This window comes from Undibacterium sp. Ji42W (assembly GCF_049340405.1).
GTDB lineage: Bacteria > Pseudomonadota > Gammaproteobacteria > Burkholderiales > Burkholderiaceae_D > Undibacterium.
Window position 1 is genome coordinate 230687 of record NZ_JBMPOV010000003.1, and the last position, 56765, is coordinate 287451.

The following is a 56765-nucleotide window of genomic DNA, read 5'->3' on the forward strand; positions in this document are numbered from 1 at the left end:
AAAGTAGTCATGGATGTGCCGCTGGACATGCCTGTCACTTATCCCGTTGCCAAAATCAAGACCAGTACCAATGCAGAAGAAGCCAAACGCTTTATCGCCTTTTTGTTCTTGCCGCAAAGCCAGGCTATCCTGACTAAGTACGGTTTCCAGAAACCGTAAAATCCTTAAGGTTATAGATGAATCCAGCATGGACAGCCCTGCTATTGTCATTGAAAGTCGCGGGCTGGGCCACGCTGCTGAATTTGATTTTGGGTATAGGCGTAGGCTATTTGCTGGCCCGCAAGCGCTTCCCTGGCCGTGACTTGCTCGACACCCTATTGACCTTGCCCATGGTCATGCCGCCTACTGTGCTGGGTTATTATTTGCTGGTCTTGCTGGGGCGACGTAGCGCACCCGGTGCGTGGCTGCAAGATCATTTTGGCTTCAGCTTCATTTTTACATGGCAGGGCGCGGTCATTGCGGCGGCCATCGTTGCCTTCCCGCTGGTATTCAAACCGGCGCGGGCTGCATTTGAAGCGGTTGACGGGCAACTGGAACAAGCTGCCAGGGTCTTGGGTATTGGCGAAATGGCGACCTTTTTCCGTGTGACTTTGCCGCTGGCATGGCGCGGCATATTGGCAGGTGTCTTGCTCGCCTTTGCCCGCGCCCTCGGTGAGTTTGGTGCCACCTTGATGGTGGCTGGCAGCATACCCGGCAAGACCCAGACTTTGTCGATTGCCGTCTATGAAGCAGTGCAGGCAGGTCAGGACGATGTTGCCAATACCCTGGTCTTGCTGACTTCGGCAGTCTGTATTGTGGTCTTGCTGCTGGCGGGCAAGCTGGCACCTGGCCGCATTGCGAATCGCATGTGACGCCTTTGAATATGAGCAAATAAAATGCAATTTGACCTGCACATACACAAGACTCTGCGATCCGGTCAGCGCAGTTTCAAACTTGATGTTGTCGTCCGCAGCGATAGCCAGCGCCTCGTCATACTCGGCCCATCCGGTGCGGGCAAGAGTCTGGTTCTCAAGGCCATCGCCGGTTTGATGACGCCGGATACGGGCTATATCCATGTCGCTGGCAATACCCTGTTCGACCATACGGTCCGTATCAATTTGCCGCCACAGCGCCGCCAACTGGCTTATCTGTTCCAGGACTACGCCTTGTTCCCGCATCTGAACGTGGCGCAGAACATTGCCTTTGGCCTCAGTCATGGCTGGCGCAACCCTTCTGCCAAAGTGCAGGATGAAAAGGTCGATTACTGGCTCGACGCCCTGCATATAAAAGCCCTGGCCAGGCAGATGCCACATGAATTATCGGGCGGGCAAAAACAGAGAACCGCCCTGGCACGCGCCCTGATTGCTGAGCCGCGTGCGCTCTTGCTCGATGAACCTTTTGCTGCTCTCGACCAGCCGCTGCGCATCAGCATGCGCAAAGAGCTCGACAGCCTGCAAAGGCAATTGAATATCCCCATGATACTCATCACCCATGATGCAGAAGATGCGCGGTTGTTTGGAGAGCATGTACTGAATTTGCAGGAAGGCAGACTCGTCGAAAGCACAAAATATGCAGCATGAAAGTCAATGAGGACTGCAGCAGATGAATACAAAGAATAAAGAAATTACCCTGCAAGGTTCAGTCTGGATGACCGTCGATGGAGAAAACCTTGGCGGCCAAAGCCGCATCGCCTTGCTGGCCCAGCTTGCCGAAAGCGGTTCCATCACCCAGGCGGCAAAAGCTGTCAAAATGAGCTATAAAGCTGCCTGGGATGCCATCGACACCATGAACAATCTCGCAGGTGAACCCCTGGTAGAGCGCCTGACAGGTGGCAAGGGAGGCGGTGGCACAAGACTGACCAAGCGCGGTGAACAACTGGTCAATAATTTCAGGATCATAGAAAAAGAACACCGCGACTTCATCGCCCAGCTAGACCGGCAGGCAGTAGGTATTGCCGACGATTTTTTATTGATCAGGAAAATGAATATGAAAACCAGCGCGCGCAACCAGTTCCTCGGCAAAGTCAGCCAGGTGAAACCGGGTGCCATCAATGACGAAATAGAACTCGAAATAGCTGGTGGCCAAAAGATCGTCGCCATCATCACCCATGAGAGTACGCTGGAACTGGGTTTGCAAATTGGCGCAGAAGCCTTTGCACTCATCAAAGCTTCTTCCATCATCCTCATGGAAGAAGACCCCAAAGTCAGGCTCTCAGCACGCAACCAGCTCACAGGCAACATCAGCCGCATCCTGCCAGGCGCAGTCAATACCGAAGTGGTGCTTGAATTGCCAGGTGGTGCGACCCTGGCTGCCATCATCACCAATGAAAGCGCAAGCAGCATGGGCCTGGTCGTAGGTGGTACGGTGACAGGATTGTTCAAGGCCTCGAGTGTGGTATTGGGTGTGGCGGGTTGAGGAGGAAGTCTGGTGTCTCATGTCAACGAATAGAATGAGACTTTATGGTCCGTATAATTTCCGCTGAATACGCATTGACCAAAATAGATTTCAAGTTTTTGGTGTAGCCATCGTCCGATAATATCTTGGTATATTCCCAGGCCAGGGTATCAAATTTTTCATAGTACCTGAGCTTGGCAGTCATGTTTTTTTCGAGCAAGCCTTTCTTGATGATGGCACCGTCTTTATCTTGTTCGTGTATGAAAGCCATGTTTTTTCAAGAACACCTTTTCTGGCTATGACGCTCGTTAACTCTCTGAAAGAATGAAATACTTGTTTTTCTGTTGAATTGGCATAAGCGGGGAGATTCATTTCTTCTATTATGCTTGCGTCAGATCTGAGTGAAATTTCTACAGGAAAAATGACTTTGGGTGTTCCCGATAGTTCAAAATCGAATTGCAATATATAGGCTGGAATTTCCCATTGATAATCCCTGGCATTTGGTTCTTTTTTACGTAACTCTTTTGCGTCTATCACCTGGCCACCTACCAATTTCAAATGTGCATATTGCGCTTCACCCAGGCGTTTTTTCAGGGTCTTGCGGCGACAGGCTGTGGGATATCAGCCAGCGATTTGGGTTCTCTTGGCTGGTATTTGCCGAACGAAACCATCCCATGCCAAGATGACTCGGGAACAATTTCTGCCAATGCAGGGCAAGGTAGCTGAGTCAATGCAGCGAGAAAAAGTAAACGTACTATGGGAATATGCATCATAGTGAAGAACTTGTAATCTCTTTAATGTGGTACGTCATTGTTAAGCACTTAGCTACTGTGTGCTTGCAAAAGCATTATTCCAGGGTGAATCTCAAGTCGCGATTATCCTTCGCCACATTCCCCGCAAAGTCCGTCGCATGAATGCGCAGGACATAATCACCAGGCGCTAACTTGCTGACATCCCAGCTGCCTTTTTTAGCAATCCCATCCTTGACCGAATTGCTGGCCATGTACAAAAAGCGGGTTTTCTTTGCACCATGCACGGTGATGCCGCTTTCTTCTGCATACAATAACTTGACCATTTCACGGTCGGGTGGCAGGGCATTGAATTCCATCGTCACGCGTGGGGTTTCATAGCCAGGCAAAGGGCTGCCATCGGTATATAAGAGCTGGTAGCCCAACTTGTACAGACCCAGACGACGGCGTTTGGCATTGCCATCGACCTGGTCATAGGCATCGACGACGATGCCATAGTCTTTGACCTGGCTGGACAGGAGCAGGCGGCCCTGTTGTTTGTCCTTGATTCCTTTTCCGCTGCCATCAACGATAGTGATGTCTTCTATTTGCGGTGCGATGGTATCGACCAGGCCGGGGAAGTTCAATTGCAGTGGGTTGATTTTGAGGCCAGCGTGATTATGTTCCAGATGCACATGGAACATGCGGTTGATGCTGCCCAGCGCTTCGCCAGTCTTGAAGCGGGTGCCGCGCCTGACACGCACTGCATAGGGTTTGCCATCTGCCAGCGTCTGTAGCTGGAATTTATCGTCATTGATCACCGCATCTTTTGCGTTGCGTCCCACTTTCATGTGGATATACGCCATGCTGTCGAGCTTGATGCCTTCGCTGAGGCCAGCGTAACCCCAGGCGCTGCTGGTGCCGCGTACTTTTTCACTGGCGATGGCATACACGGTTGTGCCCATGTTTGCCTGCACATCAAGGCCACCGTGGAAGTGGTCGCGACTTTCACCATCATAATTGCCGCGTACTTCACCCATGGTCCCGACGACTTCATGGGGAGTCTTTTGCGGTTTGATGGGCCAGGGATAGGATTTGATTTCATCATCAAGACGGGTATTTTTTATTTCCTGCATAGTGGCTGGCGCTGCCGGTTTTTGTCCGGCCATGCTGTCAGGCATGCCTTTGCTATGCAGGCTCACCAATTGCAGGCGGGCGGAATCGCTGACCAGCAGACCACCTTTGTCATTCAATGCTAAGCCTGTCGGCTGCAAGAAACGTAGGGCCTTTTCATCCCCGGCTTCAAAATTGATACCTACTCCAGTCACGCCACGCATCTCCCCTGCGGGAGAAATCTGTATGATGCGCCCCTTGCCGCTTTCGCCTATGTAGAAGTGATCGTCATAGGTGGCGACGATACTCAAAGGGCGGCGCATCAGGGGTTTCTCTTCATCATCAAGGGCTCGGGCCAAGGTGGTGACTTGTCCATCCTTGCTCAGCCTGCGTATGGCGTCGTTCTTGCTGTCGGCGATGAGGATGTCGCCCTTGCTATTGATTGCCAGCCCTGTTGGCGTATCAAACAGGGCAGTGGCCGCTGCTCCATCCAGATAACCAGAACCATTGCCACCAGCGATGGTACTGACCTGGCCATCAGGGCTGATCTTGCGTATGCGGTCATTGTAGGTGTCTGCCACGTAGATATTGCCAGAAGCATCCACTGCTATGCCTACTGGGCCATTGAATTGTGCCTCCGTACCCATGCCATCGTGGTAGCCGGGTTTGCCATTGCCTGCCAGGGTAGTCACCATGCCTTCAGGGCTGATGCTGCGGATGGCATGATTACCTGTATCAGCTACTAACAGATTACCTGTAGTGTCAAGAGCAATGCCAGACGGTGTATTGAAAGCCGCCAACTCCGCTTTACCATCAATGAAACCCTCGACTGAGCCTGCATAGGGTGTGACTGCACCCTTTACGCTGATTTTCATGATCTGGTTATGCTCACCAGCATCGCTGACAAAAATATTACCCTGCTTGTCTATAGCAACTGCATAAGGATCGGAAAAATAACTGCTATCAACATCAGGCACGCCCGCATGCACATCCAGCTCGGCTTGCCAGTCAAATGAGGTCGCTACCGGCTTTTTGATCACGCCCACTTTCGCCAGCAAATTGTCTTCCGAGATATCGTCGCTGTCATTGCCAAGATAGCGTACCGTACCCAGGGTGATGGCTAGCAGGGCAATCACAAACAACAGGCGTATGAAGATGGTTCTGAGCATGAGGCAAATAATGTTATGTACGGCACAAGTCGTGCAGCTTAGCGCAAATGCCGCGCACTTGCCATCATAGATGTGATGGTCTTGCGCAGAGAATTCATAAATGGATTAGCATCTGATTTCTACGCCGAAAGGCCGCTATCAGATCAACCAGGAAGGAAACACTATGTCCAGCTCTGTCATCAACAATTTTCCCATCAATAAAAAATGGCCTGCACAACATCCTGAACGCCTGCAACTGTATTCACTGCCGACACCGAATGGCGTGAAAGTCTCCATCATGTTGGAAGAAATCGCCTTACCGTATGAGCCGCACCTGGTCAACTTTGAGACCAATGACCAGACCTCGCCAGAATTTTTATCGCTGAACCCGAATAATAAAATCCCCGCCATTATTGATCCTCAGGGGCCGGGCGGCAAACCGCTGGCGCTGTTTGAGTCCGGTGCCATCCTGATCTACCTGGCAGACAAGACCGGGCAGTGCATCCCCGCTGATGCGGCAGAACGCTATGAATGCCTGCAATGGCTGATGTTCCAGATGGGTGGCATCGGCCCCATGTTCGGTCAGCTTGGTTTCTTCAATAAATTTGCCGGCAAAGCCTATGAAGACAAACGCCCGCGCGACCGTTACGTAGCAGAATCTACGCGCCTGCTGGCCGTTGTCAACCAGCGCCTGGCCGACCGCAAGTGGATCATGGGTGACACCTATACCATCGCCGATATCGCGATCTTCCCATGGATACGTAATCTCATCGGCTTTTATGAAGCGGGTGACCTGGTAGGCATCAATGATTTTCCACATGTACAACGCGCCCTGGCCGAATTTGTCGGGCGTCCGGCAGTGCAGAGAGGTTTGTTGATACCAGGGCGCTAATTGCATGTTCGCCAAAAATATCAGTCTGCTTGGCAGTGCCTTGTTATTTTCCGTCACTTGTCTGGGCGCTACTTTCAGCGATAAGCCTGTCAAATATGTCAGCAAGAATTCCTCGGGGGAGAAAGTAGAGCTCACCATACCTTTCATCTCAACTGAAGATCAGCAAGTGGCAGGGCGTATCAATAGCTTTCTGCACATACAGTTATTGAATACTTTGCCACCTGGAAAAGAGGACACTGCTTCAAAAATGGTGCCGATCGAGCTTGAATTTCCTATGGAGTCCATGCAGCCAGCATCCGCTGGTCTGGTGAACGGCAAGCGACAATATGCTATCGTTGTCAGTACTGAGGGCTACGGCGCATATTGCAGCTTGAATGAAATACGTTTTGACTTTGATGCAAGGACAGGGCGTGTCATCACGCCTGTGGAATTATTAAGCGAGTCTGGTAAAAAGGCCCTGGCGATACTGGCGCAAAAAACCAATGCCCGGCGTTTGCGTACAGAAATAGCACGTCTGGAGAAATTCTCCAACAAGGCGACGAAAGAGCGCGGCAAAGAAACGGTAGCTGACCAGATCGAGCTATACGAGCGCTGCCTGGAAGAACGCTATACCAAATCTGGCAGCCTCTACGATTTGTATCTGAAGTACCCCGGTCAGATAAGCATACTCGATGGAGCACTCAGTTTTGACAGCGGCACATGTTCAGCACACGCCAACCGTGCCATTGATGATCTGGGCAATCTGGTCATGACACTCAAGGCACCGCAGTTGACTGCTTACCTCAGCAGCTATGGAAAATATATTTTGCTCGGTGAGGGGGATGGAGCAATTGCCGACATCAATCCCTATGCCCAGGTTTTTCGCGGCAAGATCAATGGCAACACGCCGATTACCCTGATGCTCACTGATAGTGTTGACGGTGTGTATTACTCAAGTTCGCGCTACTTTTATGATAAGCGTCGTCAGGCCATAAAGCTCGAGCTAGAACGCAAGAAGGATGTAACCGAACTGACTGAATTTGACAGCAAGGGCAAACCAAGTGCCACCATCAGTTATCGCCGGGAAGGTAATAAATTACTGGGTCAGTGGCGCGGGGCAGGTAAGACTTTGGCTTTCGAAGCCGCACCTTGAGTTTTGTCCGTATCCCTGATATGAGCAAACAAAAATTACGATGAATATCTTAAAAAACGGACTATTATTGCTTGTTCTCACCTTCCACGCGGTTGCCGATGCTGAAAGCATGAGCAGGTCTGCCGAAATCGACAAGATTTATCAGCAAGATCAAAAAACCAGTACGCTATTTAAACGCGGTAATGTTTATGACAGGCCAGCTGAATTAAAGTCGGACGCTGCCAACCGCATGCGGCTGTTTGAAATGATGGTCGATGACCTGCCCTGGACAGCCAGGGATTTTGCTTTGGTCTCGCATGTTTTTCAGCACACCAATACCGGCGGCGAATCCGAAGAAAATGAGAACTGGCGTTCACAGGAAAATCATTTGCTGGGTTTCTTTATGTCGCGCAAGGCGGCCAGGTTGGGTATATTGGAGGAGGCAGGAAGCATGGTTGGTCGTATTGACCGCTATCTGAAGGCCAGCGGCATACCTAGAGATTATGGGCTGGAACTGGCGTCAAAAACACCGTTCAAGGTGTGTACTATCAATCCCAAAATAACAGATGAGCAAAGACTGGATGCAAGACTTCCATTGAGATTGAATGAAATGATGCAGGAATTTTGTCACTGATTGATCAAATATGCTTCCTGCAAAAATAATGCCAGCCCAGATCAATAATTTTTGCGCAGCAAGGTTTTCACTCTGTTACCCAGGTAGGCATGTTTCTTATGCAGGTAGTAATAAAACGGTATCTTGCTGATGGCGAGGCGGGACTGTCCCGTACCTTCCAGCACCATCTCTTTTATCATTCTTATCATTCGCAAACCAGCTGGTTCATCAATGAAGATGGACCAGCTCGCCACTGCCCTGCCATACTTGCCTGAGATGATGCATGAACTCCAAATTCACTGCCGGACCTTTATTTTTGCCCAGTATTGTTGATACAAGCCAACATCATAATATGAATATTTTGCTCATGTCAGATAGACCATGCCTGGATATATTATGGGCTAATCATGCAACCAGATCACATTGCAGGTAGAATCTCGCCTGTCTAAAATAAATGGGCGAGAGCATGAACGCAACAAGCAACACAGGATTGACTCCACAGCAATTATTTGAAAACAACCGCAACTGGGCTGCTGCCATTACGGCAAAAGATGCTGATTTCTTCAAGAAACTGGCAGCACAGCAAAGCCCTGAATACTTATGGATAGGTTGCTCAGACAGCCGTGTTCCAGCAAATGAATTACTGGGCCTCTTGCCTGGTGAATTATTTGTCCACCGCAATATCGCCAACGTTGTTGTACACTCTGACCTGAATTGCCTGTCTGTATTGCAATTTGCGATAGAAGTGCTACAAGTCAAACACATCATCATCTGCGGCCATTATGGTTGCTCAGGTGTGCATGCCGCATTGACCAAACGTCGTGTTGGCCTGGCAGACAACTGGCTGCGCCATGTGCAGGACGTGCATCAAAAGCATGAAAAATACCTGGGTGAGGCACTGTCCTTGCAGCAACAAAGCGAACGCCTGTGCGAATTGAATGTCATCGAACAAGTCGTCAACCTGTGTCAGACCACCATCGTGCAAGATGCCTGGGACCGTGGCCAGCCAGTGACCGTGCATGGTTGGGTATATGGCTTGCGTGATGGTTTGCTGAGCGAGCTGGGAATGACCGTCAGCTCTGCTGATGAACTGGCGCCACATCTGGAGGCCAGTCTCTCACGTTATGACGAATCGGCTAAATAAGTGATGTAGACTGAACAGATGGCTGTCTTCAACAGCCATCGCTTCATTTGCATTTAGCGGGCATCTTCGCGATGGAGTTATCCAGATGAAAATGCGAAAAAAATCAGACTTGCCCAGTAAACTTTGCCAGACTTGTGGCTTGCCCTTCAACTGGCGCAAGAAGTGGGAAAAAGTCTGGGACGAGGTCAAGTATTGCTCTCAGCGTTGCCGCAATAATAGTCAAGACAAGAGCGCGCAGTAATAAAGGCTAAAACAGCACTGGAACACGCCATGTCATCTGCCAGACCCGCAACGACGCTGCGCCTTATTCTGGGCGATCAACTCAATCCTGAGCACAGCTGGTTTAATCAGCGTGCTGATGATGTCGTCTACGTCATGATGGAAATCCGGCAAGAGACGGATTACGTTCTCCATCATGCCCAAAAAATTATCGCCATCTTTGCCGCCATGCGCGAGTTGGCTGGGCAACTCCAGACCGCCGGACACAGGCTGCATTATCTGGCGATCAATGACGCAGACAATACACAATCCCTGACAGCTAATCTCGACTGGCTGCTGGCACATTATCAGTGCAGCCAGTTTGAATACCAGGAACCTGACGAATTCAGGCTCGATGCGCAACTCGCAGCCTACAGCGATGCCAGCAAAATCAATTGCCGCATGTGCAGTAGCGAACATTTTTTTACCCGCCGTGATGAAGCGGCCATCCTGTTTGAAGGTCGCAAGAAATGGTTGATGGAAAATTTCTATCGCCACATGCGCGTCAAGCACCAGGTCTTGCTGGAAGAAGCCAACAAACCAGTCGGCGGCCAGTGGAATTATGACCACGACAATCGCAAAGCCTGGCCAGGCATACCCTGGGAACCTGCGGACTTTCGGCCACGGCATGATCATTCAGCTCTGTGGGAAACCATACAGCAGGCAGGCATCCATAGCTTTGGCGACGCAAACGCAAACAACGTCGCCTGGCCACTGAACCGCGCAGAAGCACTGGCGCAACTCAATGCATTTATCCAGCATGCCTTGCCGCATTTTGGTGAATTCCAGGATGCCATGAGCAGCAAGTCATGGCGCTTGTTTCACTCACTGATTTCTTTTGCCCTGAATGTCAAAATGCTGCAACCGCAAGAAGTAGTCAGCAAGGTTGAGGCTGCGCTTTGGGCTGGCCATGCCGCCTTGCCTGCGGTAGAGGGTTATATACGGCAGATACTGGGCTGGCGAGAATATGTACGCGGCATCTATTGGGCGCAAATGCCCGGTTATGAAAACCATAATTTCTTTGCCCATGATGCAGAATTGCCTGCATGGTTCTGGACTGGCAAAACAAAAATGCGCTGCCTCTCCAGTGCTATCACGCAGTCACTGGAGCATGCCCACGCCCATCACATACAACGCCTGATGGTCATCGGCAATTTTGCCTTGCTGGCCGGCTTGCAGCCACAGCAAGTTCATCGCTGGTACCTGGGTATCTATATTGATGCGTTTGAATGGGTAGAGCTGCCCAATACCCTGGGCATGAGCCAGTTTGCTGACGGTGGTATGCTGGCGACCAAACCCTATGTGTCCGCCGCAGCCTATATCGACAAGATGAGTGATTATTGCAAGGGCTGCCATTACGATAAAAAGCAACGTACGGGTGAGCAAGCCTGCCCCTACAATGCTTTGTACTGGGATTTTTTTGCGCGCAACGAAGACAAGTTATCCAGCAACCCACGCATAGGCATGGTGTACCCGCAACTCAGAAAAATGGATAAAGATGTCTTGCAGGGGCTGCGCGACAGGGCAACGCAAATACGGGCAAGCTTGGATGATTTGTAAGAGCATTAAACGTAGTACGTGCTATGTAGTCCTCAGTATTTGAAAGAAAGAAATGAATCCCATACAGCCAAACAAGCTCATGCTCTCCAAGTGGACTGCGGTAGAAGTCGTTGCCAAACAAAAGCATTTTCTGGTCAGTAAAGTGTATATGCCTGAGCAACAAGAAGGGCAGGTCGTCATTAATGCCCGGGTAGAATTTGTTGAGCTTGAAGCCGTCTACACCAAGGCCAAGCGCAAGATTGCCTGGCGGGAGTTGGCTGACACAGCATTATGGAAGCAAGGATGGCTGTGATGCCAGATATGTTACTAAGTTCTTTCCCGCAGGATTTCAGGGCGCTTGTCATCGGCGCATCAGGCGGCATGGGCGCAGCATTTGTAGAACTATTGCGTATGCAAGATCAGTGCGGCGTTGTTGAATGCCTGCATCGCCAAAGCCAGCCAGTACTGGACTTTGCTAGCGAAGACAGCATTGCTGAAGCAGCTAGCGTGATGAAACAGCGTGGCCCTTTTCATCTCATCATCAATGCCACGGGCCTGCTGCACACTGGCGATTTCATGCCTGAGAAAAAACTGGCCGATTTGCACTATGCGCAAATGCAGGCGACCTTCCTCGTCAATACCTTTGGTCCAGCCATGCTCCTGCGTCATTTCGCACCTCTGCTCCATAAACAACGTGGCGTCATGGCCATGTTATCTGCCAAGGTTGGCAGCATAGAAGATAACCATCTTGGCGGCTGGTATAGCTATCGCGCATCCAAGGCGGCGCTGAACATGATGATCAAGACCGCCGCCATAGAACTCAAACGCACCCATCCTGATGCAGTGTTATTTGCCTTGCACCCCGGCACGGTCAACACCGCCTTGTCGCAACCTTTTCGCGGTGCCAGCATAGGCCGCCCGGTAGCGCAGGCTGCCAGTGAAATGCTGGCGGTGATCAACAGCATGCAGTCGGCACAATCGGGCGAGTTTTATACCTATGCCGGTGAGACGCTGCCCTGGTAAATTCTCAACAGGTTCTCAAACCAGTTGCATCACTTCATGCACCGGCTTACGTGGTTTTTGCGGCCAGTTGCCTGCGGCAGCATAACCTACCGTGATCAGCATGACCGGGATTTCCGTGGCATGCAGGTCAAACTCTCGCGACACCGCGTCTGTATCAAAACCACTCAGCGCGCAAGACGCCAGCCCCATGCCTTGCGCTGCCAGCATCAAGGTCATTGCCGCCAGCGATGCTGAGCGCAGGGCTTCATCCCTTTGCAGCACCGCATTATTGGTGTGGCTTTGCTCAGCCATACCTACCCATGTTGTCAGCATCTTGTCGTCAATGATCCCGGCAGCAACAGCAGGGCGCAAAGCGGGTTCGAGCTGGGCGTGGGCATTCAAGGTGCCGCAGATGATGAAAGTCACTGCGGCATCGCGGACCTTTTGTTGATTAAAAGCGGTCGCCTGCAAACGTTGCTTGGCCTCATCGCTGACCACCGCCAGGAATTTCCAGTTCTGGAAGTTATAAGCAGAGGGTGCCAGCGTCGCCAACCGCACCAATTCGCTGATCTCGACAGGGTCGAGTTTGCGGCTGCTGTCATAGTTATTCGCAGAGACGCGGGATTCAATAATTTCTTGTATAGATGCGTGCATTTTATTTTCCTTGATAGCGATGAGAGTGATAAAAATTCAGGTCTGGCTACGCATGCTTTTCTGCACCACGATGACACTGACCAGGACAATCAATAAACCCGCCAGTGATATCCCCCGCATGCTTTGGTCCAGCACTATCCAGCCAAGGATGACTGCGGTGATAGGACTTAATAAACCGAGCGAAGACACGGCAACCGGGGACAAGCGCTCTATGCCGCGGAACCACAGGCTATACGCCAGCAAGGCACCGACGATGGACAAGTAGGCATAAGCCAGTATCTGCGTCAGGTTCAGTGCAGGCAGCGGCGCATCCACCAGCAGGCTTAAAGGCAGCAGGATCAAACCTCCGAGCAAGAGTTGCCAGCCAGTGAAAGCCAATACCGGCAAACTGCTTTGCCAGCGCCGCGACAGATACGTGCCGCCCGCCATGCAGATCGCCCCAGCAGCAGCGGCAGCTAGACCCACTGTATCCATGACAGCGGTAGCCGACAACAGCAAAGCCGCCATGCCCACTACCGCAAAGATGCTGGCTGTGATTGCCACTACCGCTGGTCTGCGCTTGTCCAGCAACCACGCCATCGCCATGATCAGCAAGGGTTGTATGGAACCAATCACGGCGGCCATGCCACCAGGCAGGCGATAAGCCGCAATGAACAGCAGCGCTTGGAAGAAACCGATATTCAGTGCAGCCAGCACCAGCAAACGTCCCCATTCACGCGACAAGGGCAGGCGCTTGCAAAACAGCACCAGTAAAATCCCGCTGGGCAGGCAACGCAGCAGGGCGGCAGTAAATGGCCGGTCTGGCGGCAGGAATTGCGTAGTGACGATATAAGTCGAACCCCAGATGGCAGGTGCGAGTGCAGTCAGCAAGGTATCGAGCCAGAAGTGAAGTCGGGAAGGCATCTGTGCAGTTTTCATGATAATGTCTTGAGTTCAAGATAAATAATGGTATCACAAACTATCTTGATATCAAGATAAATACCCTATGTCTTGTGTGGTCTTTCAAGGAGTGAACAAGAAGCCTTAGTGACCAAATGCCTGAAGCGTCAGGGGCAGCGCCTATAATAGAAGCTTGGAAAAAATAAATAATCAGGGAGTGAGCAAGATGGGGGAAAAGACGATGGATGCAGTCGATAAAATCATGGAACAGTGGCGCAACGCCAGGCCAGACCTTGATTGCAGCCCCATGGAAAACATAGGCCGCCTGCGCCGTTGCAGCGACCTGCTGGGGCGTGAATTGGAAGCCACCTTTAGCAACTTCGGGATGAGCTCATGGGAATTCGATATGCTGGCCACGCTCAGGCGCTCCAGCGCCACTTTCTGCATGAGCCCAACCGACCTGTTCTCCAAACTCATGGTCACCTCCGGCACCATGACCCACAGACTGCAAAAACTCGAAGCCAGCGGCTGGATACTGCGCCTGCAAAATCCCGACGACGCCCGCAGCATGCTGGTGCAATTGACAGATACCGGCAAAGACCTGGTAGATCGTACGTTGGTTGCTCACGTAGAAAATGAGCGGCGCATCATGGCTGGATTGAGTGCTGCGGAGTTGAAGCGTTTGAATGAGGGGTTGCGGGCGATGTTGGCAGTGTTGGAGAATGCAGAATGAAAAAAATGACGTGTTCCTGATCTCAAAATCATTTCTGGAATTCAGTAGGACAGGTTGTTAGAGTCCCTTTAAAATAGTAGTCAAATTATCCGCATGATTACCTGAACTCTTGAGCTAACAACATACATAATGAGAAAATTAGAACAGACTTTTGCAGCGGTTAAACTGGCGCTTGTACTACTTCACCCTGACCTGCCAGGGCGATTGAACAGTGCAGCAAGCGCAGAAAAGATTGAGAAGTTTGAACAAGAAACACAAATACAATTGCCTGATTCCATACGCGAACTTTATGGATTGGCAGATGGATGTAGCCAAGAGGACGGGATTTTTGGTGGTTGGGTATGGCTTGAGCTGGATTTGATTGAAAACTATGCGGAAGAACTGCAAATATCTCTTGAATCTGCTTGCCTAGGAGAAGAGGGTAAATCACTTGTGCCAATATTTCAATACAATGGTACGGACTTTCTTTGTTTTCGCCAAAATGAAGATGGCTGCAAGCTCTATTATATTCCTGGTGATGAACCTGCCATAACACCTGTTGCCGACAGTGTTGCTGATTTTCTGGAGCAATTCCTTGCTCGCCTGATTGCCCATGCATTCATTCTAAATCAATATGAGACCCGCTTAGGTACTCGCTTTTCAGTACGCCCACCAACAAGAGAATATTGGCCGCCGGACTTTGATTCAATGGAATAAATGTGTTGACGAGTAACCGCATACGCACTTGTACTATTGCTGACTAAAGCAGTTCGAAGCCCGTGTAAATAAAAATAATGGCAAGCGCGTTGCGCTTTTGATTGGATATTCAAGTTCAGCCAGCAGGTGCGATTAGCGACGCGTAATTGTACGCATGTTGTGCATCAAAATAAGAATGTAAAGTCAGATAAGTACTTCAGATCGCTACACGCTAGCCCCAAAAAAAATGAATTTGTCTTAGCTTGATGTGATGTATTTATGTTTTATTAAATTGTCAGTAGCGATTTACATGCGCCCGATCACGCACAGCTAATCGGGCCTACGTTTCTGAACAGGCGGTTGTTCCTTGCATCAAGCCAAGCCGTAATACCCCAAAAACATCCCCGCCGTCAGTTCTATCAATACATTCTGCTGCGGCTCTTCCAGCATGGGCTGTCCCATCGCCACCTGCGGCCAGAAGGCCAGGGACTTCAGTTGACCTTGCAGCATGTCGCCCATGAAATAGGGATCGCCAGCTTTCAGCTTGCCATCGGCCTGCGCCGCCCTGATCCAGGCGACGATGCCTTCTTCACGTTTGCTCATGCGTTCGACCATGTCGCGGGCGCGGTCTGGGGTGTGGATGGTGGCGGCGACGGCGACGCGGACGAGGTCGATGAAATTGGTGTCGCTCATCAGGCGCATCTTGTTGCCAAGGAAAGTTTCCAGTTGTTCGCGCAGGTTTTTATCGGCCTGGTAACGAAAATCATCCTGAGAAACAGCGCTTTGCCACAATTTTAACAATATTGCGGCGAACAAATCGTCTTTACTGGGGAAGTGGTTGTACACCGTGCGTTTGGAGACGATGGCCGTGGCGGCGATCTTGTCCATGCTGGTTGCATCGAAACCATTGAGGCGAAATTCATGGATGGCTGCCTGCAATATGGCTTCGCGCTTGCGGTCGGTCTGGCGTACGGGTTCTGACATTTTGTAATTTTATTATCTGGTGTGCTGGTTGAGCCTGTCTGGCTGCGATAAAGAATTTTACACTAAGTAGTTTACTTTTTCAGATTTAGAAACTACACTGTGTAGTGTAATAATTCGATGCAGTAGTTAAGCTTCGTCAGCATTTTATAAATTATGCCCCGACTTTCGCGGTTTGTATTCAGTCTCTTCATGACAGGAGTGTTGATCACCATGGCCTATGTTTCTTACCCCAGTAATGCCCAGAATGTGCCTGTAGTTATATCTACTGTGGTGCCGGTAGTTGTACCTGCCGCGCAGGCAGATGCACAAGCACCAGTTTCATCGGGTGGTTTTGTCAATGACAAGGAGATGCGCGAACCCGGTCTCTTGGGGAATTTGAAAATCATGTGGAAGTTCTTCTTCGACAAACCCAAGGATACGGTACCAGGTGGCAGTATCCCCGTGTTTGAATTGACCAGGGAACAGTTGATGGCCGCGCCAGACAATAGCCTCTACCGCCTCGGACATTCAACCATGCTGATGAAGTTGCAAGGCGAATTCTGGCTGACCGACCCGGTGTTTTCTGAACGTGCTTCGCCCTTCCAGTGGATGGGGCCTAAACGTTTTCACCAGCCACCGATCAGCATTGCTGACCTGCCACCCATCAAGGGCATCATCCTGTCGCATGATCATTATGATCACCTTGATTACGCCGCTATCCTGCAACTGGCAAAAAAAACTGAGCATATCCTGACACCGACAGGTGTGGGTGACCGACTCATCAAATGGGGTATAGCTGCCGACAAAATCCAGCAATTGGGCTGGTGGCAAAGCACCTGGATCAATGGCACGCAGTTTGTTGCGACACCTGCCCAGCATTTTTCTGGCCGTGGTTTGCATGACCGTGACCAGACCTTGTGGGCATCATGGAGCATACTCACGCCTGAACTGAAAATATTTTTTAGTGGTGACACTGGTTACTTCAAAGGCTTTAAAGAGATCGGCGACAAATACGGGCCGTTTGACCTGACCATGATAGAAACCGGTGCCTATAACAAGATGTGGCCTGATGTTCACATGCAGCCAGAGCAATCGCTGCAGGCCCATATTGATTTGCGCGGCAAAACCATGTTGCCTATCCATAACGGCACCTTTGATTTATCACTGCATAGCTGGTTTGAGCCGTTTGAGCGGATTGTCGCGCTGGCCAAGCAGCATAATGTGCGTATCAGCACACCGCAGATGGGTGAAGAAGTCGATATCGCTGAGCCACAAACCGGCATGCGCTGGTGGTTGTTCCCCATGGCGCAGGCCAGCAAACCGGTGTCTTTGCAGTCTGTGCTGGCTGATTGAGTTGGCTACATGAGCGCGGCATGACCAGGTTTTTGAGTAGTGCTTCTGCAGTTGAGAACCTGGCCTTACTTTATGATCGGTAAAGCCGCACCTACCAGCACAAACAGCGTCCCACACGCGCGGTTAAAGCGTTTCTCGCCACGTTCCAGCCAGGGGCGTATCTGGTGAGCGAGTCTGGCCAGCACGCATTCGACCACAAATTCCATGCCTGCAAATGTTACCGTCATGATCAAAAATTGCGTTAGCAGTGGCCGCTGCATGTCAATAAACTGCGGCAAGAAAGCGCCATAGAACAAGAGTACTTTGGGGTTGGCAATGGCAGTTAGTAAGCCGGTGCGGAACAGACTGAACCCAGATGCTGTACCAGCGCTACCCGCGAGTGCAAGGCTCAGCGCAGGTGCGCGCCATAACTGTACGCCCAACCAAACCAGGTAAAGTCCGCCGCCTATCTTCAATACAAGCAATGCATGTGAGGAAGCCTGCAACAAGGCACCCAGGCCAAACATCGACAAGGCTATCAAACAGGTAAAACCCGCCACGCCACCTGTGATGGTCCAGACCGCTTGTCTTGCCCCATACATCGCGCCATGTGTCATCGCGAGCAAGCCATTTGGTCCCGGTGTAATCGATAAGCCCAATACTGCAATCGCGTAAATAATCCAGGTGTTCAATGCCATGTTTTCTCCCGTTTTCTATGCAATCAGTGTAAACAGGATCATGCTTTATGAATGGTATTATCTAGACTTAGTAAGGTAAATTATAGACATTTAAGATATGCTCACTGAAACGACCGTGGCAGACATACGCATACTGATCATGCCTTTGCCAGAATTTGCGATGCTGCCGTTTGGGGGATTTTTGGACAAGCTGCGCTTTACTGCAGATGAGGCAGACTACAGCCGCCAGCGGTACTGCACCTGGCAAATCCTCGGCCTGGAAGCTGGCAGTATCAAATCCAGCAGCGGCATCGACATACAAGTCCAGGCCACACCGGCAGAAATTCATTGTGCAGACTTTGATTACTTGGTAGTTTTTGGTGGCAGGAACGCACAGGCAACGCAATCGCTGGCACCCCGCTACAAAAACATCCTGCGTAAAGCAGCAGGGCATGGAGTGCAGCTGGTCTGTATAGATAATGCTTGCTTCCTGCTGGCCGCCTGTGGCTTGCTGAATGGCCATAAAGTTGCCTTGCACTGGCGGCATGAAGCTGAATTCCGTTTCTCATTCCCGCGTATAGAAGTCGTGAGCGGGCAGATGTATTGCTTTGATGGTGGCCGCATTTCTTGCGCCGGTGGCATGGCAGCGATAGACCTGGCGATAGAAATGCTGGCGCGTGCCTGTGGCCGCAGCCGTGCGCTGAAGGGCCTGGCCGACATGCTGGTCGATGAGGCACGCAGCAGCAGCCATCAACTACGCTCACTCGATACGGAAGCAGCGACAAGTCGTCATACCGGGCGCGCCATTGCCCTGATGCATAACTTGCTCAGTGCCAGCAAGACCACCGATGAACTTGCGGGTATGGTCGGCATCAGCAGGCGACAGCTAGACCGTCAGTTTCTGTCTGAGCATGGCATGACGGCAAAGAATTATTGGAATGAACTGCGCTTGCAACATGTGCAATGGCGCTTACTCAATTCTGGGCATAGTCTTGCCGTTATTGCAGATGAGGCAGGCATAGCCGATGTCAGTTATCTGGGGAAAATATTCCGCAAGCGTTTTGGTATGTCGCCTGCGCTATTTCGAAAAGCATTGCCGGGCATGCCGTCAGACTTATAGCTGCACATCTGTACTTTGATCAACAAACATGAGTGCAGAAATACCGTGACGTAGGGCGCATCGTAATGCGCCGCATGAGATCATTGCATACTGAGAAAATAATTTGTGCCGTGCGCGCCGCTTACATACGGCGCGTTACAACGCGCCCTACATTTTCGCTTTTAATTATTGCCAGACATGTTCCGCTCTCAAGGTTGCCGTATAAAATCCACGAGATCCAGCGTCTTCTGATCTGGCCTGGGCGTGAAAAAACTCACTGCCATCATGGTGATGAAACCAGCCGGGACACCGAATACACCTGCCGATATAGGTGCGATGCTGAACCACTGATTCGCCGGGCTGCCACCAAATATAGGGTGGGTATACAGCATATAAAACACGCACACGACAAAGCCGGCGATCATGCCGCAGATGGCACCCTGGCGGTTGGCACGTTTCCAGAAGATGCCTAGTACAAGACAGGGGAATAGTGCCGATGCAGCCACTGAAAATGCCGCACCTACCAGTGACAGAATATCGGCAGGCTTGAGTGAAGCCACATAGGCTGCCACCAGTGCCACCACCAGTAACAGCAGCTTGGATATTGTCACCCTTTTTTGTGTTGAGGCTTGCGGGTCTATGATCTTGTAGTAAATGTCGTGCGACAAAGAATTCGATATCGTCAACAGCAAGCCATCTGCGGTAGAGAGCGCTGCCGCGAGCCCACCGGCTGCCACCAGCGCAGAGACCACGTAGGGCAGGCCGGCAATCTCTGGCGTGGCAAGCACCACGATGTCGCCATCGAGCACAATCTCGGCGAGCTGGACTATGCCGTCATGGTTGATGTCGGTGATATTCACCAGCGGGTTGTTACGGTCTATGTTGGCCCAGTAAGTGACCCAGGCGGGCAGCTTGGAGAATTCTGTGCCGACCAGGGAAGTGTAGATATCGTATTTGACCAGTATCGCCAGCGCCGGTATCGTGATGTACAGCAGCATGATAAAGAACAGCGACCAGAACACCGAGTCACGGCTCTCCTTGACCGTGGGTGTGGTGTAGTAGCGTACCAGCACATGCGGCAGGGCGGCAGTACCCATCATCAGACATAACACCAGTGCCATGAAATTATTGCGCTTGCTGTCAGACTCTTTCTTGTCCTTTGCCGCATAAGGCGTGTATTTGGAAAAACCAGGCTGCGCCTTGGCGAGGTAATTATTGCGTACCTCAGTCCAGCGGCTTTGTGCCTCTTGCGGTGACTTGGGGTAATTTGTCAACACCCTGCCTGCTGCCTTGATATCCAGTAGCGAGGCATTGCCTGATTTTAATTCTTCGAGTTTTTGCTGCAATTCAAAACGGCCGTCTTCCCACGATTGCGGCAATTGCTGTATTTTCTTTTGCAGCTCGTCGGCACGCTGGCGGTAGATGGCCCTGACTTCTTTTTCCCGGGGATCTGACTCAAAGATTTTTTCCTTGTTGGCCAGCTCAGGCAACACGGCCCCATAAGACAGCGGGGCGACCGGGTTGTGGGTATGTTTGACTGACAGCCAGGCTACCGGGATCAGGAAAGCGATGATGATAATGATGTATTGCGCTACCTGGGTCCACGTAACAGCACGCATGCCTCCGAGGAAAGAACAGACCAGTATGCTGGCCAGGCCAAGGAAGATACCGACAGAAAAATCCACGCCTGTGAAACGTGAAGTGATCAGGCCCACGCCATAAATCTGTGCGACCACATAGATGAAGGAAATAAATACAGTAGCAATGACGGCCAGTATCCTGACCATATTATTCTCCGGGCTACCGGCAAAGCGGGTGCCGAGAAAATCGGGAATCGTGTATTGACCAAACTTGCGCAGGTAAGGTGCGATCAGCATGGCCACCAGGCAAAAGCCACCCGTCCAGCCTATGATGTAGGCAAGGCCATCAAAGCCCTGCAAATACAGGCCTCCCGCCAGACTTAAAAAACTGGCAGCAGACATCCAGTCTGCCGCTGTGGCCATGCCATTGAAGACAGCAGGCACGCGCCGTCCTGCGACATAATATTCGCTGATGTCAGACGTGCGGCTGACCACGCCTATGCCTGCATACAGTACGATGGTGGCAAACATGAATAGATAGCCTATCCATGCACGCGGCACTCCCTCTTTCTCCAGGATCGCCAGGCTGATCAGGAAGATAAAAAACAACAGGGTGTACCACAGGTAATACACCGTCAGTCTTTGTGTAAAGGTCTTTTGTGCCATGTGTTCAGCTTTCTGTTTTCCTGCGGCCTATCCAGCCCATGCTGAGTGAATAGATAGCCAGTATCAGCACAAAGCTCAGCGTCAGGCCTTGTGCTGCCATGTAGAAAGAAAATGGCCAGCCAAAGAACACCAGGTTTGATAATTCACGCGCAAAGTACAGCACACAAAAACATAGCACTGCCCAGCAAGCCAGCAGGGCAACTGTCAGGCGCCGGGTATACCGCCAGTATTGTTTGCTGACACTGCCAGCCAGCTCAGGTGCTGCGCTCATGACAAGCCCTCCATGGCAAGTTCATCATACGGGTTCAACTGGAAAGAGATGCGGAATACGCAGCCGGGGTAGAGCGGGTCTTGTGGTTGCGGATTATCGAGTATTTCTATCCTGGCCTCATGTTGACTGGCGATCTCGCGCACGATAGCCAGGCCCAGGCCGCTGCCTTGCACATTGCTGCCGAGGATGCGGTAAAAACGCTCGAACACATGCCCGCGTTCTTCAACTGGTATGCCACGGCCATTGTCTTCGACCTCCAGTACCGCCAGTGCCTGTTCATGGTCGGTGCGCACACGTACTGTCACACTATGACCTTGCGGGGTATAGCGCAAGGCATTGTCAATCAGGTTGCTGAGCATTTCACGCAACATCAGCGGGCTGCCAAAGATCAGCACCGCATTCTTATCCTGCTCAAAACCCAGGTCTATTTTTTTTGCAAAAGAAGCCTGTATCCAGTCTTGCACCACATTACGGGCGAGAATGTTCAAGTCTATCTGTTCGCGTGGCTGGTTGGCCGGGGCCAGATTTTCTGCGCGTGCCAGTGTCAGCAACTGGTTGACCAGGCGCGTGGCTGCTTCCGAGCTGGTCGCCAGTTGTGTCAATGACTGATGTATCTCTTGTTGGTCAGTCTGGCGCAAGGCCAGCTCTGACTGCATGCGCAAACCGGCCAACGGTGTCTTCATCTGGTGAGCTGCATCAGCGATAAAGCGTTTCTGGATAGCGATGGTTTGCGCCAGCCGCTCCAGCATTTCATTGAGTGATTTGACGAGTGGCGTGATTTCTTCCGGTACATGGCGTGAATCGATGGGGCTGAGGTCATCTGGCCTGCGCGCGCGTATCCGCTGCTGCAGTTCTGCGAGGGGTGACAGGCCACGGCTCAGGGCAAACCAGACCAGTGCCAGAGCAATCGGCAAGATAATGAATTGCGGCAGGATTACGCCTTTGATGATCTCATTGGCAAGCAGGGCGCGTTTTTCAAGGGTTTCGGCAACTTGCACCAATGCCAGATGTGGGTCTTGGCGCTGATCTTTACCAGAGCCGGGTTTGCCTCTCTTGTTGAGATCGATATAACTGTAGGCAATGCGTATGTCTATGCCGCGCAAGACGGCGTTCCTGAATTGTACCGAGCCTATCACCGGTCTTTCTTCATCCATGGGCATGGGCAGGTCGCGGTCTCCATCGATGAGCTGGTCTTTGCTGACCTTGATCTGGTAGTAGATATTATCGAGATCGTCCGCCCGCAAAATATCCCTGGCCGGATTGCTCATCTGGGTGACGACCTTGCCATCTATCTCTTTGACTTGCTGCGACAATACCAGCACATTGTCTTCGAGCGCGCGGTCAAAGGGCTGGTTGGCGATGGATTTCGCCACCAGGTAGGTGATGGCGATGCTCATCGGCCATAGCAGCAAGAGCGGTGCCAGCATCCAGTCAAGGATTTCGCCAAACAGGGAACGTTGCGTTTTTTCTTCAGCTTGTTTGCCAGCCAGGCTGTCAGGCGCTGCTGCGTCGCTGTCGTCCTTGCCTGGCAGTTGACTCATTTTTGTTCAGTGCTGGCGGTTGCAGTAGCTGTCGCAGTTGTCGTGGCTGCTGTTGTGGCCGTTGTTGTGGCAGGGACAAAGAATTTTTCCAGGCAATAACCAAGACCACGCACCGTAGCGATACGCACACCATCTACTTCTATTTTTTTACGCAGGCGGTGCACATAGACTTCTATGGCATTGTTACTGACTTCTTCACCCCATTCACACAAGTGATCGACCAGTTGCTCCTTTGAGACCAGCCTCCCGGTGCGCTGCAACAGCACTTCCAGCAATCCCAGCTCACGCGCTGATAAATCCAGCATCTGCTCATGGATATAGGCAATACGCCCGACCTGGTCATAGGTGAGCGGCCCATGCTTGATGACCGTTGGCCCGCCACCTGCACCACGCCGCGTCAGTGCCCGCACGCGTGCTTCGAGTTCAGACAGGGCAAAGGGCTTGGCCATGTAATCATCTGCCCCAAGGTCCAGGCCCTTGACCCTCTGCTCCACCGAATCTGCTGCAGTCAAGATCAGCACCGGCAAACGTGAATTACGCGCGCGCAAACGGCGCAATACTTCTAGTCCGCTCAATTTGGGCAAGCCCAGGTCAAGGATCAGCAAATCAAAGTCCTGCGTAGTCAGCGCAGTGTCTGCGGCTTCCCCGTCATTGACACAGTCCGTGGCATAGCCGGATTGCCTGAGCGAACGGGTCAGACCGTCGGCCAGGACACTGTCGTCTTCTGCTAGCAAAATACGCATGATGAATTCGTTTTACGGTGGTTTGTCTCTGTTATCGGATGTCAGCATACATGGCAATGGCCTGTGCACGGCGACATCTCTTTCTATTTTGTCACGCTGCTGAGATTTGCGCCGCGTGCAGGATCAACTTTACCTCAATATCAGGTTTTGCTGGAGTTACGCAGGGATATATTTGCGCGATGACAAGGAATTGTCGTTGAGGGGCATCAGGGGAGCCGTTGTAGACAACATCACATCCGTAATCCGGTGCGTCAAGACGCCCCGCCTGGGTGTTTTAATGATGGTGATTGCTTGCTGATCACCACCCTGAAATAATCCACATCGACATAATCGTTTCTGGTTGCGGATGCAACACCAGCGCGCACGCTGAATAAGCCCATCTGTGCACCAACCCAGCGGCCCATCGTCGCAGTGAACTCATCGCCAATCGCATTAAATTTTTGATTGTCAGCGCTGTAATAGAATTGCGTCTTGCCACCTGCCTGCACCGCCATCCGCAAATATACCGTGCTGCTGTTTAATGGCAGGCTGGCGCGTATCACTTCCGCGCATTTTGCTTCTGTCTTGTCGCAAGTCGTCAAGAGCAACCGTCTTTCCTTGCCTTGCTGGCGCACACCCAGCCAGGAATAGTTAAAGCCATACATGATGAGGCCAGTGCTGCTGCCGCTTTGCAGATGGCTGACATCCAGTCTGGTATCTACCGTGAATTGTTCGGCGGGTAGTTTTTGCAAAAGCAAGGACGGCACGTCCCACAGGTTGTTGCGTTCTGCATAGCTGGTGTCAGTGTGCGTTAGAAGGCGCAAATGATGTGGCCTGGCTGTCAGTGAATACCATGTTGGTTTCCAGTTGGCATTCCATTGCCATTGCAGGCCTAACTTGCTGTTCGTGAATTCATCGGATGTTGCAGGCTGCACTTGTGGAAATTGACCTACCAGCGGCATGGCATGCCTGAGCACGGGTTCGCCTGTGCCGGTATCGTTGATATCGTCACCAATGACAGGCCAGCCATCTTTCCAGTGCATGGGTTGCAGATGCACGATGCGGCCGTAGGCACGTTTGTCCTGGAAATGGTAAAACCAGTCAGTGCCTTCAGGTGTCTGTATCCAGGCACCCTGGTGTGGGCCATTGGTGGGTGACTTACCTTGTGCCATGACGATCTTGTCTTCATACGGGCCCTCGATATGGCGCGAACGGAATACCGATTGCCAGCCTTCTTCCACTCCTCCTGCGGGGGCGAATACATAGTAGTAGCCAAGATGTTTGTAGAACTTGGGGCCTTCCAGTGTCTTGTAGCCAGGCAGCTTGTTGCCATCAATGATGACCTTGCCCTCGGTATCGAGTATCTGTGTTGCTTCCTTGTTCATGCGGCGCAGGCTTAGCATGTTGTTGATGCCCGCGCGGCTTTTGGCCCAGGCATGCAAGAGATAAGCCTGACCATCGTCGTCCCACAAGGGCGTGGGATCGATGATGCCCTTGCCTGCCAGCAGCAGGTGGGGCGTAGTCCATGGGCCGCTGAAATTGTCTGCCGTCATCACATAAATGCCCTGGTCAGGATCGGGATAAAAAATCCAGAAACGATGGCCGTGATAACGCAGGCAGGGTGCCCACACGCCTTTGCCATGCTGCGGCCTGGCAAAATCAGCGAGTGGCAATTGCTGGGGCAGGGCATGGCCAACCAGTTGCCAGTGCACCATGTCTGCCGATTCCAGCAAAGGCAGGCCGGGTGCGCTATTGAAGCTTGATGCAGTCATGTAGTAACGATTGTCTACACGAATGACATCGGGATCAGAATAATCGGCATGGATGATGGGGTTCTGGTATTGCGCCCGGTCGGTATGGGCAACATGTTGGGCAAGTGCTGGTGCATTCAAGACGGGTAGCAGTAGACAGGCAGCCAGCAGTTTGGGCAATGGGGTAGTTATTTTTGTCATCATGTATTGCCTCGTATTTTTTGGTTGACCAGTTTAAAATTGGTAAGACCAATTATGCAGTGCAAAGCTGTGCTGTGCAAGTGTGGTTCGCAGATGAGTGAAAAAATCAGCAGATTGCGCAAACCAGCTGGATGCAATTTTTTATTGACTTCATTGATTACGCGTGTAATCATTCATTATCGATTACATCTGTAAATGAAGGTCTCATGCCAATCTCACTCTGGAGCCCGCAATGAAAAACATCGCCATCAGCGAGGCAGAATCGCTCGTCATGGAAACACTGTGGAAGCAGCATCCGCAGTCAGCCGAGGAGGTCAGCGCCGCTTTGGCGCAGCAACAGGATTGGCAAGAAGCCACCGTCAAAACCCTGCTGAACCGCCTGCTTAAAAAGGGCGCGATAGCCGCCGAGAAGGATGGCAGGCGCTTCTTGTATTCGCCCATCCTGCGGCGTGAACAATGGCTGATGTCGGAGAGCAAGGGCTTTCTTGACCGCATGTTCAATGGCCGCATTGCACCACTGGTGGCGCACTTCACTGAACAAAAGAAATTATCGAAGCAGGATATCGCTGAACTCAAACGTCTCATTAAGGAGCTCGGTGATGATCAGTAATTTCTTGCAGCCGGCGATACTCGCCTGCCTCGTCATCAGTGGCCTGATCGTGCTCATCCTACTGGTCAGAAATCCTTTACGCAAACTGGCAGGTGCTGGTATTGCCTACCAGCTCTGGGCGGTCTTGCCACTTTCCCTGCTCGCCATGTTTTTGCCGCACCGGCAATACCTGGACATGGCGGAAAAGTTGCAGGCGCCTGCTAACCAACGCATCTCCGGCACAACTCTGCTGGAGATACAGCCAGCCAGTGCCTGGCCAATAATTCTTGTCAGTGTATGGCTCATAGGCAGCCTGTGTCTGCTGGGCCTGCTTGGCATGCAGCACCTGCATTTCATGCGCAGGCTGGGCAGGCTTACTGAAAGCGAGGGCGTCTATCTCGCCAGCGATGTTGATACCGGCCCTGCACTGGAAGGCTGCTTCAGGCCAAAAATCATTGTCCCCGCCGATTTTTATCAGCGTTACAGCGAAGCAGAACAGGCACTCATCATCCGGCATGAACTGGTGCACAAAGGTCGCGGTGATGTCATTGCCAATACCCTGTTTGCGCTGCTGCAATGCCTGTTCTGGTTCAACCCGCTCGTGCATATTGCAGCCCGTTGCTTCCGCCTTGACCAGGAGCTTGCCTGTGATGCCAGCGTAATTGCGCAAGAACCACAGGCCAGGCGCACCTATGCCGAAGCCATGCTCAAAACCCAGTTAAGTGTCACCCCCAGCGCCTTGGCCTGTCATTGGCCTTCCCGTCATCCCTTAAAGGAGAGAATCATGCAATTGCAACAGAACAATCCAAGTAAATTCAAGCGTGTTGTCGCCTATGCAGTATTGAGCTGCCTTTGCAGTGTCAGCGCTTACAGCGCCTGGGCTACTACACCTGTCAGTGCTGTTGCCACAAACGCCCAGACTGGCCAGGAAGCAGGCAAGCCAGATGTGGACAGTTATTCGGTGGCGATGGATATCAAGGTCGCAGGAATGAACAGTTCACCCCGCGTGGTCGTCAGGCAAGGCACACCGGCCAGTGTACTTATCCAATCTAAAGATGGTGAGGAAAAATGGGGCTTCAGTTTCACGCTTACTCCAGCACCGGCAGATCAATATAAAAACGCAGTCACGATAGACATGGTAGTCAAGAAAGGGGATGAGATCATTGCCAAGCCAAAACTGATCACTGGCCTGGGCCAGCGAGCGAAGCTGCAAAAAGAAACGCCAGACAAACAGCAGGATTTTGATATTGCGATGACAGCTAGTCTGGTCAAATAGGTGCAGTGATCTGGATAGCTTTAGTCAGGACTCATCTGCCTGCTCTGGTAAAATATTCAATTCTTATTGATAGCAAAAGAGCAGGCACTATATGCAATCCAGATTGTCCAGATTTACTGCTTTATTGTTATTTCCCCTGCTGCTGTCATGCGCATTCTCTGCCATGGCGGCGTCACCTAAAATCTGCACTGGTAATGTCGGCTTAAGCAAATTCGATGGCTACTGGACTACCAGTCATTTCCTGAATCTACTGAAAAAGCATGGTGACTGGACGGGAGCCATGAAGGCTATGGACAGCCAGCAAGTTGGCTTGAGCATCAGGGATGGCCGCATCAAACAAAACCTGGCCTGGCATGAGGGTGACGAGACTGCATATTGCCTGCGCGTAGCAGGCGATAAAATCTGGCTAGTGAGTGATGGCAAGCACAGGGCAGAGCAGGGGCCTTATCAACGCCTGGGCACACTTGATCAGAACGAGGCCGATCTTTATCTGGCACGCATCATACAAGGCTGCTTTGTCAGTGAAGAAAAAGAGCAATGGTGTTTCGTGGATGGCAAGCTCAGCATCAATGGCAAGCCGGATAAAGCCAAATTATCCCTGGATTTGTCTGAACTGGATTTGTCTGAACTGGATTTGTATGGCACGCCATTGCGTGTTGAAGGTCGCAAGCTGCCGTTCTGGTACCTGGTCAAGCGTGGTGATGCATGGGCGGTCTTTGATGACGATTATGCGAGTAATGAAAAACGTGTGCCCGTCGATCCAAAAATCAGCAAACCCTGGCGCGTGTTAAGAAAGCAGTAGGTCAGCGTGAAGCTTTATTTTCCTGGTTTGCGCCGCTACTTTCGTATCAAGTATATCCTGCTGCTGGTATTGATCATCGCGCTGGTTGGCTTTATCCAAATCGTGCTGAGCATTGCTCTTTATCCTGCAATGCTAGCCCAACAATCTGCCATGCCAGAGAAAATCAAAGCTGATGCGGCGATCATTTTAGGTGCATCGGTATGGAAAGACAGGCCATCGCCCGTATTTGCAGAGCGCATCAAGCATGGCATACACCTGTACAAAAACGGTCAGGTGCAATATCTGATTTTTACAGGTGGCTTGAGTGAAGGTGACACTCTTTCTGAATCAACCGCAGCCCGCCAATATGCCATTGCCGGGGGCATTCCTGCTGAAAAGATTTTGACAGAAGAGGCATCGAAAAATACTCATCAAAACCTGGTGCAGGCCTGCAAACTCATGCGCGGCCATCAAATACAGAATGTCATGCTGGTCAGTGATCCTCTGCACATGAAGCGGGCCATGGCAATGGCGAACGCATTGCAACTGCATGCTATTTCTTCTGCTACGCCGACCAGTCGTTATATGGGTTGGCGCTCAAAAGCGAAGTCATTGTTGTATGAGAGCTTCTTTTATGTGAAGCATGAATTATTTCCAGAATTGGAACATGCTTGTTGAGCAATCGCAACCCAGGAGACTGATCAAGTGAATGTATTAATGAAGACTGGATTTACTACATTGAGCCTAATCGCTGTGCCGGCCGGCGTGGCCATGCTCTTTGCGGCTGATAGCGTGACATTGTCTTGCAGGAGGGGTTGTGCATTCGAGCATCTGGTGATGATGCTGTTCGGTGAGCGTATCGGAATTCATTTGCTGGGGCTAGGAATCATTGCCATTGGTGTGGCCATGATGTGGCGGACGTTGCGGGCTGGCAGATAGGCATGCAGTCTGCCTCATAACAGCGATGTTGTAGTGAGATTCGCTCAACATGGTAAGAGCTTGCTCTCCACAATCAAGCCCTGTCAGGCAGCAAATCCAGCTTTTCCAGCATTACAAATAAGCCTCTGTCGTCGTCAGAATAAGGATAATCAAAATACGCTATCTGCATCCATTGCGCCTCAGATATTTCTGGTTGAAATCATTGCAAGCAGGGATGGGCAAACCCGCAAGCTGCTGGCACAGGGGCGCGATATCTATGGCTTTAGGCACCACTGATATGCGAGGCCGTGCAGCGCATCTTGAGGGTGAAGTGAAAAAACGTAGCGGTGCACATGCTCCAGGTGCACTTTTTAATGCACGCGGCTTGTTGCGCGCACTGGTACCTGAACTTGTGTGTATTCTTGAGACCGTGCAATTCATGGCATGGATTGTTGCAGCAACTGCTTGTTGCCGCGTATCCGCAAAGCAAGATAAGGCTTGTGCTTGTCGACTTTTACTCTGTTCAGGAATCAAAAATATCTTGAATTTACGGCAATTTATGCTTTATTATGTTTGAATGCATAATTTATGTATTTAGACATAATGAAGCATAATAGAGTGAGTACTGAGATAAAGAGGGCCGTCATCCATGAGTACTTCCTTTACTTTTCGCCGCCCCGAGTTGGCGCAGGAGCTTTGCAACAGGTTGCAGGGCAAGGGTTTGAGTGATGCACGCTCAGGTTTATTCCTGGCTGCTCCAAGGCGCGTCGGCAAGAGCACTTTCCTGCGAGAGGATCTTGTACCAGAGATCAGTGCACGCGGCTGGCTGGCTGTGTATGTGGATCTGTGGGCCAACAAAGAACGCGACCCTGCCCTCATCATTACCGAAGCCATCAAAAAACACCTGGCTGATACCTTGGGCATCATCAGCAAGGCTGCCAAGGCCGTGGGCCTGTCCAAAGTCAATGTCATGGGGACGCTGACCATTGATATCAATCAGCCGGGTTTGCCAGACAATGTCACGCTGTCAGATGTGATTGCCGAGCTCAGTCATCAGGTTAAAAAACCGATCGTGCTCATCGTGGATGAAGCCCAGCATGCCTTGAGTACAACAGCAGGCCTGAATGCCATGTTCGCACTCAAGTCCGCTCGCGACACCCTGAACTTGAGTGCCGAGTTGCCCGCACTGATGCTGGTGTTCACCGGCTCCAACCGCGACAAACTCGCCCACCTGGTGCTGAACCGCACCCAGCCTTTCTTTGGTTCCAGCATCACGCCTTTCCCCTTGCTCAACAAGTTGTATACCGACGCCTTTACTAAATGGGCGAATGGCAATCTGGCCAGAGGCAACAAACTGCGTGCCGAGAGCGTCTGGGCGGCATTCCAGCTTCTGGGCAACCGGCCAGAAATGCTGCGCGACCTGATCGCCCACATCGCCCTCGATGGCCAGGCGCAAAGCCTGTCAGAAATACTCGAAGACGGTGCCCGCAAAATCAATAACCGTCTGTGGGAAGAATTCGCCAGCGAATTCGATGCTCTGACCGCGATACAGAAAGCCGTACTCAGCGTGCTCATCAGTAAGGGTGAACACTGGATACCATTTTCTGATGAATCCATGGCGGCCTATATGGCCATCACAAAGGCGAGACGATTGTCGAAGGCAACAGTACAAACCGCCATCGATGGTTTGCGCGAAAAAAACCTGGTCTGGAAAGAGTCACGCGGTATCTATGCGCTGGAAGACCAGGGGTTTGCTGAGTGGTTCAGGCATAACAGGCTGGCTGGAATGGGCGAGTAGTTGATTGCTAAGCTTGATTAACCCTGATTGAGATCACCTCCACAATGCGGGCAATCCTTTTTATGGTGATCTGTGCCCGCATCCAGAATTGCCGCCGTCATAATCGCAGTCGGTAAGGCGAAAATCCCTATGCCAACCAAAACAATCGCACCGGAGAGCAACTTGCCCACAGGTGTAATGGGAGTGATGTCACCATAGCCTATGGTGGTGAGCGTTACAATGGCCCACCACAATGTTTCAGGAATACTGCTGAATTTATCCGGTTGTACACTGTGTTCAATCAGGTAGAGCAGGGCGGCAAAACAGTAAGCTGTAATGACCATGAGGAGAATGGCAACGATGAGCAAATGCTTGCGTTTTGCCAGGGCATTGCTGATGGACTTGAAGGAATGATCAAGCCCTTCCAGATTCAGTACGCGTAATAATCTGGTCAGTCGGAATATCCTCAGGAAACGCAAATCCCATGGTGCCCAGAAGGTCAGGATAACCAGCAAATCCAGCAGGGACAAAGGCTGCAAGGCATATTTGATTCTGCCGCTGATGGGAGGGGAAAACCGCCCCTGTTCTACGCATACCCACAGACGTAACAGATATTCGACAATAAAAAAGTTGGTCGAAAAAGCTTCAATGAGGTGAAACAGGACTTTGTTGGGGCCTGCAATCGAGGGCACGGTTTCAAGTGCCACCGCAATGCAATTAACCAAAATGACAGCGGCCAGAAAGTAATTGATATACCGGGTCAGCACGTTCGCGCGCGATGGCTTGTGTAGTAGATGGAACAGACGCGCACGGAGGGCAGAGTGGTTCATCATTTCTCATCAGTCAGTAGTTTTCTCGCTTTTAAAAAGAATACCAGCGTACTGACTGAAAAAGCAAACGCCTGAAAATTTAAACCTTACACCGAGCTGTTTGCCTGGCTTACCCACATCACTGGTTGTTTGCTGCAATATGTCAAAAATTCCATTCCTCAGGCAATTCAGCTTCACACAGCGCACATTCAAGCACATCGTCCTTGATGATGTTGATGGCCTGGCATAGCCTGCAACGGCGAAATTCGTAGCTGCTGCTGAAATGTCCGGGCGTAGCCATGCCTGCGCGTTGCAAGGCGTTTGCCACATCTGGCCATGACGAAACTTGCGGGCAATAGCCAGTGGATTGATTGGTGATGGCACTCACTTCGAGCTTGTCGCCATCGATGATAAAAGTGACTTCACCAGCAGACAATACCGGTTTGCCACCGGCGCAAGCGACATGTTCGCTGTGCCGGTCAGCCAGGTGCAGGGTGCAATGCTGGTCAATGATGAAGGTTGCAATGATGCTGCCATCGCGGTTGATATGTTGCCCAGTTTCTTTTGTCCAGCGCGTGACATCCTGCATCTGGCGAATCGCAAAACCGATAGGGATGGTTGCAACTGCTGCGGCAATTTCATCTGGGCCAACGTAGTGATAGAGGCGTGTCATTGATTGTTTCACTCTATGTCTTGCACTTCATCTGCTTGCGCAGTTTGCCCATGTCAGCTGCTGCTGTTGATTTCAGGATGTCTTCAGAGATAGGTCCATATTCTTCACGCATGAGGGTGAAATTATTTTTTGTACCAGCTGGCTGGAACCATATCAGGTAACCACAGGTGATAGGGGCGATGCTTTGTTTGGTTTCATAATCGACGGCGACATAAGTGCCTGCCTGGTACGCATTTGGTGGGTTGTCATAGACAGTAATGCGCCAGAAATCGCGACTTAATTGTTTGCCGATCTGTGCCTGATAAGCAACTGTCCGGGTTTGCCATTCTTCCATTGGACTGAGGTTTTTCAGGCTTTTGCCCAGCATATTGTAGGCAACTTCATAGTAACCATTGTCGATGGCAGACATATAGGCATTGCTGAGTTTGTTGCCTTCTATCTTGAATCGGGCGATGTCATCTTCATTGAGCTTGCTGATTGCCTGCTTGGGGCGTTCTGGTATGTCAGCTACGCAGTTTAGTATCTGTACCATGTTGAAGCTGGTTTTGTTACTTGCGGGCTGTCCCGCAATGGGGTCATTGCTGCTGAATTTGTATTTGCCAAATTCTGGTATTTTGCCATTGCATAGTTTTACTGCTGGTTCTGCCACCATGGCTTGCGCCTGATCAACAGTCAAACTGGTGTCACTGCTGAGCACGAGTTCAACACTGTTGCCCGAGAGTTTTTTATAGGCGAGGTCAGCAGCCCACGCCGGGCTGGCGCTGACGCTGATGAAAAGACAGGTGCTTATGGCAATGGCAAGGTGGGTTGGTGTCATGGCAATCAGTGATGAGCGAAGATCCAGCAAAGATACGGGATGCGAGCTGATTTAACAATCACGAAACTGTTTCAAAAAATTACCTGAGTCTTGTGTTGTGCGTGGAGAACAACACTTTGGAGCAGGAGATAGATATGAAAAGCAGATGGCATCATGCCCCGGCCATTGCTACTCTTTCAAACCCTCAAGTACTCCAAAGTATGCTGGTTTGGTCTGTCCTTTGTCGTCAAACAGTAGCGGCCAGTCCGGGTAAGGTTTGCCGTCCAGTAACCATGAATCCTTGTCCAGCAAACCCCAGAAGGTGATGCCACCGCGCTGGGCAGGAGACACGCTTTGTACATAAGCGCTGACGATTTCCCGGTACCTGGCTTTTTGCAATTGTGCCAGCGCAGGGTCAAGGCTTGCTGCCCTTTGTTGTTGATTCAGGCTCACATCCAGTTCTGAAATGCGTACCTTCAAACCACGCGCAGCCACTGCCTGCAAGGCAGTTTTGATTTGCGCGATAGCTGGGCTATCGACACTGACATGCATCTGAAAACCTATGCCATGCAGGGGTATGTGACGGCGCTGAAAATCATCCACCATATCGAGCATGAACTGCAATTTGTCGGCCTTGCTCTCCATGTTAAAGTCATTGTAGTACAGCACCGCTGCGGGATCGGCCTCGTGGGCGGCGATGAAGGCTTGTTCTATGTAGGCGGGACCCAGTTTTTCAAGAAAGAGCGTGGCACGGTATTGTTTAGGGTGCTTGTTATCTATTGCTTCATTGACGACATCCCAGCTTTTTACCTTGCCTGCAAAATGCTGGCAAATTTGTTGTACATGATCACGCAGCATTGCTTGCCAGTCGCCCTGATAGTTTTTCATCCAGACAGGTAGCTGGTAATCATGGTGCCAGATCAAGGCATGGCCATGCAGTATCATGCCATGTGTACGTGCATAGTCTGCCAGTGCATCTGCCGCCGCAAAATCATAGGTATCAATGGCAGGGTGCAGGAAGCGCATTTTCATACCGTTTTCTGCGACGATGCTGTTGAACTGTGCATTGATGAGTGCAGCGATTTCCCTGATGTCGGCCATATCACCAGGCGCATTCCCCACATTCAAGGCAACCCCGATAGGGAATTTGGCGCTGTCTTTTAGTGCGCGGGCAGGCACTGTAGATTGCGCCCGGCTTTCAGGCTGACCGAAACTGAATATCAAAGCGAACAGGGTCAGGGCAAAACGGTAAGACATGGTTTGGAGCACTTTGTTTGTAAGCTGATCATCCTACAACATTGCCATGTGGATGCCAGTGAACTGGCTAAATAATCATGTTTTCTGATGAGGCTTGGCAAATTTCATGTGTTTTGTGATCGGTTGTCATACAACAGTCATGTGCATACCTTATGATCGCCGGACTTTTCCACTTCAGATCAGACCTGCATCATGACCTCTGCTTATTGCTTGAAACGCTTGACCCTGGCTTTAATGATTAGCACTGCGCTTACTCTTATGGCTTGTGGTGGCGGCTCGAACACCGTGGCGACAGATACTGTCGTTATCGAAGGCCCGCTGGTGATACCTGCACCACCTGCTGACCCTGGCATGGTTGATAGTGCACCGGTGCCTGCCGGTGTGCCCGCCTTTGTCGATAATGTCGCCAGCAACCAGCGTGGGGACGCCAGATATGCGACGCTGGAAACCAATGCCGGTGTACGCGTATTATCCGGTTTTCTCACCATCTGGCAGCCGCTGACCCTGATCGTGGATGCTGGTGTGACAGCACCTGCGGTAGATAATTTCCCGGCAGTGCTCACCTCCAAATGGACAGGAGTGCCAAATGATGGCACGCCTGATGGCACTATCCTGAATCGTCCGGTACATGATGCCAACATCAGTTACGTTGCGAGCCTGACTGGCAAACGCACGCCTGAGCAGGAGCTGGCTGCCTACCTTGATGACCGCCGTGGCAAAGGCTATAGCGTGACCGATGGCCTGGGCCCATTGACTGCAGCATGGCGCAGCGCAGCCCAGCAGACTACCAGTATCACCGCAATCCCCGCTGATGCGGGCACGGTTTTATACAATGACAGCGGCAATAATACAGGTGTGGGTGGCACGGCCAATACCAGCTTTGGCAATGCCGTCGATCTGTTGTCGCTGATAGGCAATAATGGTTCCACCGAACCGGCCAAGCGCTTTTATAAATATGCCCGCCCTTACCGCTGGAGCAATCAGGTCATCGTCGCTCCATCGCTGCTACCTGCCAAGAGCACGACACCGGCAACCGATGGTGGTTTCACCAGCGGCCACTCGGCAGAAGCGACCCGCGATGTCATTGCCATGGCTTATATGGTGCCCGAGCGTTTCCAGGAATTGTTGAGCCGTGGCCTGGAACTTGGTGAAAACCGCATCATGGCAGGCATGCATTCACCACTGGATGTCATGAGTGGCCGCATACAGGCGCAAGCAGTGGCCGCCGCCAACTTGTATGATGCTGCCAACGCAGCCAAGAAAACGGCAGCTTATGCACAAGCCCACGCCGCCCTGATCACGCAAACCAATACCACGGCAGACAGCTTCAATGCCTATGCCCATTCTGCCACTGCAACCACAGATCGCTTTGCTGACTATGCCAGCAACAAGGCCAACTATCTGCGCCGCATGACCTATGGCTTTGCCCCGATTGCTGCCACCAATGTCGCGGCAGTAGTGCCGAAAGGTGCAGAAGTCTTGCTGGAAACTCGCTTGCCTTATTTGAGCGAGGCGCAAAGGCGCGTGGTTCTGAAAACTACTGCCATGGCATCCGGCTATCCTGTCATGGATGATGCCGAAGGCTGGGGCAGGCTCAACCTGTTTGCCGCCGCAGATGGTTATGGGAGTTTTGTTGGCAATGTCATTGTCAACATGGATGCTACCAAAGGTGGTTTCAATATCATGGATATCTGGCGCAATGACATCAATGGCAACGGCAAACTCAGCAAACTCGGTAGTGGCACATTGAAGCTGGCTGGCAATAATGGCTGGACAGGTGGCACGCAAATTGACGCAGGCACAGTCGAAGCCAATTCTGCCACGGCCTTTGGTCATGGCGATGTGTATAGCGGCGCCAGCGTGATTGTCAATACAACGGGCAATCTCAGCATTACCGGCAAATACACACAGCTGGCCAGCGGTGCACTGGAGATCAACCTGCGCAATGCTCAAAGCCAGTTGCTGGCCAGCAGCACAGTCACCATCGCTGGCGGCAGCTTGCGCATACGCTTCCAGAATGGCTACAAACCCAGCGTTGGCGATACCCTTACTGTTATCAATGCAGGCAGCCTGAAAGGCAAGTTCACCAGCATCACGGTGGATGGATATACCGCGACGCCGACTTACACTGCGACCAGTCTGCAACTGAAGCTGACTGCCTGATGCGCTAATGGGCAGTTTGGTTTTTGGCTTTTTTTGGTTTTTGTAGCAATGTATGGTAAGGATGTAATTTTGCTGCGCACGCGTGTAAGATGTGGACATTCTCTTTCAGTACAGATTTGTACCACATCGCACCATGAGCGAAATACCACAACGCTTTAAAGTGGGCGATTTTTACCTGGAGCTGCCCAAGGGCAGCGCCATCTCTGCTGACCCTGCTGCTGCAACAGTCAAAGCAGACAAGCCGGAAACACCCGTACCCCTGGAAGAAGCGCAATACGTCTATCGCCCTAATGATCCCTTCCAGGCATCGATAGACGAAGCTCGTGCAATTGCCAGTATCAGCAGCAGCCAAAAAAGTTGGGTCAAGAAAACCTGGTTTGCCCTGTTCGTAGTCGGGCCGCTAGTCTATGCAGAATTAATCGCAATAGGCTTGAGCATCAATGGTGATGTGAGCAGTCCAGGCCTTGCCTTCCTGATTTCAAATGCGCTCATCATGCCGGTCTGGCTGATCTATTACACGATCTGGCGCAGGAAGGTGAAGTCTTAACCCCCTTAATCCCTTAACCTCTTAACTCACACCACGCCTGCGCATCAGCAAGTACACCGCAGGTACTACAAACATCGATAGCAAAGGAGCAGTGATCATGCCACCCACCATGGGTGCGGCGATGCGCTGCATGATTTCTGAACCTGTTCCACTGCCCAGCATGATGGGTACCAGCCCGGCGACGATGATGGCCACCGTCATGGCCTTGGGGCGTACCCGTAACACTGCGCCTTCGCGTATGGCATCGAGTAAATCCTGCTCGCTGTTTTGACCCTGCATCAGACGTTGCCCCCAGGCCTGTTTCAGGTAGAGCAGCATAATGACCCCAAATTCTGCCGAGACGCCTGCCAGTGCGATGAAACCAACGCCGCTGGCGACCGACAACTGATGTCCCAGCAGCCATAATAACCACACACCGCCTCCCAGCGCAAAGGGCAGGGTAGCCATGATCAGGGCGGCTTCATCCAGCCGCTTGAATGTCATGTGCAGCAAGACAAAAATAATCAACAAGGTGACTGGTACCACGATTCTGAGTTTTGCACTGGCGCGTTCCAGGTACTCAAACTGTCCCGACCAGGACAGTGAGTAAGTTGCAGGCAAGCGCACTTCTTTGCTGACACGTTGCTGCATCTCGCGCACAGCAGAACTGAGATCGCGATCACGGATATCGACATACACCCATCCGGATAATCTAGCATTTTCGCTTTTCAGCATGGACGGGCCATCAGTGATGCGTATGCTGGCAATATCGCCCAGACTGATTTGAGCTCCTCTTGTCGTCAGTACGGGTAACTGGCGCAGTTTTTTGACAGAATCACGCAACTCTCGTGGATAGCGCAGATTGATGGGGAAACGCTGTAAACCCTCCACCGTTTCACCGATATTGTCACCTCCTATGGCCGCCGTAATGATGCTCTGCACATCGGCGATATTCAAGTCATAGCGTGCAGCAAGGTCGCGATTGATATCTACATCAATATACCTGCCGCCGTTCAGGCGTTCTGCCAGGGCAGAGCTGACGCCCGGCACGCTTTTGACGACGCGCTCTATCTCGCTGGTGATCTTGTCGATTTCCTTCAAGTCTGCACCAGCGACCTTGATCCCTACCGGACTTTTGATGCCCGTCGCCAGCATGTCGATGCGGTTGCGTATGGGCGGTACCCAGATGTTGGACAGGCCAGGCACCTTGACGCTGCGGTCGAGTTCTTCCAGCAGCCTTGCCGGTGTCATGCCTGCGCGCCATTGATTACGTGGTTTGAACTGTATCGTGGTTTCAAACATTTCCAGCGGTGCCGGGTCGGTTGCGCTTTCAGCCCGTCCAGCCTTGCCAAACACGGTTTGTACTTCAGGGACGCTCTTGATCAGCCTGTCGGTCTGTTGCAAGAGCTCGCTGACCTTGCCCGCACTCAGGCCAGGCAGTGCAGTAGGCATGTAGAGCAGATCACCCTCATCCAGTGGCGGCATGAATTCGCCGCCCAGGCGAGCCAGCGGCCAGACTGTCAACACGGCTATCAGTGCCGCCACCAGCAGAGTGGCCCAGGGGAATTGCAAAACCTTTTCTAGTAAAGGGCGGTATATTGCAATCAACAAGCGATTCAAGGGATTTTTGTGTTCAGGCGGTATCTTGCCGCGTATCAGATATCCCATCAGTACGGGGACGAGCGTCACTGCCAGTCCGGCCGCTGCCGCCATTGCATAGGTTTTTGTCAGCGCCAGCGGGGCAAACAGGCGGCCTTCCTGCGCTTCCAGCGCAAACACCGGGACGAAGGACAGGACGATGATCAGTAAAGAAAAGAACAGTGCTGGCCCCACTTCTGCGGCAGCTTCTGCAATGACTTGCCAATGCTGTTCTCCTGTCAGTTTGTCATGCGGGTGGGCACGCTGCCAGGTTTCGATATGCTTGTGGGCATTTTCTATAATGACGACTGCAGCATCCACCATGGCGCCAATCGCAATGGCAATGCCACCCAGCGACATGATATTGGCATTCACGCCCTGATAATGCATGATGATATACGCTGCGAGTATGCCCAGAGGCAGTGATACTATCGCCACCAGGGCCGAGCGCAGGTGGAATAAAAATGCGACACAGACCAAGGTCACGACGACGAATTCTTCCAGCAGTTTGTGCTGCAGATGATCCACTGCCCGCGTGATCAGGCCAGAGCGGTCGTATACGGGAATGATTTCCACTCCAGGTGGCAGACCGGGCTTGAGCTGATTCAGCTTGTCCTTGACGGCAGCGATGGTTGCCAGGGCATTTTTACCTGAGCGCATGACGATCACGCCGCCAGCAACCTCACCTTCACCATTCAGTTCTGCAATGCCACGCCGCATTTCCGGACCCACCTGTATGCGCGCCACATCACCCAGGCGCACAGCAATACCGGACTCTGTGGTCATCAGCGGTATTTTGCGAAAATCGTCTAACGTTTTCAAGTAGCCAGAGGCGCGCACCATGTATTCGGCCTCACCCAGTTCCAGTACTGATCCACCACTTTCCTGGTTGGCTTTTTGTACGGCTTCCGTGATTTTTCCATGGGTGATGTTATAGGCGCGCATCTTGTCAGGGGACAGCTGTATTTGATACTGCCGCACCATGCCACCTATGCTGGCAACCTCTGATACATTCGGCAGCGACTTCAATTCAAATTTCAGGAACCAATCCTGGTAGGCGCGCAGTTGTGATAAATCCATTTTTCCGCTGTGGTCAAGCAGTGCATATTCATAGACCCAGCCTACCCCTGTGGCGTCAGGGCCCAGTGAAGTTTTTGCCTGTGCTGGTAATCTGGCCTGCACCTGGTTCAGGTATTCCAGCACGCGTGAACGCGCCCAGTATAAATCCGTGCCATCTTCAAACAAGACATAGACAAAGGAATCACCAAAGAAAGAATAGCCGCGCACGGTCTTCGCACCTGGCACCGAAAGCATGGTCGTTGTCAGTGGATAGGTGACTTGGTTTTCTACAATCTGCGGTGCCTGACCGGGCAGGCTGGTGCGTATGATGACTTGCACATCGGACAGGTCGGGAATGGCATCAACGGGCGTACGTGCCATAGCCCAGACACCCCATGCCGCCAGTATCAGTGTGGTCAGCAAGACCAGAAAGCGGTTGCAGATGGACCAGCGTATGAGTTGTGCAATCATTGTTTAACTCCGGCAGGCGCAGTTGCAGGCAGGTTTAAACTTGGTGTGGAGATTGCAGAAGTTGCACCCTCCATGCGCGTAATGCTCGCTTTCAGGCTGGCTTCTGAATCGATGAGGAATTGGCCGGACGCTACGACTTTTTGCCCGGCTTGCAAACCTCTGATGATTTCTGTCTGGTCATTGCTTTCTGCGCCTACTTCCACATTCACAGGCAAGAACCTGCCATCATCCTGCGCCAGGATCACTACATTGCGGACACCCGTGCTGATTAAGGCCTCACTGGGTACCAGCAGGCTCTCCTTGCGTGCAGTACCGGCAAAGTTGAGCGTGGTGAACATGCCAGGCAACAATTGTGCACCAGGGCTGCCGGGATTGACCAACTCTATGCGGGCTTTCACAGTACGCGTATTGCTATCCACTTGCGGCAGCATGGTGGCGACCTTGCCGTGGAAAACGACACCAGGCAGGGATACTGTCCTGGCTTCTATCATATTGCCAGCCTGCACCGTGTGCGCCATGCTTTCAGGGATGTCGGCATTTACCCAGATTGTATCCACACCATTGATGCGGAACATAGGTGTGCCCATGCTTACGGTCATGCCTTCGCGTACAGACAATTCTGTCATTACCCCGCTTAGCGGAGCAGTAATGGTGATGCGTGCATGCAGCTTGCCAATGCTCTCCACAGTGTGTATCTGCTCATCCGTCATGCCAGCCAGACGCATGCGCTGACGGGCTGCGTCCAGCAAGCCAACGATAGCCTGGCCTTGCATGCGTTTCACCGCCAGAAATTCTTCTTGCGCAGCGATCCAGTCGGGTACATATAGTTCTGCCAGCGGCTGGCCCTTGCGCACCAGGTCCAGTGGCGCGCGCACATAAAGTTTTTCAACAAAGCCATTGCTCCTGGCTTGCAGCACAGCGACATCGCGCTCGTTATAGGCAACGCTGCCAACCGTCTGCACTACGGCATTGAGTTTGCCGACTACCACGCTGGCTGTGCGTATGGCAAGATTTTGCTGTATGCGCGGATTGATGCTGACGGAATTTTCACTCGCCGTATCAGCATTGTCTGCATACACCGGCACCAGTTGCATATCCATGAAGGGAGATTTGCCCGGTTTGTCGAATTTTTGACCGGGCACCATGGGGTCATGCCAGTACAAGGCTTTTTTACTGGCGCCAGTATCTTGCAGGCTGGTATTTTTATCTGATAAGGAATTCTGCATACCTTCATGTTTACCCAGTTGATACATGACATAAGCAGCACCAGCCAAGAGCCCGGTGGTGACTGTAACAAGTAATATATGTCTGATTTTCATGTTTAGTCCCTGTTCAACTCTGGTGTGATTCTGGTTTCATTGAGTGGCGTCAGGTAGCGCAGTTGCGCCCATAAGCTTGCTGTTTCTGCCTGTAGTTGCAGCGCTTGTAAATGCATGTCGGTTTGGTTGCGCTGTGCTGTCAGCAAGTCGCCCAGACTGGATTTGCCACCGCGATAAGCAGCCAGGATTGCTTGCACTTTTTGCGTGGCCAGGGGCAGTAATTCATTGTCATAACGGCTCACGCGGCTGCGTTTGCTTTGCCATTCATTGAACAAGCTGCTGACTTCGGCAATATGGCTGCGCAGGGCTTCATCACGTTCTGCCCTGGCCTGATCTGCCATGGCCAGACGCGATGACAGTTCGCGTTGCTGACGATTCTTTTGGTCCCATTGCAACGGCAGCGACACGCCAACCGATACCATGTTGGAATAGGCAGGGCCGCGTTGCTGGTAGGCGACTTCTATGCTCCAGTCTGGCTTCTTGTTTGCCTCGGCCAGTTTTGCTTCTGTATCCGCCAGCTCAACTTGCCTGTTCATGATGCTGATTTGCGGATGATGCGCAAGAGTGGTTTCCAATGCAGATATATCCAGCCCCACCTGGTGCATCACAGGTAATGCACCCAGACTGTCAGTGCTGGTTTCACCGATCCAGCGCGTCAGCATGATGCTGGCATTGCGTGCGCGTCGTGCCAGGTCACTGTTGCGGTCTTCCATTAGAGCCAGTGCACTGCGGGCGGTCAGCAAATCTGCCTGGCTGCCGCGGCCACTACGGTAGGCCAGTTCGGCAGCCTGGATTTCCAGCCTCGCCTGGTTTAGCTGTTCCTTGGCGAGCGCCAGCATTTTCTCGCTGTAGTAACGGTCCAGCCAGGCGATACTTGTGTCGCGCACTATACCGAGCGTGGTCTGCATTTTTTCTGCTTGCGACTTATTGATGACGCGTTCATAGCGTTCGGCGCGTAGCTGGCGTTTATCGCTGTGGGTGATTTCTTGCATCAGACCTATGCGGCGCATGGTCATGAAGTCATTCGTGAGATTGCCGTGGTCAGGGCCACTGACGGGCAGGTTGTCTATACCTGTCTTGAGTACAGGATCGGGTAACTGGCTGGCCGCCACGGCCATGTCACGCGCGGCGCTGATGGCGAAGTCTTGTGCAGACAATTGTCTGGAGCGCGCCAGAGCAAGTTGCTGGGCTTGCGACATACTCAGCTCAGCTGAGTATGCTTGCATAGAGAGCAAGGCGCACATGACAAGGAAAATGCGCGCAAGACATAAGCCCCCGCGACAGGGTAATGTAGAAAACAAAATCATAAAACCTCCAGACGATGAAACAGGACGTACACCAGCAAAAGCTGGTGACAATGCATCAGGCGTTCAGGAAATTAAATGCGGAAACAGCAGTTGCGTATGGCAAGCGGCGGGGCGGTTGAGTGTGCCAGCGCGATTGGAGAAGGAGATGTAGAAACAGGTGCTTGAAGCGTATCAAAAGCAGGCAGTATCAGCAGCAGGCTGGCACTGACAAAAGCGGGTACATCGGGCAAGGCTGGTTTATGGGCAGATTGCTTGCCAAACGGATCTTCTGCATGGCTATGACAAAGTGCAGGCTGATCCTGATCCATGCCTGCACAATTTGGCATTGCCACACCAGCAGTGATGGAAACTTCGGTAGTGCTGGACGTGGCCATTCCCGGGCAAACGTATGCTGCCACGGCGAACTGCATGAATAGCAGGCTCCACAGCATGACAAACACCGCAAGGATACGGGATGGTCGGGCCATTTTCATGAGGAAACAGGATTTGCGTTTTACAGTACCGATTATAAACGCAAGTTCATTGATGTACCTTGATTCATATCGTTCATATTGAATGTCCGGTACTGACGCGTATGCAATTGCGCCCCTGAGACTTGGCGTAATACAGCGCTTTGTCGGCGGCTTCTATCAATTCCAGTGGTTGATTGTTTTCCCTGACGGGGACAAAGGCATCTATGCCAGCGCTGATGGTGACTACGCCGGTGGCATTGCCTGAGTGCTTCAGTTCCAGCTGGTAAATTGTCTGTCTGATACTTTCAGCGACCTTCATGGCACCGGCTACATCGGTGCCTGGCAATAAAACGACCATTTCTTCACCGCCATATCGTGCGCTCAAGTCCCCTGGCCTGTGTTTGCCGGCGGCCACTACTTTGCTGATGGCGCGCAGGCATTCGTCCCCGGCGGCATGGCCGTAGATGTCGTTATATTGTTTGAAGCAATCGACATCGATCATGATCAAAGCCAGGGAGCTGGCGTTGCGCATGGCCCGGCTGAATTCATCTTTGAGAGCGATATCAAACTGACGCCGGTTGGCAAGGCCAGTCAGGCCATCCTGCATGGCGAGTTTTTCCAGCGTCTGATTCAATTGTTCGAGAGAGTTGCGTGCCCTGACCAGCTCGGCTTCTGCCTGTACACGCAATGCTATCTGTCGTATCAGGCGCGAGCCGATGAATGCCAGCACGATGACCAGGCAGCCCACACCTATGGCGTGAATAATGGCGTTTGATTTCCAGTCCGCCAAGACTTCGTCGCGTGACAGGGCGGCAGATACCACCAGTGGGTATTCATCGAGTTGACGATAACTATTGATGCGTACGACACCGTCTTGGGCAGAAGTAAATGTTTTCGTCGCTGCCCTGGCCTGGGGAAGATATTCACGGAACAAGGGAAACTGCGAGATATCTTTGCCCAAAGTTTTTTCTTCAAACGGACGCCGTAATAAAATGATGCCTTGGTTGAGTGCAACAAAAATCGCACCAGAATCACCTATTTCAAATTGCTCATAAAATTTCTTGAAATAACTCATCTTCACTGTGGCCAGCACGACACCGCCAAAACTGCCATCACTTTTGTTAAAGCGGCGGGACACTGTGATAATCCATTCACCAGTCGATTTACTTTTGATCGGTGGGCCTATGTGGACGCCGCGATCGGTGTGATCACGATGGTAGATAAAATATTCACGGTCTGCATTATTGGCGCCTTTTTTTAACTCTGGCTGCGAGTTGACTACCCAGTTGCCAGCCTGGTCATAGACAAAAAGACCGTGCAACTGTGGCAGTTCTTCTACACGCTTGACCAGCAGGGAATGAAAACGCTGCAAACGGGATTCTGACACACCATCCACTTCCAACCGTTCGACCAGGCCGACCAGGACTGTGTCAGCCCCTTTAATGGTGTCATAGGCATGCTGACCTACAGAGCGGGCAAGATTGTAGGTAGCTCTCTCGGTTTCAGCCAACTGCACTTCGCGGGCGCGCCAGGTGACCCACACCTGTATCAGTATCAAAGACAGGCAGACCAGGACGACAAAGCCAATTGCCAGAGTAGTGATAGGAAATTTTTTTGGCGCTGGCGTTAGTGCTGGCCGATCAACATTTGTGGCTGCCATAGTCGTCATGAAGGTGTGCCTTCTATCATTGGTTGAGGTGATTCGCAATAAAGGAGAAGGATCTCATCGTTATAAGCGATCAAAGAGAGTTCTATTGATTATAGAACGCATTGACAATCAGATATGATTTTCTTCAAATCTGCATCACGCCTCTTTGCTTGCCGTCTGCCAGCAAGGATATTGCAGTATTGCACGCTATCACAACGCTAATGGAGATGTGCCGCGATTGTTATTTTTTGTAACACTGAAAGAAGATCGCCTCATTTTTACCTATACCTCTGTCCCCATTTGTCCATTTCCCCTATGGCAGCGGCATTTCTGTGCGCTGTCTCATTCGATTCTATGCTGCCCTGCAAAAATTTTTAAACTGGTATAAACTGTTGACTAGTCAATGAATATTGTTGCTGCCATGAATCACGAAATACAAAATTCAGAGTTTTTTGCCCATCAGGTCGAAGAAAGCGTCGGCTATCTGCTTGCCCGTTCGCGCACCATGTTGTCGCGGGCGATTGATGAGTCACTGCGCAGTCTGGATATTACCCACGCCCAGGGCAGTGTCTTTATGATGTTGTCCATGGGGAGCTGCCATACAGCGGCTGATCTGGCGCGAGAGTTGTTTATTGATTCTGCCGCCATGAAACGTACCCTTGACAAGCTTGAAACCAAGGGTTATGTGCAGCGTATCGTGGATGAGAATGACAAGCGCCTGTTCAAGCTGGCACTGACCGCTAGTGGCAAGAGCCTGGCAGCGCAATTACCAGCCGTGTATTCAGAGGTGCTGGATGTGGGTTTTACCGGTTTTGCTCCTGAAGAAATTAATTTCCTCAAGCATCTCTTGCGCAAGTTACTGTTGAACAAGCCCATTCTTGAAGCGTGGATGGAGAAAAATAATTGATTGCTTGGGCAATCAATTAAATGTGATCTTAAAGACACGTCATTGCAATCATTATCTTTATCATTTTTTTTACCGATTTTTAGATATCGTCTATATGAAAAAATCACTTTTCAAACCAGCCAGCGCCGCAGCCAGCCTGCGCCTGCTGCTCAGTGCATCTGCATTGTGCCTGCTGTCGGCTTGTGTCAGCTTTCAAGGAATACAAAGCCAGGCACAACTCAACACCCTGACGCCGCAAGCAGGGGCATTCCCTGACCAGGGCGGCAATGCTGCCTGGCCTGATTTACAATGGGCGACCAGTATAGGTGGTGCTGAGTTGCAGGCATTGATCAACCGCGCGTTGGAAAACCACCCCAGCCTGCAGGCCGCCGCTGCACGTTTGCAGGCAGCGCAGGCAGCGACTGCCGCCGTAGGTGCCAATAAATTACCATCGGCAAATCTGAGTGTCGATAGCACTTACCAGCGCTTTACCGAGCATGGCCTGGTGCCGCCGCCACTGGCCGGTACCTACAACACGAATAACCAGATCAGTTTCAATGCTACTTATGAACTCGATTTCTGGGGCAAGCACAGCGCCGAAATGCGTGGCGCCTTGTCGCAGGAAAAAGTAGCAGAAGCTGAAGCGCAAAGCGTGCGCCTGATGCTCAGCAATGCCATCGCCCGCGCGTGGTTGCAACTGGCACGCCAGAATGCACAATTGGAACTCAGCAAGCAGCAACTGGCAGTGCGTGAACAGTTTGACAGCCTGACGCAACAACGTGTCAAAGCCGGGCTCGATACCAAAGTGGAAGTGCAGCAAAACCTGGTGCAGTTGTCTGGCCTTAAAAATGAACTCGCCCAATGGCAGGAGGCCATGGCGCTGACGCGTAACCAGATCGCCGCCTTGCAAGGCCTGGGGCCAGAAGAAGGCAAGTTGATCGCCACACCAAAATTCCAGCCTGTAGCAGACACGGCATTGCCGGGTAATTTGCCGCTGGAATTGCTGGGCCGCCGCCCTGATATCGTCGCGGCGCGCTGGCGTGTAGAAGCGGGTCAAAGTGATGTCGATGTCGCCAAGACCCAGTTTTATCCCAACATCAATATTGTTGGCTTTGTTGGCTTGTCCAGCCTGGGCCTCTCCAATCTGGCCAATAGTGGCAGCAGCATCATAGGTGCGGGCCCGGCAATACGCCTGCCCATTTTTGAGGGGGGGCGTTTGCGTGCGCAATTGAAGGGCAAGGTCGCTGCGTATGATGTGGCCGTGGCGACGTACAACCAGAGCCTGACAGATGCCCTGCATGAAGTGGCAGACCAGGTGCAGATACTGCAAGCCAGCCAGTCGCAGTTGACTGAGCAGCAAGCCGCCGAGCAAGCATCCCGCATTGGCCTGCAACTGGCACAGCAAAGACAAAAAGCGGGCACTGCCAACAAGCTGCCTGTGCTTGCTGCTGAAAGTGCAGTGCTGTCACAGCAAAAGCTTTCGCTGGAATTGGCAGTGCGTCACACAGAAGCACGCATCAACCTGATCAAGGCGCTAGGTGGCGGTTATGAAAGCAAGAACCTGCCTGCTGCGAATGTCTCCACTGCCGCCAGCACCAATCAAACCATCATTCAATCTCAAGTTAAAAACACACCGGAGGCTGCGTTATGAACGCCCCAGATCAAAACAAACCTGTCAATGTAGCTCCTCAAGCTGAAATCGTGCAAGAAAAAGGTGGTAAGCGCCGTGTACTACTGATCATCATTACCCTCATCGTATTGGTGGCTATCGCTGTCTATGCTACATGGTGGTATACAGTAGGCCGCAATTTTGAACATACTGAAGATGCCTATGCTGCGGGCAATGTCGTGCAAGTGACATCGCAAGTTGCGGGTACTGTGGTTGCCATTCATGCTGATGATACAGACGTGGTTCAGGCAGGCAAACCCCTGGTGGAGCTCGACAAGACTGATGCCAAGGTGGCTGTTGATCAGGCCGAGGCCCAGTTGGCACAGACAGTGCGCGAAGTGCGCGTGCTGTTTGCCAATAATGGTAGCCTGCAAGCCAATGTCAGCCTGCGCAGCAGCGAAGTCGAAAGAACCAAATCTGACCTGGCGCGCCGGACCCAGTTATTAAGCACAGGCGCAGTCTCTGCTGAAGAGCTGGAACATGCGCGCAATGCCGTCAAGAGTGCAGAAGCTGCCTTGCAAGCCGCCAATGAACAACTGACATCCAATCGCACCCTGACAGAAAACACCACTGTTACTCAGCACCCGAATGTCTTGCGTGCTGCCGCCCGTGTACGTGAAACTCTGCTAGCACTGAGCCGCACCAGCCTGCCAGCACCGATGAATGGTTTTGTCGCCAAGCGTGCCGTGCAAGTGGGTCAGCGTATTGCGCCAGGGTCACCTTTGCTGTCCATCGTGCCTTTGAATACCTTGTGGGTAGATGCCAACTTCAAGGAAGTGCAGCTCGCCCATATGCGTATAGGCCAGGACGTGGAATTGCATTCTGATCTGTTTGGCAGCGACGTCACATACCACGGCAAGGTGCTTGGTATGTCGGCAGGTACGGGTTCTGCTTTTGCTTTGCTGCCAGCACAAAATGCCAGTGGTAACTGGATCAAGGTAGTGCAGCGGGTGCCTGTGCGTATCAGCCTCGATCCTAAAGAACTGGAAGCGCATCCACTGCGCATCGGCGTCTCCATGCAAGTACAGGTCAATATCTCGCAACAGCAAGGCGCACCGGTAACTGCGGCTGCACGCACGGCGCCTGCCTACCAGACTGCCGTGTTTGAGCAAAATGGTCAAGATGCTGACAAGCGTATCGCTGAGATCATCGCGGCGAATTTGCCTGCGACCAAGGACAGCAAGGTTGCTGCCATGACAGCTGCGACAGCATCTTCGCCTACGACAACTAAAGGCAAGTAATGAGCGCGCCCTCACGTCCACAGGCACCGCATCCGCCACTGAAAGGTGGGCAACTGGCAATGGGCACGCTCGCCTTGTCACTGGCGGTTTTCATGAATGTGCTGGATTCATCGATCGCCAACGTATCGATACCGGCAATCTCCGGTAACCTCGGTGTATCGCCGCAGCAAGGTACCTGGGTCATTACCTCGTTTGCGGTAGCGAATGCGATTTCTGTACCGCTGACAGGCTGGCTGACGACGCACTTTGGTCAGGTCAGACTGTTCCTGTCTTCCATCCTGCTGTTTGTCATTTCTTCTTGGCTATGCGGTATGGCACCCAATATTGAAATATTGATTGCTGCGCGTATTTTGCAAGGTGCAGTTGCTGGCCCGATGATCCCGCTGTCGCAGGCTTTATTGCTGGGCAGTTACCCACCCGCTAAAAGCTCCATGGCGCTGGCTCTATGGGGCATGACAACCCTGGTTGCACCCATCATGGGGCCTTTGCTGGGCGGCTGGATATCGGATAATTATTCCTGGCCCTGGATTTTCTATATCAATATTCCAGTAGGCTTATTTACTGCCTGGGCTACCTGGTCTATCTATCGCAAGCGCGAGTCTGCCATCAAGAGCCTGCCTATCGACAAGGTTGGTTTGTTCCTGCTGGTGATCTGGGTGGGTGCTTTGCAAATCATGCTCGACAAGGGCAAGGAGCTGGATTGGTTCAATTCTGGCGAGATTATCCTGTTGACGGTGATTGCCGTAATTGGCTTGATTTATTTTGTGGTGTGGGAGCTGGGGCAAGATCATCCCGTCGTTGATCTGTCCTTGTTCAAGGGGCGTAATTTCAGTGCCGGTGTGGTGGCGATTTCGATAGGCTATGGCCTGTTCTTTGGCAGCCTGGTCATCATGCCACTGTGGTTGCAAACGCAGCTGGCTTACACTGCGACTGAGGCGGGCAAAGTCATGGCACCAGTCGGCATCTTCGCGATTATCCTGTCACCCATCATAGGCAAGATTTTGCCCAAGGTGGATGCCAGGAAGGTCGCTTCTGCTGCCTTCATGGGGTTTGCGCTAGTGTTCTTCCTGCGGTCCCGTTTCAATACCGAAGTGGATACTTATACCCTGCTGATCCCTACCTTGATACAGGGCGCGGCGATGTCGATGTTCTTTATCCCGCTGACGTCGATCATCCTGTCAGGCCAGCCACCGGATAAAATCCCGGCAGCATCGGGCTTGTCGAACTTCGTGCGTATCATGTGCGGTGGTATGGGAGCCTCCATCATGACTACCATCTGGGACAGCCGCAGCACCCTGCACCATGCCCAGATTGCAGAAAACACTGGCAGCAGCTTCCCGACTTTTGTACAAACCGTGCAAGGCCTGATGCAGCAAGGCATACCGGAACAAGGTGCCTACGCCATCATCGACCGTACTATCAGCGTACAGGCCAGCACCATGGCCGCAACAGACATTTTCTGGATGTCAGCTTATATGTTTATAGGTCTGATAGGTCTGGTGTGGCTGACCAAGCCGAAAAAATCGGCTGTGCCTGTGGATGCAGGTGGGGCGCATTAGATAAGTATCTTGGCACAGCGTGATTTTGTTGCTGTCGCTCATAAAATTTTGATACGCATAGCAACACTAAAACACCCTGGACTACAGCATATGCCATAGTGCGGGGTGTTTTGTTATGCTGGCTTCAACTCAAAAATATCTTTCTGAGCAGACATACTTGCTGCTTGGCTTGGCACAATCTGCATTGTGCCCCTCAGTTTTGCGTGCTTTCGAAAAGTTGGAAAGTGCCTGGTTTGCTGCGCTGGAATGCAAATTATTCATGGTGCCCAGGGCTTTTACCTCTTGCCAGAAAAACCTGAGGGTCAGATGAGGCTGTTTGGCCGCTTGCCAGGGCAAGTTGAAGAAGTTGAATTGGGCAGCCTTGCGTTGACAGCGGACTTACAAACCGAGACCAGTTTGTCACGCGTGGCTGCGGCGACTTATTTGTCCGGCATGCAAGGCTTGGCGGAGCAGGTATCGGTCGTGCAGGAACTGGCGGTGCAATACCAATTGATCTCCAGAGAAACCCGCTTCCTGATCGTGGAAGAAAGGGCGGAGGATGAAAAACCACTGGATATGCCGGTCTTGATAGAAGTCGCGTATATGTTGCCAGCAGGCAGGAGTGGTCTGGGTGCAGTGGCGGGTGGGGCTGCTCCCGCAGGTTTTGCAATGGCAGCAGCCCCAGCAATGCTCGCACCTGTCATTGCATCACCAGTTATGTCGAGCAGCAGATTGATGTCAGCGAAACTGTCCAAACAAACGTGCTGCGCCAGGGGCATCTGATGTACAGAGTTTGTATTCCATGGGATGCCAGCTATTTGCCTCCGCCGGCAACGCGTGTGGCACTGGACGCAGAGGCCATGCAAGAGTACTATGCGGCCGCTTTTGATGCTGACAAGGTATGCCGCCGGGGCATGCATTATCAGGGGTTAATACCGCTGGGCCTGACACTCTTGCGCAGATATTTCGATGAGCAATTGTGGCCAGACAGTTTTGCCAAGTTCAGGCAGATGCAACTGGGCGAAGCTGTGATTGAAGGGCTGGAGCTGGCAATCTGGGAAGACTGCAAAGACCAGCTCAGCGCACAGCAGGTCATCAAACTCTTCTTCGGCATCGTGGCTGAACCAGAAATGCTGGAGCGCCTGCTGCCATCGCAAGAGCAAAGAGCAGGCCTGCTGGCTTGTGGCAGGACCAGCGCCGATACAGCGCCATTGCTCAGTATGTCAGCAGACCCTGCTGCCAGTGCCAGGCTGGAAACCCGGTTACGCAAAACAGTGCATGACCTTGATGCAGTGAAATGGTCAGAATCCATCTTTTTGATGGATATGGACGGATAGGCAAGTAGTGTTAATCTTGGGAGGGGTATGGTGCAAGGCATGGTGTCCAGTTCGTGCATGAAACGGCTCTTTCCGCAGATATGATCGAGGTATGCAAAAACGGGCAGACGCGGTTTATCCATACCTTAATATCAAATACACAATAGTAAGATAGCAGGATATCGGGGTGAAATGTCTGATGATGTATCGTCATCTGCTCCATATCGCTTACTTATGCAGCATAAATCTCCCAGCTAGGCTAATATCCCAGCCTTGAGCGGTAATTTTGCCTTTACATGAGTATGTCTATGAACAAGAAGTTTATTGGCCTGGCAGTGGCGCTGGGTTTGCTGTTTGCGGGTTTGGGGATTTATGCGGGGAACCGCCAGGCTACGCCCAAGCCGCCTGCCGACAAGGCAGTGGCACAATTGATGGCGCAGCAGTTCAAGGATAGCGAGGGCAAACCGCAATCCATGGCGGAATGGCAGGGGAAGTTCCTGGTGGTGAATTTTTGGGCAACCTGGTGTGCGCCATGCGTGCAGGAAATGCCTGAACTGTCTGCCATGCAAGATGGATACAAGGGCAAGTCCATACAGATTTTGGGTCTGGGCATAGATAGCCCGACAAATATTGCTGATTTTGCAAAAAAATATAAAATCAGTTACCCCTTGTTTTCTGCCGGCATGGAGGGTTCTGAGCTATCGCGCCAATTGGGTAATGCCGGTGGTGGTTTGCCCTTTACCGTGTTGATCAATGCGGAGGGCAAGGTCGTGAAATCCTATCTTGGTCGCCTGAAAATGGATGAATTGCATACCGATATTGCCAAATATTCTTTGGAAAAATAAAAGACATGTCGTTTTTCCTTGCCAATCTGCGTCGATTAGCGGCAAAATGCGGCCATCTTCGTCAAATTGTAAGTGACTATGGCGCGCAAACTATTGCTGCTGAATGGCCCCAATCTGAACCTGCTCGGTACGCGCGAGCCCGCTACCTATGGTGCCACTACCCTTGCCGAAATAGAGAATGCGGCGCAGGAGCAGGCACAAGCAGCTGGCGCAGCCTTGTCATTTTTTCAAAGTAATCATGAAGGCGCATTAATTGACCGCATCCATGCTGCCCGTAATGAGCAAGTCGATGCTATTATCATCAACCCGGGCGGCCTGACGCATACCAGCGTTGCACTGCGGGATGCGCTGGCGGGGGTGGCGATCCCGTTTATAGAAGTACATATATCGAATGTACATCAAAGAGAAGCCTTCAGACATCACTCATACTTGTCTGCAATTGCCAAAGGCGTCATCTGCGGCCTCGGTACTGAAGGTTACCGCCTGGCGATTGACTTTTCCCTGAGAAATATTTAAATTCTCGCATCTTCGCGTAATTTGCTGATAATTCCAGTTTATTTCGTATATAATCCAAACTTCGGCGGCAATTGCAGAGCTGTTTTCCTGCTCAGTATTGTGCGTCCCAATTAATTCAGAACCACTTTTTTCAAGGGGATTCCACATGGATTTAAGAAAACTCAAGACCCTGATCGACCTTGTAGCAGAATCAGATATCGCAGAACTGGAAGTCACTGAAGGTGAAGGTAAAGTCCGCATCGTCAAATCTTCTGCGATGCCGCAAAACCAGGTAGTCATGATGCAGCAACCCCAGCACCAGATGATGCCAGCAGCAGCCCCGGCTGCCGCTCCCGTTGCCGCAGCACCAGTGGTGCCAGATGGTCATATTGTCAAATCCCCTATGGTCGGTACTTTCTACCGTTCCTCTTCCCCAGGCGCTGCTCCTTTTGCTGATATCGGCAAGAGCGTCAATGCTGGCGACACCCTCTGCATTATCGAAGCAATGAAATTGCTGAATGAAATCGAAAGCGATTTCAGCGGCACGATCAAACAGATTCTGGTTGAAAATGGTCAGCCTGTTGAGTATGGCCAGCCGCTGTTCGTGATTGGCTGATCCAGGCGCGCGTGCGCGAACTGAAGTCCGGTGCCCGTGTTGAGGGCCATCATGCTGGACAAGTTTTCTGCTCACGCAATTGCAACCATTGCCACCGCAAAGTTAAATCATGTTTGAAAAAATTCTTATCGCCAATCGTGGTGAAATCGCGCTACGCATCCAGCGCGCCTGCCGCGAGATGGGTATCAAAACCGTGGTCGTGCACTCGGAAGCCGACCGCGAAGCAAAATATGTGAAGCTGGCTGACGAATCTGTTTGCATAGGCCCGGCTCCGTCGAATTTAAGTTACCTGAGCATGCCAGCTATCATCAGCGCCGCTGAAGTGACGGATGCTCAGGCTATCCACCCCGGTTATGGCTTTTTGTCTGAAAATGCCGACTTTGCTGAGCGTGTGGAACAGTCCGGTTTTGTCTTCATCGGTCCGCGTGCTGAATCCATCCGTTTGATGGGTGATAAAGTGTCGGCCAAACATGCCATGATCAAGGCTGGTGTGCCATGCGTGCCAGGTTCTGAAGGTGCATTGCCAGACGACCCTAAGGTTATCGTACAAACAGCTCGCAAGGTTGGGTACCCAGTCATCATCAAGGCCGCTGGCGGTGGTGGTGGCCGTGGCATGCGTGTGGTGCATACTGAAGCAGCCTTGCTCAATGCCGTCACCATGACCAAGTCAGAGGCTGGTGCAGCATTTGGTAATCCTGAAGTGTATATGGAAAAGTTTTTGGAAAATCCGCGTCATGTGGAAATCCAGATTCTGGCTGACCAGCATGGCAATGCTATCTGGCTCGGTGAGCGCGATTGTTCCATGCAGCGCCGCCACCAAAAAGTGATTGAAGAAGCACCGGCACCAGGTATCCCCCGCAAGATCATCGAAAAAATCGGTGATCGTTGTGCTGCTGCTTGCCGCAAGATAGGTTATCGTGGCGCTGGTACCTTTGAATTTTTGTACGAAAACGGCGAATTCTATTTTATCGAAATGAATACCCGTGTACAGGTTGAGCATCCAGTGACAGAAATGATTACCGGTGTCGATATCGTGCAGGAACAGATTCGCATCGCTTTCAATGAAAAACTGCGCTTCAAACAAACCGACATCATGCTCAAGGGCCACGCCATTGAATGCCGTATCAATGCCGAAGACCCGTTCAAGTTCACGCCTTCGCCTGGCCGCATCACATCATGGCATACACCTGGTGGCCCTGGCATACGGGTAGATTCGCATGCTTACGCTGGTTATTTCGTGCCGCCGAATTATGACTCCATGATAGGCAAGGTCATCGCCTATGGTGAGACGCGCGAACAGGCCATACGCCGCATGCAGATCGCCTTGTCAGAGATGGTGGTAGAAGGCATACAAACCAACATCCCGCTGCACCGTGAGCTGATGATAGATGCACGCTTTATTGAAGGTGGTACGAACATTCATTACCTTGAACATAAATTGGCGGACATGCCGGAGTTGTCTAAAAAGTCTAAGTAATTTGCAGTAAAGACCTCTCAACACAGAGACTCAGAGACACAGAGGGGGCACAGAGAAAAGCGTTGGAGTTCTGTAGGTTGGGCTACGTTTCATCAGCCCAACACTGTGCCTTCAATCACCAGTGACACTGATTTAAAGCCGAGTGTTGGGCTGATAAGGCGTAGCCCAACCTACGAAGTTGAAAAAGAAGCACAGAGAAAACATAAGTTTTTCCCTGTGCTTTTGGCTTTGTTATGAAGCCTCTGTGGTAAGCTTTTTGTAGTTGAGATGTTTAATGAATTGATAATCACCGTATAAATGGTTGAGCCTCGCAGAGTTCAAGATGAATTTTTTCTCTTGCTTTTCTCTGTAACTCGGTGCCTCTGTGGTGAGCCTTTTGGTTTGGAAGTTTAAAAGTTGCATTGGAATTTGTGATATGGGCTGGATAGAAATAGTCATAGAAGTAGCGCGTGAGCAGGCTGAGGCTTTGTCGGATGCCCTGATGGATGCGGGGGCCTTGTCGGTGTCCGTGGAAGATGCTGATGAAGGTACGGATGCTGAACGCCCCTTGTTTGGCGAACCCGGCATGGAGCCTGATGAAGCCGCCTGGGACCGCAGCCGCGTCGTGGCGCTTGCAGATATCGACGCCGATCACGCTGAACTGGTGGCTGAAGCTGCCACTGCCATCGGCCTGACCGTTGTGCCAGCCTACCTCACCCGCAATGTCGAAGAGCAAGACTGGGTGCGCCTGACGCAATCGCAGTTTGCCCCTATTCATATCGGCAAGAATATCTGGGTTGTGCCTAGCTGGCATGATGCGCCTGATCCTGATGCCCTGATCCTGGAACTTGATCCCGGCCTGGCCTTTGGTACTGGCAGCCACCCCACCACCAAACTGTGCATGGAATGGCTGGAAGCGCATGCACCCAAGGATTTGTCTGTACTTGATTATGGTTGTGGTTCCGGCATTCTGGCCATGGTCGCCAGCAAGCTGGGTGCTGCCAGTGTCATTGGTGTGGATATTGATCCGCAAGCGATAGAATCTGCCAACTTCAATGCCGGACGTAATAGCTGTCAAATCGAATATGCGCTGCCAGAAGGTTTTGGTGTCGCTCATCCGGCATCGCAGAAATTTGATGTGGTGGTGGCGAATATCCTGTCCAGTCCCTTGAAATTGATGGCACCGATGCTGGCTGGCCGGGTTGCACCTGGCGGCTCGCTGATACTCTCAGGCGTGCTGGCAAGGCAGGCCGACGAAGTCGCAGCAGCGTATGCGCCTTTCATCAAGCTCACCGTCTGGGCTGAGCATGAGGGCTGGGTCGCGTTGTCAGGCTCTTTGGCTAACTGAGGCGACTATGGCACTGGCGACCCGCTGCCCCCACTGTCAGACTGCCTTCAAGGTAGCCAATGATCAGTTGAAGTTGCATGCGGGCCTGGTGCGTTGTGGCTCATGCCAGCAAACCTTTAATGCTGTAGAAAACCTGTTGCCTGGCGATGGGCAAAAACCTGTACCGGCACCCGCACCGGCACATTCTCCAGCGCCTGCCAGGCCGGCAACTATGGCAAGTGTCGCAACTCA

Annotated in this window: 57 protein-coding genes (2 of these 57 running past the window's edge); 36 read left to right on the plus strand and 21 right to left on the minus strand. The window is 51.8% G+C overall.

The genetic code is table 11. The features are described from left to right. The 4 genes in view from modA to ACO0LG_RS07275 are tightly spaced (at most 24 nt apart) and all read left to right on the plus strand, a layout consistent with a single transcriptional unit that may run on beyond the window. Positions 1 to 159, plus strand: partial view of a molybdate ABC transporter substrate-binding protein gene (gene modA, locus ACO0LG_RS07260; protein ID WP_423024792.1) — the 3' portion only. It extends 600 nt beyond the left edge of the window; the window shows 159 of its 759 coding nt (coding positions 601-759); its start codon lies beyond the left edge, outside the window; it ends in the stop codon at positions 157 to 159. A gap of 17 nt (positions 160 to 176) precedes the next feature. After that, positions 177 to 851: a molybdate ABC transporter permease subunit gene (gene modB, locus ACO0LG_RS07265; RefSeq protein ID WP_423024794.1), complete on the plus strand. Its 675-nt coding sequence runs from the start codon at positions 177 to 179 to the stop codon at positions 849 to 851. Positions 852 to 875: 24 nt separating this feature from the next. Beyond that, a complete protein-coding gene (locus tag ACO0LG_RS07270; RefSeq protein WP_423024796.1) occupies positions 876 to 1559 on the plus strand; it encodes an ABC transporter ATP-binding protein in 684 nt (227 codons plus the stop codon). A gap of 22 nt (positions 1560 to 1581) precedes the next feature. Then, positions 1582 to 2394, plus strand: a complete 813-nt coding sequence (locus ACO0LG_RS07275) for a TOBE domain-containing protein (protein WP_423024798.1) — start codon at positions 1582 to 1584, stop codon at positions 2392 to 2394. 180 nt (positions 2395 to 2574) lie between these two features. Here ACO0LG_RS07275 and ACO0LG_RS07280 read toward each other — a convergent pair whose 3' ends face one another. Beyond that, positions 2575 to 2910 (minus strand): hypothetical protein, encoded by a 336-nt coding sequence (locus ACO0LG_RS07280; RefSeq protein WP_423024800.1) that lies wholly within the window; start codon positions 2908 to 2910, stop codon positions 2575 to 2577. A 310-nt stretch (positions 2911 to 3220) separates the two neighbouring features. Continuing rightward, entirely contained in the window at positions 3221 to 5383 is a 2163-nt protein-coding gene (locus ACO0LG_RS07285) for a gluconolaconase (RefSeq protein WP_423024802.1), read from the minus strand. Between the two features lie 163 nt (positions 5384 to 5546). Here ACO0LG_RS07285 and ACO0LG_RS07290 point away from each other — a divergent pair, with 163 nt between their 5' ends. The 3 genes from ACO0LG_RS07290 to ACO0LG_RS07300 all read left to right on the plus strand — a co-directional run bounded on the left by ACO0LG_RS07290 (position 5547) and on the right by ACO0LG_RS07300 (position 7999). Next, positions 5547 to 6254, plus strand: a complete 708-nt coding sequence (locus tag ACO0LG_RS07290) for a glutathione S-transferase N-terminal domain-containing protein (RefSeq protein ID WP_423024804.1) — start codon at positions 5547 to 5549, stop codon at positions 6252 to 6254. Between the two features lie 4 nt (positions 6255 to 6258). Next, on the plus strand, positions 6259 to 7386 hold the full coding sequence (locus ACO0LG_RS07295; RefSeq protein ID WP_423024806.1) for a hypothetical protein: 1128 nt from the start codon (positions 6259 to 6261) through the stop codon (positions 7384 to 7386). Between the two features lie 109 nt (positions 7387 to 7495). Further along, positions 7496 to 7999, plus strand: coding sequence for a hypothetical protein (locus ACO0LG_RS07300; RefSeq protein ID WP_423024808.1), 504 nt, complete (start codon positions 7496 to 7498; stop codon positions 7997 to 7999). A 41-nt stretch (positions 8000 to 8040) separates the two neighbouring features. On the opposite strand, the gene ACO0LG_RS07305 is transcribed toward ACO0LG_RS07300, so the two are convergent. After that, a complete protein-coding gene (locus ACO0LG_RS07305) occupies positions 8041 to 8187 on the minus strand; it encodes a hypothetical protein (RefSeq protein ID WP_423024809.1) in 147 nt (48 codons plus the stop codon). Between the two features lie 257 nt (positions 8188 to 8444). On the opposite strand from ACO0LG_RS07305, the gene can reads away from it, so the two are divergent. The 5 genes from can to ACO0LG_RS07330 all read left to right on the plus strand — a co-directional run bounded on the left by can (position 8445) and on the right by ACO0LG_RS07330 (position 11942). After that, positions 8445 to 9122, plus strand: a complete 678-nt coding sequence (gene can, locus ACO0LG_RS07310) for a carbonate dehydratase (protein WP_423024811.1) — start codon at positions 8445 to 8447, stop codon at positions 9120 to 9122. Positions 9123 to 9207: 85 nt separating this feature from the next. Next, positions 9208 to 9363, plus strand: a complete 156-nt coding sequence (locus ACO0LG_RS07315) for a DUF2256 domain-containing protein (protein ID WP_423024813.1) — start codon at positions 9208 to 9210, stop codon at positions 9361 to 9363. A 29-nt stretch (positions 9364 to 9392) separates the two neighbouring features. Beyond that, on the plus strand, positions 9393 to 10940 hold the full coding sequence (locus tag ACO0LG_RS07320; RefSeq protein WP_423024815.1) for a cryptochrome/photolyase family protein: 1548 nt from the start codon (positions 9393 to 9395) through the stop codon (positions 10938 to 10940). Between the two features lie 52 nt (positions 10941 to 10992). Beyond that, on the plus strand, positions 10993 to 11232 hold the full coding sequence (locus ACO0LG_RS07325; protein ID WP_423024817.1) for a TIGR02450 family Trp-rich protein: 240 nt from the start codon (positions 10993 to 10995) through the stop codon (positions 11230 to 11232). Next, positions 11232 to 11942: an SDR family NAD(P)-dependent oxidoreductase gene (locus ACO0LG_RS07330; protein ID WP_423024819.1), complete on the plus strand. Its 711-nt coding sequence runs from the start codon at positions 11232 to 11234 to the stop codon at positions 11940 to 11942. The genes ACO0LG_RS07325 and ACO0LG_RS07330 overlap by 1 nt, the downstream gene beginning before the upstream one ends. 15 nt (positions 11943 to 11957) lie before the next feature. Here ACO0LG_RS07330 and ACO0LG_RS07335 read toward each other — a convergent pair whose 3' ends face one another. Next, positions 11958 to 12575, minus strand: a complete 618-nt coding sequence (locus ACO0LG_RS07335; protein ID WP_423024821.1) for a nitroreductase family protein — start codon at positions 12573 to 12575, stop codon at positions 11958 to 11960. A gap of 36 nt (positions 12576 to 12611) precedes the next feature. Then, positions 12612 to 13493, minus strand: coding sequence for an EamA family transporter (locus ACO0LG_RS07340; protein ID WP_423024823.1), 882 nt, complete (start codon positions 13491 to 13493; stop codon positions 12612 to 12614). A gap of 187 nt (positions 13494 to 13680) precedes the next feature. On the opposite strand from ACO0LG_RS07340, the gene ACO0LG_RS07345 reads away from it, so the two are divergent. After that, complete coding sequence (locus ACO0LG_RS07345; RefSeq protein ID WP_423024825.1) at positions 13681 to 14187, plus strand: MarR family winged helix-turn-helix transcriptional regulator; 507 nt, start codon at positions 13681 to 13683, stop codon at positions 14185 to 14187. A gap of 129 nt (positions 14188 to 14316) precedes the next feature. Then, complete coding sequence (locus ACO0LG_RS07350; RefSeq protein ID WP_423024827.1) at positions 14317 to 14883, plus strand: SMI1/KNR4 family protein; 567 nt, start codon at positions 14317 to 14319, stop codon at positions 14881 to 14883. Positions 14884 to 15234: 351 nt separating this feature from the next. Here the strand turns inward: ACO0LG_RS07350 and ACO0LG_RS07355 are convergent, their stop codons facing one another. After that, positions 15235 to 15846 carry a TetR/AcrR family transcriptional regulator gene (locus ACO0LG_RS07355; protein ID WP_423024829.1) on the minus strand — a complete coding sequence of 204 codons (612 nt, stop codon included), beginning with the start codon at positions 15844 to 15846 and terminating at the stop codon, positions 15235 to 15237. A gap of 189 nt (positions 15847 to 16035) precedes the next feature. Here ACO0LG_RS07355 and ACO0LG_RS07360 point away from each other — a divergent pair, with 189 nt between their 5' ends. Continuing rightward, a complete protein-coding gene (locus ACO0LG_RS07360; RefSeq protein ID WP_423024831.1) occupies positions 16036 to 17178 on the plus strand; it encodes an MBL fold metallo-hydrolase in 1143 nt (380 codons plus the stop codon). Positions 17179 to 17243: 65 nt separating this feature from the next. Here ACO0LG_RS07360 and ACO0LG_RS07365 read toward each other — a convergent pair whose 3' ends face one another. Next, entirely contained in the window at positions 17244 to 17855 is a 612-nt protein-coding gene (locus ACO0LG_RS07365) for a LysE family translocator (protein ID WP_423024833.1), read from the minus strand. Positions 17856 to 17952: 97 nt separating this feature from the next. Here ACO0LG_RS07365 and ACO0LG_RS07370 point away from each other — a divergent pair, with 97 nt between their 5' ends. Further along, the gene (locus ACO0LG_RS07370) at positions 17953 to 18954 is read left to right on the plus strand and encodes a GlxA family transcriptional regulator (protein ID WP_423024835.1); all 1002 of its coding nucleotides are present in this window, start codon (positions 17953 to 17955) and stop codon (positions 18952 to 18954) included. Between the two features lie 188 nt (positions 18955 to 19142). Here the strand turns inward: ACO0LG_RS07370 and ACO0LG_RS07375 are convergent, their stop codons facing one another. The 5 genes from ACO0LG_RS07375 to ACO0LG_RS07395 form a co-directional block, all read right to left on the minus strand. Beyond that, positions 19143 to 21179 (minus strand): sodium:solute symporter family protein, encoded by a 2037-nt coding sequence (locus ACO0LG_RS07375; protein ID WP_423024837.1) that lies wholly within the window; start codon positions 21177 to 21179, stop codon positions 19143 to 19145. Positions 21180 to 21183: 4 nt separating this feature from the next. Next, on the minus strand, positions 21184 to 21450 hold the full coding sequence (locus ACO0LG_RS07380) for a DUF4212 domain-containing protein (RefSeq protein ID WP_423024839.1): 267 nt from the start codon (positions 21448 to 21450) through the stop codon (positions 21184 to 21186). Further along, the gene (locus tag ACO0LG_RS07385; RefSeq protein ID WP_423024841.1) at positions 21447 to 22991 is read right to left on the minus strand and encodes a sensor histidine kinase N-terminal domain-containing protein; all 1545 of its coding nucleotides are present in this window, start codon (positions 22989 to 22991) and stop codon (positions 21447 to 21449) included. Before ACO0LG_RS07385 ends, ACO0LG_RS07380 begins: the two co-directional genes overlap by 4 nt. Then, positions 22988 to 23734, minus strand: a complete 747-nt coding sequence (locus tag ACO0LG_RS07390) for a response regulator (protein WP_423024843.1) — start codon at positions 23732 to 23734, stop codon at positions 22988 to 22990. The genes ACO0LG_RS07385 and ACO0LG_RS07390 overlap by 4 nt, the downstream gene beginning before the upstream one ends. A gap of 251 nt (positions 23735 to 23985) precedes the next feature. Further along, complete coding sequence (locus ACO0LG_RS07395; protein ID WP_423024845.1) at positions 23986 to 25668, minus strand: glycoside hydrolase 43 family protein; 1683 nt, start codon at positions 25666 to 25668, stop codon at positions 23986 to 23988. Between the two features lie 229 nt (positions 25669 to 25897). Between ACO0LG_RS07395 and ACO0LG_RS07400 the strand changes: the two genes are divergently transcribed. From ACO0LG_RS07400 to ACO0LG_RS07425, 6 genes are all read left to right on the plus strand, one after another. Then, a complete protein-coding gene (locus ACO0LG_RS07400) occupies positions 25898 to 26275 on the plus strand; it encodes a BlaI/MecI/CopY family transcriptional regulator (protein WP_423024847.1) in 378 nt (125 codons plus the stop codon). Further along, entirely contained in the window at positions 26265 to 27530 is a 1266-nt protein-coding gene (locus ACO0LG_RS07405) for a M56 family metallopeptidase (RefSeq protein ID WP_423024849.1), read from the plus strand. The genes ACO0LG_RS07400 and ACO0LG_RS07405 overlap by 11 nt, the downstream gene beginning before the upstream one ends. A gap of 91 nt (positions 27531 to 27621) precedes the next feature. Beyond that, the gene (locus ACO0LG_RS07410; protein ID WP_423024851.1) at positions 27622 to 28332 is read left to right on the plus strand and encodes a hypothetical protein; all 711 of its coding nucleotides are present in this window, start codon (positions 27622 to 27624) and stop codon (positions 28330 to 28332) included. A gap of 6 nt (positions 28333 to 28338) precedes the next feature. Beyond that, positions 28339 to 28989 (plus strand): YdcF family protein, encoded by a 651-nt coding sequence (locus ACO0LG_RS07415; RefSeq protein ID WP_423024853.1) that lies wholly within the window; start codon positions 28339 to 28341, stop codon positions 28987 to 28989. A gap of 517 nt (positions 28990 to 29506) precedes the next feature. Then, positions 29507 to 29806: a hypothetical protein gene (locus tag ACO0LG_RS07420; protein WP_423024855.1), complete on the plus strand. Its 300-nt coding sequence runs from the start codon at positions 29507 to 29509 to the stop codon at positions 29804 to 29806. Between the two features lie 72 nt (positions 29807 to 29878). Next, on the plus strand, positions 29879 to 31027 hold the full coding sequence (locus ACO0LG_RS07425; RefSeq protein ID WP_423024856.1) for a hypothetical protein: 1149 nt from the start codon (positions 29879 to 29881) through the stop codon (positions 31025 to 31027). Positions 31028 to 31044: 17 nt separating this feature from the next. Here ACO0LG_RS07425 and ACO0LG_RS07430 read toward each other — a convergent pair whose 3' ends face one another. The 4 genes from ACO0LG_RS07430 to ACO0LG_RS07445 form a co-directional block, all read right to left on the minus strand. Continuing rightward, positions 31045 to 31836, minus strand: coding sequence for an ion transporter (locus tag ACO0LG_RS07430; RefSeq protein WP_423024858.1), 792 nt, complete (start codon positions 31834 to 31836; stop codon positions 31045 to 31047). Between the two features lie 142 nt (positions 31837 to 31978). After that, positions 31979 to 32488 carry a hypothetical protein gene (locus ACO0LG_RS07435; protein WP_423024860.1) on the minus strand — a complete coding sequence of 170 codons (510 nt, stop codon included), beginning with the start codon at positions 32486 to 32488 and terminating at the stop codon, positions 31979 to 31981. A 13-nt stretch (positions 32489 to 32501) separates the two neighbouring features. Then, complete coding sequence (locus ACO0LG_RS07440; RefSeq protein WP_423024862.1) at positions 32502 to 33305, minus strand: DUF4019 domain-containing protein; 804 nt, start codon at positions 33303 to 33305, stop codon at positions 32502 to 32504. Positions 33306 to 33473: 168 nt separating this feature from the next. Further along, complete coding sequence (locus tag ACO0LG_RS07445; RefSeq protein ID WP_423024864.1) at positions 33474 to 34541, minus strand: endo-1,4-beta-xylanase; 1068 nt, start codon at positions 34539 to 34541, stop codon at positions 33474 to 33476. A 192-nt stretch (positions 34542 to 34733) separates the two neighbouring features. On the opposite strand from ACO0LG_RS07445, the gene ACO0LG_RS07450 reads away from it, so the two are divergent. Continuing rightward, positions 34734 to 36704, plus strand: a complete 1971-nt coding sequence (locus ACO0LG_RS07450) for a phosphatase PAP2 family protein (protein ID WP_423024866.1) — start codon at positions 34734 to 34736, stop codon at positions 36702 to 36704. 133 nt (positions 36705 to 36837) lie between these two features. After that, on the plus strand, positions 36838 to 37251 hold the full coding sequence (locus ACO0LG_RS07455; RefSeq protein WP_423024868.1) for a hypothetical protein: 414 nt from the start codon (positions 36838 to 36840) through the stop codon (positions 37249 to 37251). A 21-nt stretch (positions 37252 to 37272) separates the two neighbouring features. Here the strand turns inward: ACO0LG_RS07455 and ACO0LG_RS07460 are convergent, their stop codons facing one another. The 5 genes from ACO0LG_RS07460 to ACO0LG_RS07480 all read right to left on the minus strand — a co-directional run bounded on the left by ACO0LG_RS07460 (position 37273) and on the right by ACO0LG_RS07480 (position 45136). After that, positions 37273 to 40398, minus strand: a complete 3126-nt coding sequence (locus ACO0LG_RS07460) for an efflux RND transporter permease subunit (RefSeq protein ID WP_423024870.1) — start codon at positions 40396 to 40398, stop codon at positions 37273 to 37275. Then, positions 40395 to 41717 carry an efflux RND transporter periplasmic adaptor subunit gene (locus tag ACO0LG_RS07465; protein ID WP_423024872.1) on the minus strand — a complete coding sequence of 441 codons (1323 nt, stop codon included), beginning with the start codon at positions 41715 to 41717 and terminating at the stop codon, positions 40395 to 40397. The genes ACO0LG_RS07460 and ACO0LG_RS07465 overlap by 4 nt, the downstream gene beginning before the upstream one ends. Before the next feature lie 2 nt (positions 41718 to 41719). Next, positions 41720 to 42916 carry a TolC family protein gene (locus ACO0LG_RS07470; RefSeq protein ID WP_423024874.1) on the minus strand — a complete coding sequence of 399 codons (1197 nt, stop codon included), beginning with the start codon at positions 42914 to 42916 and terminating at the stop codon, positions 41720 to 41722. Positions 42917 to 43095: 179 nt separating this feature from the next. Next, entirely contained in the window at positions 43096 to 43497 is a 402-nt protein-coding gene (locus ACO0LG_RS07475) for a hypothetical protein (protein ID WP_423024876.1), read from the minus strand. A 73-nt stretch (positions 43498 to 43570) separates the two neighbouring features. Next, positions 43571 to 45136, minus strand: a complete 1566-nt coding sequence (locus ACO0LG_RS07480) for a sensor domain-containing diguanylate cyclase (protein WP_423024878.1) — start codon at positions 45134 to 45136, stop codon at positions 43571 to 43573. Positions 45137 to 45527: 391 nt separating this feature from the next. On the opposite strand from ACO0LG_RS07480, the gene ACO0LG_RS07485 reads away from it, so the two are divergent. The 12 genes from ACO0LG_RS07485 to ACO0LG_RS07540 form a co-directional block, all read left to right on the plus strand. Next, on the plus strand, positions 45528 to 46031 hold the full coding sequence (locus tag ACO0LG_RS07485) for a MarR family winged helix-turn-helix transcriptional regulator (protein ID WP_423024880.1): 504 nt from the start codon (positions 45528 to 45530) through the stop codon (positions 46029 to 46031). A 94-nt stretch (positions 46032 to 46125) separates the two neighbouring features. Further along, on the plus strand, positions 46126 to 47661 hold the full coding sequence (locus ACO0LG_RS07490) for an efflux transporter outer membrane subunit (protein WP_423024882.1): 1536 nt from the start codon (positions 46126 to 46128) through the stop codon (positions 47659 to 47661). Further along, positions 47658 to 48920: an HlyD family efflux transporter periplasmic adaptor subunit gene (locus tag ACO0LG_RS07495; protein ID WP_423024884.1), complete on the plus strand. Its 1263-nt coding sequence runs from the start codon at positions 47658 to 47660 to the stop codon at positions 48918 to 48920. The genes ACO0LG_RS07490 and ACO0LG_RS07495 overlap by 4 nt, the downstream gene beginning before the upstream one ends. Beyond that, entirely contained in the window at positions 48920 to 50479 is a 1560-nt protein-coding gene (locus ACO0LG_RS07500) for a DHA2 family efflux MFS transporter permease subunit (protein ID WP_423024886.1), read from the plus strand. The genes ACO0LG_RS07495 and ACO0LG_RS07500 overlap by 1 nt, the downstream gene beginning before the upstream one ends. Positions 50480 to 50725: 246 nt before the next feature. Then, positions 50726 to 51241 (plus strand): hypothetical protein, encoded by a 516-nt coding sequence (locus tag ACO0LG_RS07505; protein ID WP_423024888.1) that lies wholly within the window; start codon positions 50726 to 50728, stop codon positions 51239 to 51241. Then, complete coding sequence (locus ACO0LG_RS07510) at positions 51241 to 51795, plus strand: hypothetical protein (RefSeq protein ID WP_423024890.1); 555 nt, start codon at positions 51241 to 51243, stop codon at positions 51793 to 51795. Before ACO0LG_RS07505 ends, ACO0LG_RS07510 begins: the two co-directional genes overlap by 1 nt. A 287-nt stretch (positions 51796 to 52082) precedes the next feature. Then, positions 52083 to 52619: a redoxin family protein gene (locus ACO0LG_RS07515; RefSeq protein ID WP_423024892.1), complete on the plus strand. Its 537-nt coding sequence runs from the start codon at positions 52083 to 52085 to the stop codon at positions 52617 to 52619. 78 nt (positions 52620 to 52697) lie between these two features. After that, entirely contained in the window at positions 52698 to 53135 is a 438-nt protein-coding gene (gene aroQ / locus ACO0LG_RS07520) for a type II 3-dehydroquinate dehydratase (protein ID WP_423024894.1), read from the plus strand. 145 nt (positions 53136 to 53280) lie between these two features. Further along, positions 53281 to 53730 (plus strand): acetyl-CoA carboxylase biotin carboxyl carrier protein, encoded by a 450-nt coding sequence (accB, locus tag ACO0LG_RS07525; RefSeq protein WP_423024896.1) that lies wholly within the window; start codon positions 53281 to 53283, stop codon positions 53728 to 53730. Between the two features lie 109 nt (positions 53731 to 53839). Beyond that, on the plus strand, positions 53840 to 55207 hold the full coding sequence (accC, locus tag ACO0LG_RS07530; RefSeq protein WP_423024898.1) for an acetyl-CoA carboxylase biotin carboxylase subunit: 1368 nt from the start codon (positions 53840 to 53842) through the stop codon (positions 55205 to 55207). 415 nt (positions 55208 to 55622) lie between these two features. After that, complete coding sequence (gene prmA, locus ACO0LG_RS07535) at positions 55623 to 56534, plus strand: 50S ribosomal protein L11 methyltransferase (protein WP_423024900.1); 912 nt, start codon at positions 55623 to 55625, stop codon at positions 56532 to 56534. Positions 56535 to 56541: 7 nt separating this feature from the next. Beyond that, positions 56542 to 56765, plus strand: partial view of a DUF3426 domain-containing protein gene (locus ACO0LG_RS07540; RefSeq protein ID WP_423024902.1) — the beginning only. It continues 1663 nt past the right edge of the window; 224 of the gene's 1887 nt are visible here — the first part of the coding sequence; the start codon lies at positions 56542 to 56544; its stop codon lies off the right edge, out of view.

Bases quoted from the DNA above. Each gene is read 5' to 3' on its own strand.
- modB (WP_423024794.1), top strand. From the start codon at position 177: ATGAATCCAGCATGGACAGCCCTGCTATTGTCATTGAAAGTCGCGGGC.
- ACO0LG_RS07270 (WP_423024796.1), top strand. From the start codon at position 876: ATGCAATTTGACCTGCACATACACAAGACTCTGCGATCCGGTCAGCGC.
- ACO0LG_RS07275 (WP_423024798.1), top strand. From the start codon at position 1,582: ATGAATACAAAGAATAAAGAAATTACCCTGCAAGGTTCAGTCTGGATG.
- ACO0LG_RS07285 (WP_423024802.1), bottom strand. From the start codon at position 5,383: ATGCTCAGAACCATCTTCATACGCCTGTTGTTTGTGATTGCCCTGCTA.
- ACO0LG_RS07290 (WP_423024804.1), top strand. From the start codon at position 5,547: ATGTCCAGCTCTGTCATCAACAATTTTCCCATCAATAAAAAATGGCCT.
- ACO0LG_RS07295 (WP_423024806.1), top strand. From the start codon at position 6,259: ATGTTCGCCAAAAATATCAGTCTGCTTGGCAGTGCCTTGTTATTTTCC.
- ACO0LG_RS07300 (WP_423024808.1), top strand. From the start codon at position 7,496: ATGAGCAGGTCTGCCGAAATCGACAAGATTTATCAGCAAGATCAAAAA.
- ACO0LG_RS07305 (WP_423024809.1), bottom strand. From the start codon at position 8,187: ATGATAAGAATGATAAAAGAGATGGTGCTGGAAGGTACGGGACAGTCC.
- can (WP_423024811.1), top strand. From the start codon at position 8,445: ATGAACGCAACAAGCAACACAGGATTGACTCCACAGCAATTATTTGAA.
- ACO0LG_RS07315 (WP_423024813.1), top strand. From the start codon at position 9,208: ATGAAAATGCGAAAAAAATCAGACTTGCCCAGTAAACTTTGCCAGACT.
- ACO0LG_RS07320 (WP_423024815.1), top strand. From the start codon at position 9,393: ATGTCATCTGCCAGACCCGCAACGACGCTGCGCCTTATTCTGGGCGAT.
- ACO0LG_RS07325 (WP_423024817.1), top strand. From the start codon at position 10,993: ATGAATCCCATACAGCCAAACAAGCTCATGCTCTCCAAGTGGACTGCG.
- ACO0LG_RS07330 (WP_423024819.1), top strand. From the start codon at position 11,232: ATGCCAGATATGTTACTAAGTTCTTTCCCGCAGGATTTCAGGGCGCTT.
- ACO0LG_RS07335 (WP_423024821.1), bottom strand. From the start codon at position 12,575: ATGCACGCATCTATACAAGAAATTATTGAATCCCGCGTCTCTGCGAAT.
- ACO0LG_RS07340 (WP_423024823.1), bottom strand. From the start codon at position 13,493: ATGAAAACTGCACAGATGCCTTCCCGACTTCACTTCTGGCTCGATACC.
- ACO0LG_RS07345 (WP_423024825.1), top strand. From the start codon at position 13,681: ATGGGGGAAAAGACGATGGATGCAGTCGATAAAATCATGGAACAGTGG.
- ACO0LG_RS07350 (WP_423024827.1), top strand. From the start codon at position 14,317: ATGAGAAAATTAGAACAGACTTTTGCAGCGGTTAAACTGGCGCTTGTA.
- ACO0LG_RS07355 (WP_423024829.1), bottom strand. From the start codon at position 15,846: ATGTCAGAACCCGTACGCCAGACCGACCGCAAGCGCGAAGCCATATTG.
- ACO0LG_RS07360 (WP_423024831.1), top strand. From the start codon at position 16,036: ATGACAGGAGTGTTGATCACCATGGCCTATGTTTCTTACCCCAGTAAT.
- ACO0LG_RS07365 (WP_423024833.1), bottom strand. From the start codon at position 17,855: ATGGCATTGAACACCTGGATTATTTACGCGATTGCAGTATTGGGCTTA.
- ACO0LG_RS07370 (WP_423024835.1), top strand. From the start codon at position 17,953: ATGCTCACTGAAACGACCGTGGCAGACATACGCATACTGATCATGCCT.
- ACO0LG_RS07375 (WP_423024837.1), bottom strand. From the start codon at position 21,179: ATGGCACAAAAGACCTTTACACAAAGACTGACGGTGTATTACCTGTGG.
- ACO0LG_RS07380 (WP_423024839.1), bottom strand. From the start codon at position 21,450: ATGAGCGCAGCACCTGAGCTGGCTGGCAGTGTCAGCAAACAATACTGG.
- ACO0LG_RS07385 (WP_423024841.1), bottom strand. From the start codon at position 22,991: ATGAGTCAACTGCCAGGCAAGGACGACAGCGACGCAGCAGCGCCTGAC.
- ACO0LG_RS07390 (WP_423024843.1), bottom strand. From the start codon at position 23,734: ATGCGTATTTTGCTAGCAGAAGACGACAGTGTCCTGGCCGACGGTCTG.
- ACO0LG_RS07395 (WP_423024845.1), bottom strand. From the start codon at position 25,668: ATGATGACAAAAATAACTACCCCATTGCCCAAACTGCTGGCTGCCTGT.
- ACO0LG_RS07400 (WP_423024847.1), top strand. From the start codon at position 25,898: ATGAAAAACATCGCCATCAGCGAGGCAGAATCGCTCGTCATGGAAACA.
- ACO0LG_RS07405 (WP_423024849.1), top strand. From the start codon at position 26,265: ATGATCAGTAATTTCTTGCAGCCGGCGATACTCGCCTGCCTCGTCATC.
- ACO0LG_RS07410 (WP_423024851.1), top strand. From the start codon at position 27,622: ATGCAATCCAGATTGTCCAGATTTACTGCTTTATTGTTATTTCCCCTG.
- ACO0LG_RS07420 (WP_423024855.1), top strand. From the start codon at position 29,507: ATGGCTTTAGGCACCACTGATATGCGAGGCCGTGCAGCGCATCTTGAG.
- ACO0LG_RS07425 (WP_423024856.1), top strand. From the start codon at position 29,879: ATGAGTACTTCCTTTACTTTTCGCCGCCCCGAGTTGGCGCAGGAGCTT.
- ACO0LG_RS07430 (WP_423024858.1), bottom strand. From the start codon at position 31,836: ATGAACCACTCTGCCCTCCGTGCGCGTCTGTTCCATCTACTACACAAG.
- ACO0LG_RS07435 (WP_423024860.1), bottom strand. From the start codon at position 32,488: ATGACACGCCTCTATCACTACGTTGGCCCAGATGAAATTGCCGCAGCA.
- ACO0LG_RS07440 (WP_423024862.1), bottom strand. From the start codon at position 33,305: ATGACACCAACCCACCTTGCCATTGCCATAAGCACCTGTCTTTTCATC.
- ACO0LG_RS07445 (WP_423024864.1), bottom strand. From the start codon at position 34,541: ATGTCTTACCGTTTTGCCCTGACCCTGTTCGCTTTGATATTCAGTTTC.
- ACO0LG_RS07450 (WP_423024866.1), top strand. From the start codon at position 34,734: ATGACCTCTGCTTATTGCTTGAAACGCTTGACCCTGGCTTTAATGATT.
- ACO0LG_RS07455 (WP_423024868.1), top strand. From the start codon at position 36,838: ATGAGCGAAATACCACAACGCTTTAAAGTGGGCGATTTTTACCTGGAG.
- ACO0LG_RS07460 (WP_423024870.1), bottom strand. From the start codon at position 40,398: ATGATTGCACAACTCATACGCTGGTCCATCTGCAACCGCTTTCTGGTC.
- ACO0LG_RS07465 (WP_423024872.1), bottom strand. From the start codon at position 41,717: ATGAAAATCAGACATATATTACTTGTTACAGTCACCACCGGGCTCTTG.
- ACO0LG_RS07470 (WP_423024874.1), bottom strand. From the start codon at position 42,916: ATGTCGCAAGCCCAGCAACTTGCTCTGGCGCGCTCCAGACAATTGTCT.
- ACO0LG_RS07475 (WP_423024876.1), bottom strand. From the start codon at position 43,497: ATGAAAATGGCCCGACCATCCCGTATCCTTGCGGTGTTTGTCATGCTG.
- ACO0LG_RS07480 (WP_423024878.1), bottom strand. From the start codon at position 45,136: ATGGCAGCCACAAATGTTGATCGGCCAGCACTAACGCCAGCGCCAAAA.
- ACO0LG_RS07485 (WP_423024880.1), top strand. From the start codon at position 45,528: ATGAATATTGTTGCTGCCATGAATCACGAAATACAAAATTCAGAGTTT.
- ACO0LG_RS07490 (WP_423024882.1), top strand. From the start codon at position 46,126: ATGAAAAAATCACTTTTCAAACCAGCCAGCGCCGCAGCCAGCCTGCGC.
- ACO0LG_RS07495 (WP_423024884.1), top strand. From the start codon at position 47,658: ATGAACGCCCCAGATCAAAACAAACCTGTCAATGTAGCTCCTCAAGCT.
- ACO0LG_RS07500 (WP_423024886.1), top strand. From the start codon at position 48,920: ATGAGCGCGCCCTCACGTCCACAGGCACCGCATCCGCCACTGAAAGGT.
- ACO0LG_RS07505 (WP_423024888.1), top strand. From the start codon at position 50,726: ATGCAAATTATTCATGGTGCCCAGGGCTTTTACCTCTTGCCAGAAAAA.
- ACO0LG_RS07510 (WP_423024890.1), top strand. From the start codon at position 51,241: ATGTACAGAGTTTGTATTCCATGGGATGCCAGCTATTTGCCTCCGCCG.
- ACO0LG_RS07515 (WP_423024892.1), top strand. From the start codon at position 52,083: ATGAACAAGAAGTTTATTGGCCTGGCAGTGGCGCTGGGTTTGCTGTTT.
- aroQ (WP_423024894.1), top strand. From the start codon at position 52,698: ATGGCGCGCAAACTATTGCTGCTGAATGGCCCCAATCTGAACCTGCTC.
- accB (WP_423024896.1), top strand. From the start codon at position 53,281: ATGGATTTAAGAAAACTCAAGACCCTGATCGACCTTGTAGCAGAATCA.
- accC (WP_423024898.1), top strand. From the start codon at position 53,840: ATGTTTGAAAAAATTCTTATCGCCAATCGTGGTGAAATCGCGCTACGC.
- prmA (WP_423024900.1), top strand. From the start codon at position 55,623: ATGGGCTGGATAGAAATAGTCATAGAAGTAGCGCGTGAGCAGGCTGAG.